Raw genomic sequence first — 56154 nt, forward strand, 5'->3', positions numbered from 1 at the left:
CAATCGTTGCCGAACACGTGCCGAATGCATCAGTCTTAATACTTAGCCTACGCCAGCTCCCACTGATCTCAAGGTGGGGGCTATTTGACGCTTACTTTTGCAGCATCGGGTTTCCTATTTTACTTCAAAATCGATTGGACCTACGCTTAAAGCGTAGCATTTGAGGGATCGAATTCAAATGACTTCCCCCCCTCCTGACACACCCTCTTATTGCGAACCCCTTCAGAAGACATAAAAAAACAAAGCCCGCGCCTTCTCCCCCAATCGGGAGCCGGCGCGGGCTTTTTCTATGCTCAGACTTGTTCCCTCAGCAAATGCTCTCCCGCGATTCCCGGAGTCGTCATCTGAATCGGGTCGAGAATCTCGTCCATTTCCTCCTGCGTCAGCAAGCCTTTTTCCAAAATCAGCTCTTTGATCGTCATTCCCGTCTTCATCGCTTCCTTCACGAGCTGCGCCGCCACGTCGTAGCCGAGATGCGGATTCAGCGCGGTCACGATGCCGAAGCTTCTGTCGACGTACGCCTGGCACCTCGCGCGGTTCGCTTCCATTCCCTCCAGCGCGAAGCGGTTGAAGACGTCCAGCGATCTCTGCAGCACCTGCAGCGACTGCAGCAGATTAAAGGCGATAACCGGCCCCATGACGTTCAGCTCGAACTGCCCCGCCTCGGAAGCCATGCAGATCGTATGATCGTTGCCCATCACCTGGAACGCGACCTGGTTGACGACCTCGGCCATAACCGGGTTCACCTTGCCCGGCATAATCGAAGATCCCGGCTGTCTCGGCGGAAGCAAAATTTCATTAAGCCCGACAAGCGGCCCGGAAGCCATCAGGCGAATGTCGTTGCAGATTTTGGACAGATTGACGGCGCATACTTTCAGCGCGGCGGACAGCTCCGTATAAGCGTCCGTATTCTGCGTCGCATCGACGAGATCCGGGGCGGATACGACCGGGATTCCCAGATCGCCGGCCAGATGCTCCACGACGAGCCGAATGTATTCGGGCGTTGCGTTCAGCCCCGTGCCAACCGCCGTCGCGCCCATGTTAACCGCGAGCAGCCCTTCGGAGGCCCGCCGAATGCGTCCCATATCCCGCGCCAGCACCTTCGAATACGCGCCGAACTCCTGGCCCATGCGAATCGGAACCGCGTCCTGCAGATGGGTCCTGCCCATTTTGATCACGTCGTCGAACTCCGCTTCCTTGCGGACGAACCCTTGGCGAACCTCCTCCATCGTGTCCAGCAGTTGCCCGGTCAGACGATGAGCCGCTATGCGCAGCGCGGTCGGAATCGCATCGTTCGTCGATTGCGACATGTTGACGTGGTTGTTCGGATTGCAGTGAAAATAGTCCCCTTTGGCATGCCCCATCAGCTCCAGCGCCCGGTTGGCCAGCACCTCGTTCATGTTCATGTTGATCGAAGTGCCCGCGCCTCCTTGGATCGAGTCGACGATGAACTGGTCCGACAAACGCCCTTGCGCGATCTCGTCCGCAGCCTGCACGATCGCTTGTCCGATTTGCGCGGGCAGCCTCTTGAGCTGCATGTTCGCCTGGGCGGCCGCCTTCTTCACGCCGGCGAGCGCGATGACCAGCTCGGGATGAACGGGCACTCCCGTAATCGGAAAATTTTCCACCGCACGCAAAGTCTGAATTCCGTAATACACATCTTCAGGCACTTCCTTGCTTCCGATCGAATCTTTCTCTGTCCGTCCCGGCATCTCTCTTCTCCTCCCTAATCTGGCTGTCCGCCTTACCCCTTTATTGTACACGGAAACGCAAACAAGCATAGCTGAAGCGCGTAAAAAAAGCCGGTCCTCGCGCGCGCTCCTTGCAGGGAGAACGTTCGAGTCCGGCTTGTTCGATTATTCTTCATCTTCCATCGCGCGCATCTGGGCTTCCCATTCGGCGCGACGCTTCTCTTCCAAATATTCCTGCGTCATCCGGTCGCGGGCCCGGCCCTTCTCCTTCAGCCGTTCGATGCCCGGCTGGATGAGCAGGTCCACTTCGGCCTGTACGATGGCGACGAGGTCGTAGCGCTTCTGCGTCTCCAGATAAGAGCCCACTTCCATCAGCGCGTTGTAACGGTCCAGTTCGTCTCGCGTCAACAGGCCCCGCACTTGCACGCTGCAGTGTCTCATTACAGGAATTTACCCTTGCGCAGCACGAGCGGAATACCGCCGATGATGAACAGATAACGAAGGTCGATCATCTTCTTCAGCCATGCAGCCGTACGGCCTTTGTACTTCTTGCCGAACGCCAGGCCGATCGCCTCGCCTTTGCCGAGCGAAGCCACGGCGCCTTTGTTGTGGAACACGAACGGCTTAAGCGGCTGGTTGCGGATCGAAGCGACCAGGTTGTGGGCGCAGTTGACGCCTTGCTGCATCGCGATCTGAGCCGTCGGCGGATAAGGACGTCCGCCGTCCGGGTTGAACACGAGCGAGTTGTCGCCCAGCACGTAGACGTTGTCGTGGCCCGGAGCGCGCAGGAACTCGTCGACTTTCACGCGGCCTCTCATCGTCTCGAAGCCGGCTTCCTCGATCAGACGGTTGCCGCGAACGCCGCCCGTCCAGATGACGGTCTGCGACTTGATTTCTTCGCCTTCGCCGACGATAACGCCGTCCGCCGTGCACTCCTTGACAGCCGTGCCTATGCGGAACGTAACGCCTTTCTTCTGAAGCACTTGCATCGCGTACTCGACCAGCTCCGGATCGAAGCCCGGAAGCGCGGTCGGAGCCGCTTCGATGTTGATGATCTTAACGAGCGATTGGTCGACGTCGAACTGCTTGCACAGCTCGGGAATGCGGTCGGCCAGCTCGCCGATGAATTCGATGCCCGTGAAGCCGGCTCCGCCAACGATAAACGTCAGGTAATCGGTACGGTGCGGCTCGCGCTTGAAGCGCGCGAATTGATATTCGATATGTTCGCGGATGAGGCGAACGGAGTTGATGCTGCGAATGTTGAACGCATGCTCGATCATTCCCGGAATGCCGAACGTTTCCGGCTCGCCGCCCAGACCGATGATCAGATAATCGTAAGAAAGCGTTCCGTCTTCCAGAATGACCTTGCGGTCTTGAGGACGGATTTGCACGACCGTCGACTTGACGAAGTCGATCTTGAATTCGTCGATCAGCTTGGAAATGTTGACGCGCGCGTTCTCCGGGTTGTCCGTTCCGGCCGCAGGCATGTGCAGATGAGTCGTGATGTAATGATAGTCATGCTTGTTGACCAGAGTGACGTCCGCTTCATTATAATTCAATTCCTTCTGCAGACGAAGCGAGGTCAATACACCGCCGTAGCCTGCGCCCAGAATGACGATCTTAGGTATACTGCTCATTGATGATCCCATCCAATCCCTTTGTGTGATTAGTTTGTGAAAAATTACACAATCCCCTTCGCTAAGCCACTTAGCGAAACTCTAGTGTTGATCATATCGGCTTTTCCAACAATTTTCAAGGTTCTTTTTCACGAATATATTTGGGCATCCGTACAAAAAGCTTTCTTCTCTTTGTCGACAAGTTTATAATGGAAACGTTTAGTAACGACTATCGGCATCATTACGCGGAGGTGTGGCATTTTGAATTCCAGCAATACGCCAGTCGTCGACGTCGCGATTATCGGAGGAGGACCGGCCGGGTTGTTCGCGGCTTTCTACGGCGGCATGAGGAAGATGTCCGTCAGCCTGATCGAAAGCATGCCTCAACTCGGAGGCCAGCTGGCCGCTTTGTATCCCGAGAAATATATATATGATGTAGCGGGATTTCCCAAAGTGACCGCCCAAGAGCTCGTCGACAACCTGAAAACCCAATTGGAGCTTTTTAAGCCCAACGTTTATTTGGAAGAAAAAGTAGCGAAGCTGACCAAGCTCGAGGAACGCCTCTTTGAAATTGTTACCGATAAAGGGGTTCACCATGCACGCGCCGTCATTATTGCGGCGGGCGTCGGAGCGTTCGAGCCCCGCAAGCTGGAGCTGCCCGAAGCGGCGGCGTACGAGAAGGCGAACCTGCACTACTTCGTCAGCGATCTGGAGAAGTTCCGCGGGCAGAAGGTGCTGCTCAGCGGCGGCGGCGACTCGGCGCTCGATTGGGCGCTCATGCTCGAGCCGATCGCGGAGCAAGTAACGCTCGTCCATCGTCGGGACAAATTCCGCGCCCACGAGCACAGCGTCGAACTTCTCAAGCAATCCAGAGTCAACGTCGTCACCCCTACGGAAATTACCGCTTTGCACGGAGAAGGCGCGATTTCCCGCGTCAGCCTGACCGACGTGAAATCCGGTGAAGTCACCGAGCATGAAGTGGATGCGGTCATCGTCAACTTCGGCTTCGTCAGCTCGCTCGGCCCGATCGCGGAATGGGGCTTCGAGATCGACGGCGGCTCCATCGTCGTCGACTCCCGTATGGAAACGAGCATCCCCGGCATTTTCGCCGCAGGCGACATCACCACCTATCCGGGCAAGCTGAAGCTGATCGCCGTCGGATTCGGAGAAGCGCCGACCGCCATCAACAACGCCAAAGTGTATATCGATCCGGACGCGAAGCTGTCTCCCGGACACAGCAGTAATATGAAATTTTAACCGAAACGCGATCATGCGAAACAATAAGGGCATCCTATCTTAGGACTACCGGTAACGCCGGCCTAAGGAGGATGCCCTGTTTGATATGTCCGGTCTGCAACGCTTTAAGCCCCCTAGAGATTTCTTGTCCGAATTGCGGTTCCGCAACCGAAGACGAAGGTCGTGCGAGCGATTGGAGCGGTCCCTATTCTCCCTACGAACCCGAGCTCGTCTCCTTCGGGGAACCTCCCGCCGAAAGGTCGACTTGCCAGCATGTCGTCCGCTGCGTCGGCTGCCAACACGAATTTCCGGTGGAAATTGTCGCCTGGCATGTCTAGACGACCCTTTCTTCGGGGACCGAAAGCTCTCTTCGCCGGATTTCCGTCCGCAGCAAACGTACGAACTCCCTGTCCAACCGCATGCGCAGCGCGCTCCGATAAGCGTCCAACAACAGTTCATCGGTTAACAACGGCAACATGACCCCACACCCTCTCCTTAGGTTTGTGAAGGCATCATAGCATGCCCGGAGCAGGGTGGACAAGCCGACAATTATCCACAAGGGGATGTGCGTAAGCTGTGTGTATTTTGTTGAAATCTGCCTTAAAACCTTAATTCTTCGGTGTGCATATTGTGGATGAAGTTATGCACAGGTTTTTCGGCGATTTGCCTATAAAGAACTTTCATGACCGCAAAATATTCTATTACTGCTTTCTATAGAAAATATTGTCGATTCCTCTCGTTTACTGCGGTCGAGTATTGACTTCCAGCATCCAAATATGTCCCTTCCGGTCGATGCCATAGTCGTACCCCAGCTGTCCGATCCCTGGATAACGGCTCTCGAGCAGCGCCGTTGACGTTTTCGTCAAATGTCGCATTTCGCTCTTCTTTTTTTTGACAAGTCTCGGCGACAGCGAACGGCGAATGCCTTGCGCGGCCGTCATTTGCGTGCCTCCCCGGCACAGATTGGTGACGAACAATCCTCGTCTTGCCAACCTCCCGACCATCGACCGGTACGTCCATGCTCCGTTTTCCTTCACATACTTCACCCGATAATCGATCGGTCTTCCTCCGATCGTCGCAAGGCGGATGCCTTTTTGAATCAAATAGGATCTCTTGAGACGGCTCGCGTTCAACGCTCTCATCAAGCTCTGGAACGACGAAAAGGTTCTTTTCCTGGATTTATACGTAAGTCTGTAGGACGAGCCCAGCTTCTCGATTTTCATGACGCCGATTCCCCCGCCGCCCCTTACCGGCTTGACGACGACCATTCCGTAACGGGCGGTCATCTTGCGCAGGTTGGCTGCATTCAGCAGCCTTGAAGGCGGAATATGCCTGGCGACATAGGGATTTGAGCGCAAGGCGTTCGTCTTCACCCATTTGTTGGCCAATTGACGGCTGATCGTTACCTCCATCTAACGGCTCCTTTCCTGAGGGTATGATTATACATACTCAACTCGGGGGACAGGTTCTTGGATGGATGACGCCGGAGATTCGCCCCAATTTGCGACGATGCTTGGAAAAATGACGAGCCTTGCGGTCGAAAAAGCCGGAAAATCAACATGAAGGCCGATATTCGGGCATACGGTATAAGGGAGTTAGATTCGCCAGGGGAGTGAATTCGTATGAGCGGTACGAAGAGGAAGGGGCCGCTCTCGCCTTTGACGTCCGCGCTGCAAGCTCTGATGGGCCGTCTGAGGTCTTTCGCGTTCGATCGGGGAGAACAACGCAGATTTATCGCGGAAGCCGCTGAAAGCCCGCGAGATCCGCCGTCGGATGCGCTGGAGGAGGAAGACGCGGCCGTACCGGAAACGGATCACGGGTTCGACGGATTCGATGGGCTGTCGGACATTCCGATCCCCGAGGAAGCCGAAGGGTTACACGCGCTTGGCACGAGCACGCCCGACCGCTTCGGTTATTTGTGCACGTTCGGTCTGCTGAGGAACGCCGAAGAAGCCGGCGACTATTATCGACGGGCGTTTCGGCAGCGAAGCATGGAGTTCGCCGAGTATACGGACGGATCAACCGTCAACCTGATGGGCGGCAATGACTTGTGCAGCTTGCTCGTCGGAATTTTCCCCCGCGACAACTTGGAAGACGGAGTCACGGTCACCCTGACCTACGGCGTTAAAAAAGCAAGCAGTCCGTTGTCCGGCCGATAGACCGTTATACGTGCACGGACAAATTCGTGGCGCGCCGCGGGCGATACACGAACGTATAGCCGTTGCTGGCCGTTCTCGTGCGTTTGCGGCATTTTTCATAGCGGTTTAATTGCTCGTCGAGCAGCTGGGAAATTTCCAGCACCCGCGAATTGCGCATATCCGCCCCGTTTTTGACGTAAGCCAAAATCATCTCGTTGCGCAGGTTTTCGATATTGCGCTTGATGACCTTCAACTTCATTTCGCGAAATTCCACTTTCAGCTCCCTCTCCCGAATGGCGTTGCCATTTTCCATATCATGTTACAACTTATCATAAAACGAAAGTTTTTGGAAAGTTCCACAAGAAATATTAAGCAAATGTTAGGGTGTTCGTCAATACTAAATAGTCGATTTAACAAAATTAAACGAAGAACGCAAAAGGCGGCTTTCCCCGCGGCCTGCGGGCGTTATTTTATCGTCCCTTCACGCGTCGGAGGGATTTGGACGAATGCCGTCGAATCGTTGATTTTATAGGCAGAAAATTGAGTCGGAGGCCTTATTGCGGAGGATCATTTTCGGGCCGTGGTGAAGCCGGGGCTGTCCGCTGGTGGAACTTTTCTTTTTTTGCTAGTTGTGACGTTTGTATTGGAGGTTTCCGTGTGAAGGGTTTCCAGATATTTGTATTTTGTTAGCTGAGGTGGACTGGATAAAATATCCAAATTATGAACTGCAACATTGGCAACACGACGTCGGGACAATTCCTTGGACTTGGGGGAGTTGATGGCGTTGCTTACTTTGACCAAGCAGAATCTTATGGTTCGTCTGCCCGGTAAACGCAAAAAAGCGGCTCACCCTCGGATTTTCAACCTAGTGGTTGTTGATCCTTGAGTGAGCCGCTTCAACTATATTGGATATAGGACGGTTTGGACGCCGCAGTATCGTTGAGCATTCCTGTTATGCTGTTCCTGCGTAGGACTCGGCCGTGATCGCCTCATACTGTTCCTCGTTGATCTTGCCCGCTGCAACAAACTTTCTAACGTCCGCTTCATCATACCTACCGGCGTCGTAGTGCCGTTTTAATATTGCGTACCAGTCCATCTATAGCACCTCCTTTTTTATCGACGAGTTCGAGCAGCAATGCGGCTTGCTCGGCTTCAGACTGCGCCAACCTCCGCTCCAAGCCGTCGAGTCGGATTTTTTCGTTGACGAGTTCGAGGGCTAGCATTGCGTTCTCGTTTTCGAGATCGGCAATCGATGCAGAGAACGCTCGTCTAGGTATCGGCGGCTCCTCCGCTGCTTCAGGATCAGGATACGAAAAAAGCAGCGACGGAGTCTCGCCGCTCACGTCTACTCGGTATCCGGTGCATGTTGCAAAATCTTCCGCACACTCGCCATAGCCTAGATGTAAGCAGCCGACTGTTGATGGAACACGTTCTGCCAAGGCGGCGTAGACGGTGAAATCCTGTTCTATCGTTGTTTCGGACACGTAACCACTGGTACTCCTCTTTTCTCCAGTATCGACAATGAGACATCCCGTCAAAAAGTCATAATAAATCTTTCTTCCAATAGTAACGTACAACAATCTCACCCCAATATCATATAATTATGAACAAAATTACTAACCGATACTGGCAAAACTACTGTTGAGGATGAGACGACCATATTACCACCTGCCCGGAAATGACGTGGTGCCGCAATTTGAGATACGACAGCTATCGCGACAATCAAGGCACTAGAGTTCAAATAACCGAATTCAGTCGTATCTTGCCAAACAGTCCATCCGTTCGTTGTGCCATTTCCAGGGGCACAGACAAAGATGAATTTAGGCATAAAGTTATGTCCTGTGATGGTTATACTTCGAGAATATTCTGTGCCGCCGGAGTAGCCTACATAAACATCTGGTGCGTTATTTGATGTCACACTTCCAGTCACAATAACTTTCGGATCCAAGGTTCCTAAAAGACCGAACATATTTACGCCTGATTTAATATTCTCAGTTGTAAAATTTGATTCTGCTCTATAAACCCAGTCTGAATTACCATCGTAATATCCAGTTGGAGGTTTAAGATATAACCTAATTCCCTCTACTGGTTCCATTCCTATCGCCAGATTGTCTCCTGCGCGGTGGTGCATTGTACCCAATGTTCCCGCAATCGTCGTTCCCGTAAGCACCTTATCCGGCGGAACAACAACAGCCGCAACTTGCCCACCTCCTCCGTGCTTACCTGCCGGAATCGTCTGTGCGGTTGGCCCTGGTGTAAACGACATATTCCCACGGTCGACCATCGTCCCCGTCAACTTAGTCCCGTCCGCACCGTAAGCCGTTTTAGACGCCACAATGTCGGCTGCGGACGCTGTCGCGTCACTCGTGTCTGGACCGACCGGAATCGCTTCGATATTTCCGGCCATTTCTGCAAAAGTATCTTCCGCGTCCGTAGGTACACCCTTGTCAGTGATCGCGGACGCGATTACAGCTTTGCCGTCACTGACATTTGTAAAAAGCTCCGCAATCGCACCCGCAGCATCCTTAGCCGTCGTTGGAACTCCCGCCAGATCACCCAATGCCGAATCAATCTTATCCATGTTTTCATTAATGACGGTTATGTCCGCATTTTCGCTCTCTTGCGGTTTCTTTAGGCCCGTATGCGGCGTCATTTCAGGCATCTGCTTCAACTCCTTATTACCGTCTGGATTGAGGTAAGACCTCTTACCCATTAGTGGCAATCGTACGACAAGCCATATACCCTGAGAAAACTAGAAGAGCGCAATCCACCTACATGAACATTTCACTCTCGCTCAACTCCCTTAAACAGAGAACGTTAGTCGAAAAAAACGGTTAATTCCTCTCGAAAATTCTCTTTCTGACTCGAGTTACTCGACAAAATCGATTAATTCCTCTCGAAAAGCCACTTTCTGACTCGAGTTACTCGACAAAATCGGTTAACTCCTCTCGAAAAGCCACTTTCTGACTCGAGATACTCGACAAAATCGGTTAACTCCTCTCGGAAAGCCACTTTCTGACTCGAGATACTCGAAAAAACCGGTTAACTCCTCTCGAAAAGCCACTTTCTGACTCAAGATACTCGACAAAATCGGTTAACTCCTCTCGAAAAGCCACTTTCTGACTCGAGATACTCGACAAAATCGATTAATTCCTCTCGAAAAGCCACTTTCTGACTCGAGTTACTCGACAAAACCGGTTAACTCCTCTCGGAACACCACTTTCTGACTCGAGATACTCGACAAAATCGATTAATTCCTCCCGAAAAATACGCTTCCTAGCCCGATCTCCTCTCAACCAACCTCAAGAGAACACAAAAAAGACCCCCATAACGATTAGTCGAGGACTAACATCGTCACAGAGGCCGTAATCTACAGCCCATTATTGGTGCAGCTTACACCAGATCGACTCGGCGGAACCGGTGAACAATCACCTAACTAAGCGCGTAAGCGAACTGCCGTCACCAATCCTGTCGCCCAATCAGCAAGGCTCCGCAGCAGGATTGCCCGCTTCCGTAGCCGTTCTAAAGCTCGAGCCGCAGCCGCAAGTGGCGGTGGCGTTCGGATTGTGGATGGTGAAGCCGCCGCCCATGGCGGATTCCTTCCAGTCGATCTCCAGGCCGCGCAGGTACTTCATGCTGTCGCTGTCGACGACAACCTTCACGCCGCGAACTTCCAATTCGCTGTCGCCTTCATGAACTTCGTCGTCGAAGCCCATGCCATATGAGAAGCCGCTGCATCCGCCTTCCTGTACTCCAATGCGCAGAAACAAATTCGGAATTTCTTCCGCGGCAAGCATTTCCTGTATTTTCTCCGTAGCCGATTCGCTGATGTTCACCATTGTCGGTTCCCCTCCTTAAGTGCTACCGTTCTCCTCTACAGTATACTCCAGAGAACTCTAAGCCTCAAGAGAGGTATCGCCCGCCGTCTGCTGAGCGATCGCCTTCAGCTCGATGCGGCAGCGGAATTGCCCTTTCTCGTTCAGCAGAAAGTCGGCCAATCGGCGAAAGACGAGCGCAAGCTCCTGACCGCCGGATTCCGTGTCCAGCGTATAGCGGAACTGGTCGGCGGACAAGCCGCGAGCTCCGCCCTTCTCGGCCGAGAGCGCTCCCGTCGCCTGCATCCTCTTCCATTCCTTCGAAGGCTCGAACTTATCCGATTTGCGCACGATCTGCTCGTAAATGCGCTGTTTCTTGAGCCACATATAGTATTGAATCGGATTGTTCAAATTCCAGGCCTGGCTTAAATCCTTGATCGTGTAAGCCGCCCGGTACTGTTGCAGCGTTTGAATCTTCTCGGCTTCGTCCATCTTCTCCAGTTCGCTGAGTGGCAAAATGTCCGGTTTCAGTCTAATACACCGCCTCGTTCGATATTTTCATTTCTACATTAACCATAATTTTCTTATTATTCAAGTTGATTCCCTCTTTTGCCAGGGTTTATACGTTTTCTATTTCCAGTTGCCGTAAGGGGGGTTCAGGTTTATAATGTTTACAGGTTGTTCACATTTGGCTTTATTTGATTTTTTGGAAAGTTCTTTTTTTCACAAATAGTCGATTTTTCTGTCGCGCTATTTGGTATACCATTACGGCTGGAGGCGTATGCCATGACTCTCGTTACGACGCACCCTGACCGCCAAATGGCGGAAATCGCCGACAAAGTCCGGAACGGCGAACGCCTGTCTCTCGAAGACGGGGTTTTCCTCTATCGTTCCGACGATTTGCTGACGATCGGGCAATTGGCCAACGAGGTAAACTTAAGGAAAAACGGCAAAAAGGTTTATTTCATCGAGAACATGAGCCTTTATTTTACGAACGTATGCGAAGAGCGCTGCGCGTTCTGCAACTTCCGCAAAGACGAGGGACAGGAAGGCGCCTATACGCTTTCTCCTCAGGAAATGATCGATTACGTCGAGCAGCACATCCATCCCGGCGTTCGCGAGTTCCATATCGTCGGAGGCCACAATCGCAACGTTCCGTTCGAATATTATGTCGAATCCCTGCGGGCGCTCAAAGCGAAGTACCCTGACGTCACGCTTAAAGCCTACACCGCCGCGGAGATCGACTTCTTCTCCCGCCATTCCGGCCTTACTTACCGGGAAGTGCTCGAACGTTTGATAGAAGCCGGCCTGGAGACGCTGACCGGCGGCGGCGCGGAGATTTTATCGGACCACTACCGTAAAAAAATGCGCGTGCACAAAGCGAACATCGAGCAGTATTTGGAGGTTCACCGGACGGCTCACAACCTCGGTCTCCGCACGCATACGACGATGCTGTACGGCTCCGTGGAGACGCTGGAAGAACGCGTGCAGCACATGATTCATATTCGCGATCTGCAAGACGAGACGAACGGCTTCCAGGTGTTCATCCCCCTCTCCCTGCAGCCGATCAGCCCGAAAGCGAGCATTCGCCGCAGAAACTCGGCTTACGACGATCTCAAAGCGATCGCGATCAGCCGGCTGATGCTTGACAATATTCAACATATTAAAGCCTATTTCATCAATATCGGCACGCAGCTCACGCAGATCGCCCTCACGATGGGGGCATCCGACGCGCACGGCACGATCGTGAAAGAGAAGATCAGCCACGCGGCGGGCGCGCTGACTCCGGCCGGCATTACCCGGGAAGACCTGGTGTGGCTCATCAAGGGCGCCGGACGAATTCCGGTGGAACGCGATACGTTCTACAACGAAATGAAAATATACGAGTAATTCGGAGTTCCCCGTCGGGTAGACGGGGACTCTTCTGTGTCATACTAAGGCTAACCGACATCAAAGGAGATCAAGTATGAGCAAGGTCGTTATTTTAGGCGGCGGGTACGGAGGAATGACGGTCGTCCAGGAGCTTCTGGAGCATATTCCCGACGACAAGCAGCTCGTTCTCGTCGAACGCATGCCCTATCAAGGCTTGAAAACGGAGTATTACGCGCTCGCGGCAGGCACGGTGTCCGATCTGGAAATCCGCGTCAATTATCCCGTTCATCCGCAACTGCAAATGGTTTACGGCAATATTACCGATATCGATCTCGAAAATAAAATCGTGCGCGTCGCCAACCAGGAGCCGATCCCCTACGATTCGCTCGTCATCGCGCTCGGCTGCACGGACAATTACCACGGCATTCCGGGCGCGTCTGATTACACGTGCAGCATCCAGTCCTTGTCGGCGACCCGCCGCACGTTCCAGCAGATCAATGACATTCGGCCTTACGGCCAACTGACGATCGTGGGAGGCGGCCTCAGCGGCGTCGAAGTGGCAGCAGAATTGCGCGAGAGCCGTTCGGACATCAACATCCGCATTCTCGATCGCGGCAACAGCGTCATGTCCGCTTTCCCAGGCAAGCTGCAGGAATACGTAGCCTCCTGGTTCCGCCAGCACGACGTGGAGATGCGTTCACACATCAGCATCACGTCGCTTGAGCCAGGCATTATCCATAACGGCTCAGAATCGATTCTAACCGACGTTACCGTCTGGACCGCGGGCATTCAGCCGGTTCCGCTCGTCCAGCGCATGGAGCTGCCCAAAGATCCTCAAGGCCGTCTCGTCGTGAACGAGTACCATGAGCTGCCCGACTACACTCACGTCTACGTCATCGGCGACTGCTCCAGCCAGCCGTTCTCCCCAAGCGCGCAGCTTGCCGGAGCGCAAGGCAAACAAGTGGCCGAGGTGATCCGTACCCGCTGGCAGGGCAAAGACCCGAGACTGGGCCGCATCAAGCTGAAAGGCGTACTCGGCTCGCTCGGCAAGAAGGCCGGCTTCGGTCTGATGGGAGCGACGCCTCTGCTCGGCCGCATCCCGCGGATGCTGAAGAGCGGAGTGCTGTGGAAGAGCAAGCGCCACTTTGGCTGATCGCCCGCTCCGTCACAGATCGTCCAGCAGCTTGTCTAAGGCGTTCCGTTCTTCCTCTTGCTGACGGATCGCCTCCAGTACGAGCTCATACAGCTGCTCGGGCGTCTCGGCGACGACGCTCTCGCCGTTCACCAGCGCGTAAGGCGACAGGAAGCATTCTCCGCAATTGCCGAGGCAGCCGTATTCGATCACTTCGACCTCGACGTCCGGCAGCTGTTCGAGCTTTCTAAGCGCCTCATCCGTTCCGTGGTGAGCGTTGCTCACGCAAAACTCCACGACGTTCATAAACGTTTCATTTCCTTTCTTTATGGCAAAAATGCTAAACATGGTCTGTTTGAAAATGATTCTTTTTGTACTATAATAGGACTATGAAAGGAGTGGATGATCATGAGTACAAATGCTCCAAGCATGTACGACGAAGTAAGCGACGTTCTTGACAAGCTGCGTCCGTTCTTGCAACGCGACGGAGGAGACGTCGAACTCGTCGACATCGAAGACGGCATCGTCAAGCTGCGTCTGATGGGCGCTTGCGGCAGCTGCCCAAGCTCCACGATCACGCTCAAAGCGGGGATCGAGCGCGCGTTGCTGGAAGAAGTAGAAGGCATTCAGGAAGTCGTTCAAGTGTTCTGATTTTCCTTCATTGGAAGCGTAGAAGGTCCTGCCGATCCGGCAGGACCTTTTGTCATCGCTTCAGCATCGTGCGGATCGGGTCCAGCCCGCCCGACACGTCGATCGTGTTGCCCGTGATGAAGTCCGATTCCGGCATGCACAGGAAAGCGATCATGCGCGCGACGTCCTCTCCGCTTCCCGGCCTTCCGCGGGGCGACTCCTCGTCCATCAGTCCGACGACGTCCGCGATGCTCTTCTCCTTGTTCTCGCCCCGGATATCCCCCGGGCAGATCATGTTCACCGTAATTCCGCTGGCCGCTTCTTCCACCGCAAGCGTTTTCGTGAACGACACGAGACCGACTTTGGCCGCCGCGTAGACGGCCCTGTGAGGCCAGGATCTCGCTTCCGAAGCGTGGCCGAAGCCGAAATGAATGATTCTCCCCCATTGCCGCGCCCGCATGCCCGGAAGAACGCGGTGATCCATCAGCATCGTGCCGACGAGATTGCCGTTCATCAAGTAATGGATGTCGTCCGTCGAATAGTCCGCGAACAAGCGGCGCTCCCGGATGAAAGGGCCGGCGTTGTTGACGAGAATGTCGATTCCTCCGAACATCTTCTCCACTTCGGATACCAGCCGCTCCGAATCGCCCTCGACCGCGATATTCGCTTGAATCGCGTACGCTTTGCGGCCCAGAGCCCCGATCTCTTCGACGAGCCGCTCGGCCTCGTCACGGCTGTTCACGTAATTGATCGCCACATCGCATCCATGCGCGGCCAGCTCCAGGGCGGTGCGTCGTCCCAGTCCTTTGGCGCTGCCCGTGATCAGCGCGGTTTTGCCCAACAGCTTCAAGCGGTTCCCCTCCGTCTCGTCGTAGGCTTACTCGATGCGGCGCAGATAGGCGCACCCGTAACGAAAAGCGATATGCAGCGAGCCTTGAACCATGGCCCATCCTTGATCCAGATCCTCCATGTTGGAGCCGAGATTTTCGAGCGTTCTGCGCGCTCCGTTGTTCGCCAGGCTCTGGGACAGATCGTCCTTCAGCTCCGCGTTCATCTGGTGAATCTCGATGTTCCTTCGGCTGCGCAGGCGGCTCATCGCGCCCTGATGCCGCTCCTTGATCTCGTTCAGCGGCTTCGCCAGCTCCGAATGAAGTCCATTCTGTCTCATATTCCGCAGCATCGTAAAATAGGAATAGTGGGCCTTGATCCGCTCCGTCCGCAGACCGAGCAGTTGATTCAGCAGCGTTCCCAGCTTGTCCAGCAGGGCAAAAAAGCGGATATAGGCGTTTTTATCGAAATACACATGGCGCTCGTAGCTTGTTCTTTCTTCGGCCGTTAAGTCGTCGATCCGGAAGTGGCCGATCTGCTGCGCGTATTTCTTGGCTGCGTAACAGCTTTGTTCGAGCTCGTCCATCGAGCGCAGCAGCCCTTCCGCCCAGATCGCGAAAGTGCGGTATTTCTTCGCCTGTTCCGGTTGACGGTCCGCAAGCGCGGCGCAGCGCCGGGCAAACGCTTCGATGGATCGGACCGTCTCGAGCGATCTCCCCGTCCATTCGCGCGGCCATTCTCCGAACAGAACCCTAAGCAATGGCTCTCCCCCCAGCATCGGATAACACGTCTTGTCCCATTGTAACGCAAAAGAGACGGCGCGCTCAACCGGACTCCGGTTCCGCGCCGTCTCTCGAACGATTTCGGCTATTGTCTCATCGTTTGCTTCATTCGGATCGCCAGCAGCACCAGCATGCTGAACAGAGCCGATATGATCACCGTATGCAGCAGACCGGTAAATACGTAGGCGTCTTCGTTCGTAAACGTAAAGGACAGCAATCCCCCGCTCAAAATTTGCAGGATGACGAGGATCAGCGCCTTGTTGCCGATTGAAGCCAGCTCCGACGATGCGCCCGCGGTTTTGCGGACGTAGAACGCGACGATCGCGATCAGCACGAACAGCAGCAGCGCGGCCAGACGGTGCGCAAACGCGACTGCGGTCGATCCGGACAGCTCGGGTACGATCTCGCCGTTGCACAGCGGCCATCCTTCGCATGCCCCTCCGGAGCTCGTGTGGCGGATGAACGCGCCGAGGTAGACGACGCCGTAACAATAAACGATAACCGCGACAAGGCCTTTGTAGAGCCTCACAGGAACCGATACGGCGGAGGCTTGCTTGCCGCTCTGCGCCGCTGCCGGCGCTTGACCGCTCTGTTCCTCGGTTTGGCGTTTCACAAGCTTATAGAGCAGCCACGTACAGGTAAAGGCAAACAGCGAGATGCCGAAGTGAAGCGCCATGACGATCGAAGATTGCTCCCATTTGACCGCCATTGCGCCAAGAATGGCTTGCATGACGGTGAACAGCAGCGCTCCTCCGGCGTAGAGCAGATTTTCGCGACGGCGCGCCGGTTTCCAGAAGCGGGTAATCAGATAAGTCGCTCCGACGAGCAGGCCGACGATTCCGCTGATCATGCGGTGACTGTATTCCACCATCGATTCTACCGTATAAGCGGGAACGAATTTACCGTTGCACAGCGGCCAATCCGTGCCGCAGCCGCGGCCGGAGTCGGTATTCGTTACGAGAACGCCCGCGATCAGAACAAGAAACATGCCGATGCAGGTCAATAAGGCGAACAGGCGATATCTTTGGAAAGTCATGCGTATCCCCAATTTCATGTGAAAGTTGGCTCAAGGTGCCCGTACCCATTATACCGAACCTCCCACGCTAAAACCATGTTCATAATGTGAACATTGGCAACGCTCGGTGAGACGCTCCTCTTCCGAAGCAATGGGAAAGGCCGCCCGTGGGGCGGCCTCCGTTCAACCCGCGATCGCGCCGGATACTTCGACGGCCCGGTCGAGGAACTGTTCGATTTCTTCGCGCGTCTTGCGCAGCTTGCTGACGAATCTGACCAATTCGCGGCCTTGGCGGAAAGCGATAAAGCTCGGAATACCCAAGATGTTCAACTCTCCGCACAGATCCGGCATATCGTCCCGGTCGATCTCGACCATCGTCAGCCGATCCGCGTACGCCGCTTCCACCTCTCCGATGAACGGGTCGATGAAATGGCAATCCTTGCACCAAGTCGTCTTGAACACCGCTATCGTCAGCCGATCGCCCGCAATCCGTTCGCGGAACTCTTGCTCGTTCGTTATTTTCTGCATGGGGTCCACTCCTTCTGTCTGTCCTGATGCTATTATAACGCCTTACAGATCGCGCGCAACCTGCAGAACAAGCTCGCCGTATTCCAGCTCGACGACGTCGTATTCGGCGCCGAGCAGGCCGAACAGATCCTTCGCCGATACATAGGTGATATTCGCTTCGTTCACGAGCGGATGAGCCAGCTTGACGGTCTCTCCGTTAACCGTCGCTTGGTCGGAATCTTTGCGCAGAACGATCGATTTGTCCGTCGGCCGATCGTAGAACCGAATCTCAAGCGGTCCGTTCGAGGACGTTTCGAGCTTCGGACGAATGTCGAGCTTCCGAAGCGTCTCGCGCAGCGGCACGAAAGCTTCGCCGTTCTCGTCCACGTAGAACGGAATGCCCCACTCGCTGCTCAGCTCGAAGCTCTGATCGTCGATTTTGAACTCGTTTTTCAGCAGATCGTACAGCACCGAATCGGTCTCGAACAGCCCGACGACCCGGTAAGCGTCGTAATCGTCCAGCTCTTCTACGGAAAGGGCGGTCAACGGCGCCTCCACCGCAGGCACCTCGACGTTCCCGTTTACGTTCCAGTTCTCCCCGGACGCGCGCACTTTAATGCTGCGAACAGGGCTATCCTCTTCCGCGAACGCCGCCGGAGCGATAATCGCCTCGAAGAACGACTTGCGAATATGGAGCGAATCGTCCACGTACAGATCGGTTTTCAGCGTAATGCCTTTATCGAATATTTGCTTCCACTCGTCCTCTTCCCGGAACTCCTTGAGACTGGCCACCGCGTCTTCCAGCCCCGAGAACAGGCCTTCGGATGCACCTTCCGCAATCGCATCGATGTCGACGCCTTCCGCGTCCAATGGAGGCACTCCGAACGCCGACTTCAACTCGGGAGGCAAGTCTCTCAGCCATTCGAAGAGGCCGACGATGACGGCCTTGAAGCCTTCCTTGTCCCCGATCAAATTTTCCAAATAAACCGGGATCAATTCCCCCAACTGCTCGCCGTTCAGCTCCGCATGCACCTTCGTCAGGCCTGTCTGCACGCCGCGGATCGGCTCGTTCACCCGGTCTACGGTAATGACCGGAGGATTAGGCAACCCTTTTACGAAATAAGGAGCGACGGTTTTGACCAGCCCCCGCACCGATTCCGTAAGCGCCTGCTGAATGTCTCCGCTCGCCCCGGCTCCCCCGCCAAGCGCGCCAAGCGCTTCTCCCAGATAATCGGGAAGCTCCAGGACAAGCGGTCTCTTCGCTCCGTCCACGTCGATTCTGATCGCCTTGTTGTCCGAATGGAGCGTAAACGGGATGCTGCCCTTGCTCGTGTCGAGCACGCCCGTCACCCACTGATTGCCCCGGTCGTCCACTTTGGCGTGAGTAATGTCCAGTTTCATTTTCCTGAACAACTCGACAGCCTTACGCGCCTCTTCGTCCTCAAGAGCAAGCAGCTCTTCGTTGACCTCGATCTCCAGTTCAAGGGACAGCGATTGCTCCTGCTGCGCTACGTCCAGTTGCTTAAGCAGCATGTCGTTCAGATTAAGACCGCCCACCGATTGGCAGCCGACGATAATGGCTAACAATAATGCGCATACTACCCATCCAAGCCTTTTTGACGTTCTAATGTTCACGAATGATTTTCCCTCCCGTAAAATAGCTGGCCGGCGACGCTCAGAACAAGCTAACCAGCCTCATCTTACTTCGACGAACAGACTTGGGAATCCTGCCCATTTCATCGTCGTCGCCGAAAGGAGTGTGCTTTCTATCACCATCGGCACGATCCGACAACTTCTCGCCGCAATGGCGGGCAAAGCAAGCGGCCTCTGGCATTCCCGCCGCCTCGTTCGCGAGCGGCAGCCGCTCGTCTGCGAGCCCCGCCCGCAGCCTTCCCCGAACCTCCCCGCAGCGTCTTCTTACGCGATGGAGGATAAACAATTGGTCGAGCTCATCCGCCGCGAGACGGCCGCGCTCAATCGCAACAACGTGACCCGTACGGCGGCCTACTTGGAGATGTACCGCACGTTCCCCGAGCTGCACTGGGCGTTCCTCGCCCATATGGTGTCGCGCAACGGGGGCTGGAACATGACCGATTTGAAGGGCGAATGGCTTCCCCGCTTGCTGGACTCCCGGCTGGCCGAAGCGATTTTCCGAATGCTGGAGACTTGCAACGGCCTGATCTTCAAGGACGCCTATCCGCAATTGCGGCTGTACGCCGAGAGCAGACGCAGCGGACGCAATCTGTTCGGTCTGCTGTCCGAGTTCGGGGTGTCCGAATTTATGCCGCCGTTCTGGGACCGGTTTCTGACAGACGGCAATTCGGTTCCGCTTACCGAAGCGCTTATCGTCAACGAACAGAACAACATCCAGCTCCGCGTCCTGGACGAGCCTTACTACAAACGTACGGTTCTGGATTCCGCGGTGTTCCGAAGCCTGCCTCTGCTTCAGACGAATCAGACCGTCTTTCCTCTGTGGCGCGGCGAAGCTTCGAGAGAAGCCCGACCGCTGCGGCTGGCAGGCAGAGTGCTGGAGAGCTTCGCCGATCTACGCGAACGAATCGAATTCGGCATCGACTTGTACGGCGTGTTGTTCGGCTACCCGCGCGTGCTGAGGGCGGCCGTCTCCTTCGCCCGGCATGTTCCGCATACCGGTTCGAGGGCCGATTATTGGCCTCACCGCTTCGCGACGCGCGCGAACGGCAAAAACGGCGAATTCGCCGAGGCGGAGCAAGCCGCCGGGAATTCGCCGTGGTTAAGCCCGAGCCTTGCGGAAGCGTGGCCCGACAGGCCGCTGTCCGAGACGCGGGAGCAAGACTGGTATCGCGACCGCGAAGCGCTGGACTACATCCAGACGGTCCGCCCGCCTCGCATCGTCGATCTGACGCACGAGCATCTGCTCGGACAATACAAGCTTCAGACGGCCGTTCTTCTCGCCCGCAGCTTCATGAACGGGGCCAGAAGCCGCCGCACCGGCTTGGGGTAGGTGGAGATCTCCTCTGCCGTCACGACGCCCAGGTAGACGAGCAGAGCCGGATACAGCACGGCAAGCAAGCCGCCCATGACCACGCATGCCAAGAAGAATGCCACTTTCTCCGGCAGCCCGCCGCAGATTGCCAGAACGGCCCATTCCGCGAAGCCGATCGCGGCCCCCGCGATCAGAACCGCCAGCAGGAACGGAAGCCAGCGTTTGCCCAGGAACTTGAAGCGCGAACGCTTCCTCAGGCTGAGCACGTTAAAGGCGAGCGCCCAAACAAAGCACACCGTCGTTGCCGCGATAATGCCGTACACCCCCCAGATCGGTGCGAGCGCGAAGCTGAGCACGACTTTGAGCACAACGCCGGTGAGCGCGTGCATCGTCGCCTTCTTCGGCTCCGAGATGCCAAGCAGAATCGAGTTCGTGACCATCATGCCGATCTGGAAAATGGTGCCGAGCGTCAGCATCGCGACGACCTGGCTGCCGATCGGCTTCTCGAACAGCAAGCCGTTCACGCTGTACGCGCCGACGCCGAGCATAAGCACGACGGGCATTCCGCTGAACAGCGCGATGCGCACCGCCAACGACGCCTGCTGGCCGACCTTGTCGGCGTCCCGCAAAGCATGGGCGGACGAAATATGCGGAATGATCGACTGGCTGAGCGCCACCGCCAGAATGATCGGAATGCCTGCGATCGATTGCGCGTTCATCCCGTACACGGCCGCCCAGTGATTGATCGTCTCCTGCTCGAAATGGCCGACCGTCAGCGACTTGATCATGAAGTTGTCCAGCGTGTACAGAAGCTGCACCGTAATGCCGGTCATCACGACCGGAATGGATAGGTTGAACAGCTCCTTGTAGATGGAGCGCAGACGCAGCGGGCGTGACGAATCGGGCTGCAGCCGGGGCTCCAAGCGGTCGCTCTTCTTCAGCTTGCGGGAGTAATACAGCATCACGGCGAAAGCGCCAATGCTGCCGAATACGCTGCCGAAAGCGCCTCCAGCCGCGATGCCCTCCTCGTTGGCCGGGTTGATCGAATAGAATGCGTAAGCGATCACGACGGCGGCCACGACGCGCAAAATCTGCTCGACGATCTGCGAGATGCCACCCGCGGTCACGAATTGCCGGCCCTGGAAATACCCCCGCATCATCGCGATCATCGGGAACAAGAGCAGCGACGGCGCTATGGCGCGAATGGCGGTCGCAGCCTCCGGCTCCTTCAGAATCGATGACGCGATCAACGGAGCGATCAGCCACAGACCGATCGTGATGACGACGCCGGCGATCGCCCCGAACAGCATGGCGGCTCGGTACACTTGCTGCGCTTCCTGAACTCGTCCGACGGCGTAGCGTCCGGATACCATTTTGCTGACGGCGCTCGGAATGCCCGCGGTCGCCACGATCAACAGCAGCAAATAGATGGAGTTCGCGTTGTTGTAATAGATGTTGCCGAGATCATCCATCAGATAATCGAGCGGCACCCGTTGGAAAATGCCGAGCGCGCGCGCGACGAGAGCGGCTGCGGCCAGAATGAGCGTGCTTTTGAGTAAGGTGTCTTTTTTCAAGGGAACGGGAACCTCTTCGCTATAAATTAATTAAAAACGAGCCAAACGATGAACAGAACGATCATCGAGGCTTGCAGCAGCACCTTCACGACCGTGCTAGTGAACAGCCCGACGAGCGAGCCCCAGCCGACCTTCAGCGCGCGGTTGAACTCGGAGCCGTGGATGAGCTCGCCTAGAATGGCTCCCGCGAACGGGCCGATAACCAGCCCGAAGGCCGGAATGATGAAAGGTCCGATCAGAATGCCGATCGTGCTGCCGATGACCGACGCTCTGGAGCCTCCGAACTTCTTGACCCCCCACGCGTTCACCATGTAATCCGCCACGAACAGGACGACCACGATCAGCGTCTGGATGATCCAGAACCACCAGCCGAACGGCTCGAACGAGAAAAACCAGCCATAGACGAAAAACGCCGCATAGATCGCCAGGGCGCCCGGAAGAATCGGATAGATCGCCCCGGCCATGCCGACCGCGAACAAAGCTACGATAAGTATCCAGCCTAGAATGTCCACTGGTTCACGTCCTCAGAACGTATTGTCGAATCACTTGGGCGACGCCGTCTTCCTGGTTCGTCCCCGTCACGGCGTTGGCTGCCAGCTTCACCTCGTCCTGCGCGTTGCCCATCGCCACTCCGAGCCCCGAAGCGCGAATCGCGGCGATGTCGTTCAAGCTGTCGCCCACCGATACGACTTCGGACATTTCGAAGCCTTTGAGACGGCACAGCTCCATCAGCCCCGTCGCTTTAGACACGCCCTGCGGGTTGACCTCGATGTTGAACGGCGAAGAATTGGTGATCTCCAGTCCGTCCCAAGCGCTGATTTCCGTCAAAATGTCCTTAAGCTGCGCAACGTCTTCCGTATAGTAGCCGAACTTCAGCCATTCCTTGGCGGCAGGCTCGTCGGTCCACATTTCTTTGTTGAATAGACCCTCGGTCGAGTACGCCCAAAACCAGACGTCCGGATGGTTCGCGGCCACCTCGTGCAGGCGAATCACCTTGCCCGCATCGAGCGTCGTTCTTCTGTGCAGCTCGTGGGGTTTGTTCCAAATCTCGCCCCCGTTGACCGTAATCATCGGCGAATCCAGCCCCAGCTTCTCGACGATCGGGAGCGCGCCCTGGAAGCCTCTGCCCGTGGAAGCGCAGACCAGCACGCCGGCTTCGACCGCATGCCGAATCCATTCCGCGTTCGTCTCGCTCACTTCGCTGCGATCGTTCAGCAGCGTGCCGTCCAAATCCAAAGCCAACAAACGATACTGTTTCATTTCGTATGCCAATTTTTCAACCCGCTTCCTGATGCGTTCTGTCTGCCATATAACGTCCATTTTATCATAGTTCGCCCGCTGAATCGAAAAAAAAGAAGAGCTGAGGCTGTTCTATAAGAAGCAGAGTCGTACAGAACGATTATCGATGGATGATGTTCATGGGCATCTATCTCCTTCCATGTGTCCAGGAGATAGATACCACTCTTTTTTTCCATCGATAATCTCGTACGCCCTTACTTATAGTACAGTTCCAGCTCTTGATCGCGACACGTTGGTAACGGCTGTCAGCCGCAGGCTTCAGTAGGCTTCGCGGGCCGCGGAGACGCGCTGTCTCAGCTTGCGCACGACGAAGCCGTGCGACGGGGAGAACAGGAAGGCGAGCACGAACATCACGCCCGCGACGCAGACCATACAGCCCGCGATCGACGCGTCAAGCGCGGCTGCGGCGTAATAGCCGCCGACCGAGCTGATGACGCCGATGACGAGGCTCAGTCCGATCATCGCGCCCAGCCGGTCCGTCAGCAAATAAGCGGTAGCCGGCGGCACGATCAGCAGGCCGACGACGAGAATCGCGCCGACGCTCTCGAACGAGCTGACCGTCGCCATGGACACCAGCCCCATCAGCACGTAGTGGAACAGCGCGACCGGAATGCCGATGGCGGCCGCCAGCGCCGGATCGAACGCGCACAGCTTGAATTGCTTGTAGAACAACGTAATGAGGACCACGATAATAAACAAAGTAATTCCGAGCAGCCATACCGCCTTCGGTCCCAGATCGACCCCGCCCAATACGAGGGTGTTCCACTGCACGTAGGCGATCTCCCCGTACAGCACGCAGTCCAGATCCAGATCGACATGCTGCGCGTTGAGGCTGACCAGCAGCACGCCCGCCGCGAACAGCGAAGTGAAGACGACTCCGATCGAAGCGTCGTTCTGCACGCCGCTCTGCTGGAACAGTTGGATGAGAAAGACGGTCAGGAAGCCGAGAATCGCCGCACCGAACAGCATGAAGAAGGAATCCCTCGAACCGCTGACCAGAAACGCGATCACGATGCCCGGAAGCACGGAGTGGCTGATCGCATCGCCCACGAGCGCCATCCGGCGCAAAATGAGAAAGCAGCCCAGAATGCCGCAGCAGGATGCGACCAAAGCGCCCGTCAGCATAATCCAAAATCCGCTCATGCCGACACCCCCCGTTCCTTCGCAGATGCGCCGACTCCGGCTCCCGATTGCTTGGCGTTCTCCGCCGCCCAATCCCGCTTGGCGGTGCGCCGGCGGACGAGCTTGGCGATTACGCCGCGCTGAGGTCCGAACAGCACCGAAGCGACGAATACGGCCGTCGCCGTCAGCACGCTGAGCGGCCCGGTCGGAAGCTGCGCCGTGCCCGCGCTGACCCAGGTGCCGATCGCGCCGCTCAGCGCGCCGAACAAGCCGGACAGCACCGTCATGACGCCAAGCCGGTCCGTCCAGTATCTGGCCGATACCGCCGGCGTGATCAGCAGCGCCGCGACAAGCACGACGCCCACCGCTTGAATGCCCACGACGACGGCGATTGTGACGAGCCAGAGCAGCAGCTGCTCCAGCGTCGCGACCGAGAAGCCCAGTCCGCGGGCATACCCCGGATCGAAGCTGATCAGCTTGAATTCCTTGAACAGCAATGCGCAGACGACGATCAGCACGACCGCGACGCTCGTCATCGTGTATACGTCCTTGGCCGTCATCGAAGCCGCCTGCCCGAACAGAAACTTGTCAAGCCCGCTCTGGTTGCCGTAGGAGCTGTGCTGGATTTGCGTCAGCAGCACGATGCCAAGACCGAAAAACACGGACAGCACGATGCCCATCGCCGCATCCTGCTTGATTCGGGAATATCTCGTAATCCAGCTGATGCCCACTGTGGCGATCATGCCGGCGACGATCGCGCCGATCATGAACAGTCCGACGGACTTGACCTCCGTCAGCATGAAGGCGATGCAGATGCCGGGAAGAGCGGCGTGCGCCAGCGTATCCCCGATCAGGCTCTGCTTGCGCAAGTAGGCGAACGTGCCGACGACGCCGGTGCTGATGCCGAGCAGCATGCTGCCGAGCAAGATCCATTGCAAGTTCGGATCGGTAATCAGGTTAAGCATGGCCCCTCATCCCCTTCCCGCGATCAGGACGGGCTCGTCTTCGGCGTTGGCATGGCTTTTGAGAAATGTCAATCTTCCTCCGTACGCCTTCTGGAGCATCTCCTCCGTGAAGGTCGAAGACGTCGGCCCGTATGCGACCAGTTCGCCGTTCAGCAGCATGACCGAGTCGAAATATTGCTCTACCGTCGCCAGGTCATGATGCACGACCAACACCGTCTTGCCCTGCCGCTTCAGCTCGTTCAGCAGCTGGATGATCGCTTTCTCCGTGGCGGCATCCACCCCCGCGAACGGCTCATCCATGAAATACAGCGTAGCGTCCTGGGCCAGCGCCCGGGCGAGAAATACCCGCTGCTGCTGACCGCCGGACAACTGGCTGATCTGCCTTCCCGCGAAATCGGCCATGCCGACCTTGGCCAGACACTCCATGCCGATCGCCTTTTCCTTCGCGCCGGGTCTTCTGAACAAGCCCAGCTGTCCGTACCGGCCCATCATGACAACATCCAGCGCGTTCGTCGGGAAGTCCCAATCGACCGACTCCCTCTGCGGGACGTAGCCGACGAGTTTGCGCTGCGTTTTATAGGGCTTGCCGTACACGAGCGTCTCTCCGCTCAGCGACGGCTGCAAGCCGAGAATCGCTTTGATCAGCGTCGATTTGCCCGCACCGTTCGGTCCGATGATTCCGATCAATTCGCCCTCCGTCACTTCGAACGAGACGTTCCGCACGACGGGCTTCTTCTGATACGCCACCGTCATATTCGTTACGGTCAGCGGCGCGATGCCTGATTTGTTCGCTGCCATCGTCTGTTCTCCCCTCTCTATTTCAAAGCTCCGACAATCGTATCCACGTTATGCCGGACCATTCCAATGTATGTTCCTTCTTCCGTTCCGCTCTCGCCCATCGCGTCGGAGAACAGCTCTCCGCCGATTTTGACCTCGTGGCCCAGCTTCTTGGCGCCTTCGATGACCGCTTCGATCGACTTCTTCGGCACGCTGGATTCCACGAACACCGCTTTGATGCCCCGCTCCACCAGCATATCCCGCAGCGCGGTCACGTCCTTGGAGCCGTATTCGGCCGCCGTGCTGATGCCCTGCAAGCCGACGACTTCGATCGCATACGCATTGCCGAAATAGCCGAAGGCGTCGTGCGCCGTCACCATTACCCGTCCCTGCTCGGGAATCGTCGCGATCTGCTCCCTCGCGTATTGATCCAACTCTTCGAGCTTCGCGAGATAGGCGTCCGTGCGCTGGCGATATTCGGCTTCGTGCGCGGGATCGTTCTCGATCAGCGTGTCGCGGATCGTCTCCGTCGCGCTCATCCACAGCTTCACGTCAAACCAGACGTGCGGATCGAACGTGCCGTCTCCCGTCGTCAGCAGCGACGACTCCGGAATGTTTTTCGTGACGGGTACGACCGACTTTTTCTTGCTCATCTTCTCGAAAATTTCCGTCATTTTGCCTTCCAGATGCAATCCGCCGTACAGAATGACCTTCGCGTCCTCCAGCTTGGCAATATCTCCTTGAGATGCCTTATATAAGTGCGGATCGACTCCCGGGCCCATCAGCCCGATCACCTCGACGCGATCGCCCCCGATTTCCTTGGCGACATCGCTGATCATGCCGATCGTGGCCGTCACATGCAGCTTGCCGTCGTCCTTGAACGCCCCCGAGCCTTGCCCGCAGCCCGTAACGACAAGGGCGGCCGGTACGACCAGAAACAACAAAGTCATAATAAATCGTTTAATCGATGATGGCATTCGTCTCTTCATCGTGCAGCTCTCCTCCCGGTGTATCTATCTCTTTGCCTCAAACAACTGTTTTGCTAGTACGACGAATACTTTCCTGTAGGACTCTTTGTTTATATTATACAACTAAGTTTACCGAGTGCAACATTTAAAATAAAAAAAGCAGCAGTAGGAGCGACTGGGGGCAAGTTGGCGAGCGATTAGCGGTCCGGCAGGCCGCTAAAAAGGGCTGTCCCAAAAGCAAAGAGAGACGTACCGAGCAATTATCGATAGGTGAATGGGAATGGGCATCTATCTCCTTCCGCTTCTATACGATCCTGAAATGGGAACGGTAAACCCGTCAAAAGGTAATTTCAGGACCGTATGAGGCAGTCTCCAGGAGATAGATGCCCTTCTTTTTTCATCGATAATCTGGTACGCCCCTGCTTATGGGACAGCCCCTTTTTAACAACTGCATATTTTTTACTGGCCGGCGTTCGCCGCAGCATCGTCTCCAACGTCGGCTTGATCGCCGACTTCTCCGTCGATCGACCCCGAAGCCGATTGAACGCCGCCGTACAGCTGCGGACGCGGCGTGCCGTACAGGCCGATCTCCGCATCGTACGCATCGAAAATCTGGCGTGCGATCGGAGCCGCGCCCCAGCCGCCGTAGCCGCCGTCCGGAACGACGACCGCGACCGCCAGCTTCGGCTTGTCGGCCGGAGCGTAGGCGATGAACACCGCGTTCTCCACTCTGCGGCGGTTGCCGACGTCCTGCTGCGACGTTCCCGTTTTCCGCAGAAACGTGTACGGAACGCCATCGAAGCCTTGAACGCTAACCCCGGCCATTCCCTTTTCGATCGTCTTCCAATACTCCTCCGGAATGTCGATCGAATTGAGCATTTCCGGCTGGTAGCCTACGGTGACGTTGCCGTCGACGTCGCGGATTTCCTGCACGAATTGCGGCTTCATCCGCTTGCCGTGACTCGCCAGCGTCGCCGCATACTGCGCCAGCTGCAGCGCCGTATACTTCGCCTGCTGCCCCCAAGAGGACCGGATTAACGCGGACTGAAGGCCTTCGGTCTTCGTGCTCTTGAAATAGTCGACGACGCCTGCGGATTCGCCCTGAAGCCCGCTGCCGGTTGTGACGCCCAATCCGAACTGCTTCAAGTATTCATCCCACAAGATCAAGCCCGAATCGCCATCATATTGGAAAAGCCTATTGCCGATCATCGCCGACATGAAGGCGTTGGACGACTTCGCGATAGCTTCCCACGCCGTAATCTTTCCGTTGGCCTTATTGCTGGCGTTCCAGATGCGCACCTCGTGGCCTTTGCGCCCGAATTCGAAATAGCCTTGGTCGGTATACGTCGTGCTCGTCGTGAACAGCTTCTCGTTCAAGCCGATCAGCACGGACAGAGGCTTCTGCGTGGAGCCGAGGTACACCAGGGAGGACGGGTGATTTTTGCGCTGCTCGTATTCCTCGTACGGAGGCTGCACCTCGCGGATCGTGCCGTTGTATTGGAAAAACGTGATCGCGTCCAGATCCTTCTGGCTGATCCCGCCCTGCCATACGCTCGGATCGTAGTCCGGCATGCTCGCCATCGAGATCACTTTGCCCGTGTCCACTTCCATCGCGACGGCGTAGCCGGTCGTCGGATGCGCGCTCTCGTACTGCTTGCCTTTGGCGTTATACACGAATTTGATATGGTCCATAATCGCCTGCTGCGTCGTCAACTGTACTTTGCGGTTGATCGTCAAATACAGATTTTCGCCCTTGACCGGCTTCGTCAGCTTCATCGGACCGATAATTTCGCCCTGGTTGTTCACCGGATACTCCTTGATGCCGTTGCTGCCCCGAAGCTCGTCCTGGTACATCAGCTCCAGACCGTCGAACCCCACTTCTTCCTCATTGATGTAACCTAGCGCCTTATTCGTCTGTTCCTTGTCGATCTCCTTGTATTTGTCGAGGGCTTTCGCTCCGCTCAGCTTCTTCATATAGCCGACGAGCTGTACGGCGATGCGGTCTTCGCTGTACTGGCGAATGCTCTCCTCGACGATGTCGATGCCGCTGAACTCCTGGCGGTGCTCGGAGAAGTAGGCGATCTCCTCCTTCGTCAACCCCGTCTTGATCCTTCTGGGCTGATGCGCATAATGTACACGGCCCTTGAGGTCCATATCCTCATAGACGTCCTGCGCTGTCAGCGGCTTGGCGCTCTTGTCGCCCAGCCGGTCGAACACCTCGACAAGCCGCGCGGCAAGCGCCATCGCTTCGTCGTCCTTCATTTTCATATCCAGTGTATAGTACAAAGATTGCGTCGATACCGAGTACGCGATCTCCTTGCCGGTCGAATCGTAAATATTGCCCCGGATCGGAGGAACCGGAACGGTCTTCGAGCCGTTCTTGTACTCCAATTCCTTCAAGTTGTCGCCTTCTACGAACTGCAAGTAAGCCAATCTGACGATCAATACGGAAAACACGAAAAACGTAGCGAAGAAAAACACGTTAAGACGGAAGCTGAAATGCCTCCTGTTGCGGATCTCCCGCTTCTGGGCTTCTTCCGTCATGTTGCTGCTCACCCGGTCACTCCTCCTTGCCGTATATGCGTATCGGCAAATCCGGGAGGATCGAACCAATTGCCCGTCTTTGCCCAAGTGGAATCCAGCGGAATCCATCTCTTTTCTTCAGTCGAATAAACTTCGTTCCAGGCATGCGCCCCGTATCCGCCGCGTCCGTCGTAACCGAGCCCGGTCACGACGCGGACGTCCAGGCCGACCGCGCGCGCCATGGAAGCGTACAGCCGCGAGTAGTCGATGCACACGCCCTTGCGCGTGACGAACGTCGTCTCCGGGTTTTGCTCCCGCCATTCCCCTAAATCCTCGTAAGCCCGAACCTTATCGTCGTCGTACGAAATGCGCGTTCCGACCCAGTCGTACAGCGCCCGCGCCTTGGCTCTGTCGCCTTCCCGATCCTTCGTGACGGTCAGAGCCGCCTGCACGATGTCCTCGGGAAGCTCGGCGTCGATGACGTCGTACCGCTTCTGCCACAGCTGGTCCAGCTCTCCCGACATCGCCTTCGCGAACACCGGCAGCCGCTCTTCCAGCACGTCTCCCGCGGCCGGGCGGATAATCTGCGCCGCAACCTCCCGGTAAAGTCCGGACTGCTGAATGTAATCCGTCAACGGCCCTTGGGGCAGCAGCGCGCAGTAAGCGAACAGAGCCGCCGTAATCAGCAGCGCCCTTCCTGCGCCCAGCGCGGCTCCGAGCGCTCCTCCGGCCGCGCGGCTAACTGCCCCGCCCGATGATGACGGGAAGGCCGAAGAAGACGCCGGTCCCGGCAGAAGCGCCCTTGCCGCCAATCCGGCCACTAGACGAACGAGCGTGTGCACGATCAGAAACAGCGCGGCGAACCGCAGCAGGGGCAGATCCCGCAGCCCGGTTACCGCCGTGTAGAAAAACTGCGACAAAGCCGAAGAGTCCGGGCTCGGACGCGCAATGCTCCGTTCGGCCAGCCACTCCTGCAGCCGCGGCGACAGCTCCGAAGCGGCGATCGCCGCGAGCACGACCGCCAGCACCGTCAGCAGAGTTTCTCCCAGAAAGGAGGCGAGCCGCCTGACGGAGCCCGAAGCGCCCCGGCGAATGCCCTGGTACAAGGAAAGAGCGATGATCGAGAGCAGCGCCCAGGTGACGAAATTGGCGTCGACGACCGTCCCCCAGCCCTTCATCCCGCTTACTTCGCCGAAGCCCGCGCCTTCGTGACAAAGTCGCGTACCTCGCCTTCCATTTTCCACGTGCCCAACGAAATGCCGCGAAGCTTAACGGAGACCTCCCCCGAGTTCGGCACCCCGGTCAGCTCGAGATTGTCCGTCGTAATCGTGTAGGAGCCGTCCGCGTTCGCCGTGTAGGTCGCCGCGCTCGCTTCGCCCGCCATCAGCTTGATCGCTTGATCCTTGGCTTCCTCCGACACCTTGGTGCCCACTTCCTTGATGTCGGCGATCGAGTAACCGCCGTAAGTCACGATGCCGATAACGATTGCCGCGACGAGCACCCACTTGAGCACCGTTTTGACCACCTTGATCACGATCAGAATCGCCACGATCGCCACCACGATCACGATCCAATTGTCCTGCAGGAACGTCAGCCAAGCGTCCGTATCCAGATTCATCCGATCTCCCCTCCATGAAAAAAAGTCGTCTCTCGAATTTCGCATAGTTCCTATTATACCGTAACCGTTCGGCCGCAGTAAACGACGGGCATATCCGCCGGAGGTCTAACGTAAAAGTAGGATAAGCCGCGGTTGCGGACAAGGGGAGCCTCGTCCCCATATTGACTAGGAGGTTCAGGAAACATGAAAACCGCCGTATGGCTTTATTTATTTTTGTTCGTGGCGTTTTTCGATCTGCACGCTCAATATCCGATGCTTACTCCGTTCGCCGTCTCGCTCGGAGCGGCTCCGTCGTTCATCGGGCTCGTGATGGGCATGTATTCGTTGACGCATCTGCCCGGCAACCTGATCGCCGGAATCGCCGTCGATCGCAAAGGAAGCCGGCTGTTCATCGCCTTAAGCCTGATCGGCGCGGGCATTCTGCTGCTCTTCCAAGCCCGCGTGACGGACCCTTGGCAGCTTCTCTATATCCGCTCGCTCAGCGGTTTCGTGCTTGCCTTCCTGTCCCCGGCCTGTATGTCCCTGCTCGCCAGATTGGCGAAAAACCATATCCAGCAAGGCAAGCTGATGGCCGGCAACGGCCTCGTGCACACGGTCGCCTCCGTCGTCTCCCCCGCGGCGGGAGCGATCCTCGCCGCCAAGCTCGGCTTCAGCCAATCTTTCGCCCTGCTCGGGTGGGTGCTGCTCGTTACCGGCATTCTGTCGCTGTGGTTCGTCAAGGAGCCCGCCAGCGTGCCGCAGCCGGCCGCCGGAGGTTCCTCGCAAGCGCCCGGCGCGTCCGATTCCCCGGCAGGCCAGCCTTCCCCTGAGGAGAAGACGCCAGCGCCAGCGGTCGGAGGATTCCCCTGGGCCGTATTCATGCTTCCGATCGGCATGGCGTGCGCGCAAGGCATACTCGCCTTCGAGCTGCCTCTGCGCGGCACGGACGCCGCGACGATCATGAGCACCGGCATCTTGTTTTCGATCATCAGCCTCGGCTCCCTCGTAACGCTCGGATTGCTGTTCCTGAACCGGTACTTGCCGTATTTCCGGACCGTCATCGGCGTCATGCTGCTGGCGATCTGCTATTACGGACTGGCCTCCGACTGGCCGGTTCCCCTGCTCGGGCTGCTGTTCGTAATCGGCATGGCCAAGGGCGTCATCTTCCCGGCGATGACCTCGTTCCTGCTGCAGCTGAGCGGTCCGTCCCGGTACGGGCGGACGTTCTCGATTTTGTCCATTTCGCTGTCGATCGGCGCCTTCCTCGGCCCGGTGGCGGCCGGGGCGGTCAGAGAGCATTTCTCGCCCTATTTTTTATCCTTCATCGCGCTGATGATCGCTCTGACCTTCCTGTTCCCGCGGGCCGCCTTCAAGTCGAACTGGAATCCGGGGGCGGCGCTCCCGCCACACGCCCATTGACCCGAATCCGCATACGCCCGTTCCCTCCCCCGATTCCGGCAAAGAGATTGCCCGGATCTGGGTATCCGCACACTTCGCGCCCGGGGCATTCGCATATGGTGTATGACAGCCCATGCCCGCCCGGCCCTCCCAGAGCCGAAGTCGGGCCGAATCGGAAGCTGAAGGAACGGGGTGACCCCTATGTCCCAATTCACAGCGGGAAGCGGCGCGACAACGACAATCGTGCTCGTGCTGTTCATCCTTCTCGTTCTCGTGCTTCGCGCCCACTAGGACGCGAGCCGATCGCCGCCGCCTCGGCCGACGCCTGCCGCGGCGGCCGACCGCGGTCGGGAACGGGACAAGCAGCCGGGCCGACGCAACAATTCCCGAAAAAATGGTACAATAAAGAGCATATCCCTTAACGTCCGGAGGAACCGCCTTGGATATCGCCATCATCGTCGAAGGAAAAAATGACAAAAGCCGCCTCTCCCGCGTTCTCGCCCCGGAAGTGCCGATTCACTGCACGTTCGGCACCTTGAATACGGATCGCATCGAGACGCTGCGCCGGGCGGTCGGAGACCGGCACGTATATTTGTTCACCGACCACGACGCTTCCGGACGGCGCATTCGGGGCATTCTGCGCGACGTGTTCCCGGACGCCGATCATATTTACACGCGACGAGGATACATGGGCGTCGAAGGAACTCCGGAGGAATACTTGATCCAACAGCTGGAGAAGGCCGGACTCGAGGAGTACATCGTTTACCCCGAACCGGACGGGCATTTTCGGCTGACCTGAACTGCAGGCGCACACAGACAAGGGCCGTTCCGCAGTCCACACGACTACGGAACGGCCCTTAGGCGTTTTCTCGATTACAGAACGCTTTTGATTTTCTTCACCATATCGCTCGGGCTCAGCTTCTCTTCCCCCGTAGCTTCCAAATCGATATAATCGTTGGCCGATATCCAGTCGCGGATCTGCCCTTTCTTGTCGAGCAGCACGATCAGGTTCATATGGCCGAAATTGCCTTCGTTGTCTTTCTGAACGAGAATCTGGTACTTACGAGCCAGGTCCGCCGTCTCCTGCTCGTCGCCCCGCAGGAACTTCCAGCCTTCCGGATCGGCTTCGAACCGCTTCGCGTAGTCCTGGAGCAGCTCCGGCGTATCGCGCTCCGGATCGATCGTTACGGATAGGAACTGCACGTCTTTGCCGAACAGCCCTTGTTCTTTAAGCTCGTCCTGCACTTGGGACATGACGAACGTCGTCGGCGGGCAGACGTCCGGACAATTCGCGAAGAAGAAATAGAGCAGTCTTGCTTTGCCGTTCGTACCGCTCAGCGACACGGTCTCGCCGTTCATATCGGTGTAGGAAAACTCGGTTCCCTGCCCCTGTACGGGAAGCTCGTCCTTCTTGTTCTGCTGCTGCAAAATAAAGTACCCCATCACGAGGCACAAGAGAAGCACGACCAGCGAGAAGCCGTAACGCCCCAGCCACGATCTCTGCGGCCCGTCCTGCTTGACCGGCTCCACGACAACGTCCGCTCCGGCGCCTGCCGGCTGCTCGGCCTGAGCCTTCTCTTCCTTCGATAAATCCATTTCCTTACACCCCCGTCGTATTCAACACCATCGTCAAAAACATGATCATCAAATAATTGATCGAAATCATAAAATCGGTTTTCGCCCATTTCTCGTCGTCCTTGGCGCGAAGTCCCCCAACCGCGTGCACGAACCAGACCGCGGCGATTCCGACGGATAAAACAAGGAAATAAATGCCTACGTAATCGTAGTAGTACATCAATATCGATGCGGGAATGAGCAGCAAAATGTAGGGCAGCATTTGCCATTTCGTTCTCGTCACGCCTTTGACGACCGGCAGCAGCGGAAATCCGGCGGCTTTGTACTCTTCCTTGCGGCGGATCGCCAGCGACCAGAAGTGGGCGGGCTGCCACAGGAACAGCAGCGCGAACAAAATCCAGGCTCCGGCATCGACTTCGTTCGTCACCGCACAGTAGCCGATAACCGGCGGCATCGCTCCGGAAACTCCCCCCACCGACGTGCTCCAGGTCGAGCTGCGCTTCAGCCACATCGTATAGACGACGATGTAGACGAACATGCCGAGCAGTCCCAGCCAGCCGGTAAGCGGATTGACGAGCAGAAACAGAACGGCGAGGCCCGCGATTCCAAGCGCGATGCCGTAGCCGAGCACGAACCCGGGAGACAGTCTCTTCTGCGGAAGCGCCCGGTCGCGCGTTCGTTCCATCTTAAGGTCGAGATCCCGGTCCCAGTAATTGTTGACGACGCAGGACGAAGCCATCGTCAAGGTCGACCCGATCAGCATCCAGACCAGAATCCATATATCCGGGTCCCACTTGGAAGCGACCCAATAACCGCCGAAGGCGGCAATCAAGTTCAAGCGGATAATTCGCGGCTTGGTTAGAGCCACTAGATCTTTAAGCACGGAGCTCCTCCTCATACCTGATGTCTGTTCAATGATACCGCAAATCTTCAAGCATTGACAATGTTCGCCTATCCGAGTTCATCAAATCGCCACTACATGGAAACGGGCGGAGGAACCCTGCGGGAAAAATCGATTCGCCCAGTCACACAATCCGGGCCGCCTCAATACACTGTATTGCGACAATCGCCCAGCACCTTCGCGACTGAAGCGGGCGACTTGACTAAGGGAGGGTGCGTGGACGCGCACAGAGTCCGGGGCGATTGCATGGCGCGGATTGTCCGAACATGTATTAACATCTCAAGGAGGACGTAAACAGATGTTGAATAACAAAATGCCCTGGGGCGGTTATGCCCAGCCCCAAACAAACCTGATGCCCATGAATGCCCAGGCGGCAGGCATGCCGAGCATGATGCCGGCGAACACGATGGTGCAAGGAGCGATGACGCCTCAGTCCGTGCCGTCCGGCGTGCCGGTAACCCCGGTCGGAGTCGGGATGCCCGGATTGCCGGGTCAGCCGGAAGAATCCTATGTCGAGAACATTCTTCGCATGAACCTGGGCAAGGTCGCCACGCTGTACATGACCTACGAGAACAACTCGGAATGGAACGCGAAAATTTTCAAAGGCATCCTGGAAGCCGCGGGACGCGACCACATCATCATCAGCGACCCGGTGACGGGCAAGCGCTACTTGCTGCTCATGCTGAACCTGGACTACATCACGTTCGACGAGCCGCTGAATTACACATTGCCTTTCGGCACCGCCCGCTGACGGAAAGTCCATATTCTCAGCCCGTCGCGGCCGCCCTTTACCCATTGCGCCATCTCTTGCCAGGAACGCCCTTCGCGGCGTTCCTTTTCGATTTCCGCCGCTTCGGCTTCCGTCGCCGTTCTGCGGATTTCGACGAAGACGCCCGGCTGCGCCGTATTCTCGGCGAACTCGACGTTCCTCCATAATTCCGGACGGGCTTCGGCCCATTGGAGGAAACGTTCGCGATGCTCCTCCGGAACGACATACTCGCAAAACAAGATCATGACCTTCGTCTCCCTTCATATTTTATAGCCGTTACGTCCATACTTAACCTCATAAAGTGCGTGTTATGGAACAACCTTAAGGGGGGCTTACGTTATGGATACCGGTACGCATTTCGTGTTTGGTCTGGGCCTGGGCGGGCTGGCCATGACCGATCCCGTCATCGCTTCGCACGCCTACGGCCCGATCGCCATTCTGATCGGCACCGTCGCGGGCTCGAACGCGCCCGACCTGGACGGGCTGCTGAGATTCAAAAGCAATGCCGATTATATCAAAAACCACCGCGGCCTGTCCCATTCTTTTCCGGCGATCGCCGGCTGGACCGCGCTGATCACCGCCGCGGTCTCGCTTGCGTTCCGCAGCATCCCCTGGTGGCATATCGCCTTCTGGGTGCTGGTGGCCGTCGTCGTCCATGTGCTGACCGATCTGTTCAACTCCTACGGCACGCAAGCTTACCGGCCCGTGAGCAAACAATGGGTGGCCTGGAACATCATCCACATTTTCGATCCGTTTATTTTCTCCGCCCATCTGTTTGCGATCCTGCTCTGGATATCCGGCATCGCCGTTCCGCAAGTCATTTTTCCCGTTCTGTACGCGCTGCTCGGCATTTACTACGGCTGGCGAACGCTCGTGCACCGAAGCCTGTCCAAGAAGATCGCCCGGCAAGACCCCGAGGGCCAGCCCGGCGACCGCTATACGCTGCTGCCGACCGTCTCGCTGTACCGCTGGAATCTCGTCCGCATCTCCACGGATTGCACGTACGGCATCGGGGAATGGAATCATGGGAAAATCAAGTGGCACGACGTGCTGAAATGCGACGAGCATCCGGCGATCGACGCCTCCAAGCAGCATGTGGACGTCCAAGCCTTCCTCAGCGTCACGCCCTTCCCTTGCGGGCATGTAAAGCCGCGCACGTGGGGATACGAAGTCCGCTGGGTCGACGTGCGCTACCGCTACCGGAAGCAGTATCCGTTCGTGGCCGTCGTTCTGATGGATTTGAACCTCCATCCGCTGCAATCGTACGTCGGCTGGCTGAGCGACGAGAGGCTGGAGAAGCGGCTGCGCATGAACACTTATTAAAGCTGGATCTTATCGGCATAAGGAGGAGCTGTCTCATCGGACAGCTCCTCTTGACGTTTGCTTGCTCAAGGCGCACAATATGAAAAGCCCGAGGGGTTTCCTCGGGCTTTCGGTCCGAACCGATAGTTCTTAGCGACCGGAAAGTTGTTGCTCGGCAATTTGGACAAGCTTCTTGGTGATATAGCCGCCAAGGGAACCTGCATCGCGGGACGTTACGTTGCCGTAGTATCCGTCAGCCGGAATTTGGACGCCCAGGGATTGGGCTGCTTCCACTTTCATGCTTTGCAGTGCCGCTTTTGCTTGCGGTACAACGAGTTGGTTGCTTGATGCCATGATTGAAATCTCCCTTCGCCTTAATGATTGGTTTGCAAGCTTGCCAACTTAGTATGCTAGATACGAAGAAAAATATGCGAGGTGAAATCGTGAGTAAAACTTTGTCACTTCTGTTCGCCGTTTTGTCCGTGATCGGCATGCTCGCAACGGGTTTCTCGATCGGCTACAACGTATGGCTGGCGCTGCTTTTCGGCGTCGTCACCCTGGCCGTTACGGGGTTCGGGTTCGTCCTTAAGGCGAAGCTGAGAAAAAAATCCGCTTAGCGAACGAGCGGCAGGAAGCCCATCGCTTCCTTCGCCTTGGTCAGCGTCTGCTCGGCCAACGCGTTGGCGCGCTCGGCGCCGTCCCGCAAAATGCGGTGAATTTCCCCGGAGGAACGCACGTCCGCGTAAATGCGCTGCATCGGCTCGAGCGCCGCGACGACGACTTCGGCCAAATCTTTTTTGAATGCGCCGTAGCCCTGACCGTCGTACGCAGCCTGAACTTCCTCGACCGTTTTGCCCGAGCATTGCGCGTAGATCGTCATCAGATTGCTGACCTCAGGCTTGTTCTGCACGTCGTACACCACTTCCCGGCCCATGTCCGTCTTGGCTCGGGATATTTTTTTGCGGATATCTTCCGGCGTGTCGAGCATGGAGATGTAGCTTCCCGCGCTCGGGCTGCTCTTGCTCATTTTCTTCGTGCCTTCCTCCAGCGACATGATGCGCGCTCCCTGCTTCGGAATGAACGGCTCCGGGATGACGAACGTGTCGCCGTAACGGTGATTAAACCTTCCTGCCAAGTCGCGCGTCAGCTCCAAATGCTGCTTCTGATCGTCGCCTACGGGAACAAGCGTCGGATTGTAGAGCAGAATATCGGCCGCCATCAGAGCCGGATAGACGAACAGCCCCGCTCCCACTGCCTCTTTACCCTCGGATTTGTCCTTGAATTGCGTCATCCGCTCCAGCTCGCCCATGTAGGACATCGTCGTTAACAACCAGCCGAGCTCGGCGTGCGCCGGTACGTGCGATTGGATGAAAATCGCCGCCTGCGACGGGTCGAGCCCCGCCGCCACGTACAGCGCCGCCACGGACTCGGTCTGCTCCCGCAGCGCCGCCGGCTCCTGCGGAACCGTAATGGCATGGAGATCCGCGATCATAAAGTAACAGTCGTGCTCATGCTGCAGGGCGACGAAATTTTTCATCGCGCCGATGTAGTTGCCGATCGTCAGCTTGCCGCTGGATTGAATGCCGGATAATACGCGTTGCTGCTTGGACATCGTCAAATCGCTCCTTTTTCTCATCTCGGGAAAAACAAAAAAAGCCTTCCTCCGTTAGGGACGAGGAAAGCCGTGGTACCACCCTAATTCGTATCGCGACGCCAAAGCTTTGACGCGATACCTTATCGTTCCTGTAACGGGGAACAGTCGGGAAAGCATGGGACGGAAAGCTGCCGCCGCGTCGCATGAGCGTTCGCGCGGTCGTCTTCCATCGTTTCGCTTCCGGCTCCAAGATCCATTCCGCAAGGCGTGCGTGCCGGCTTTCAGCCAATCGCCGGCTCTCTGTGAGCGCTCCATCCAGGCGTACTTGTTCTCTTCATCGCCGAATATACTTTAGTTGTTACCCATTATACCCCGCCAAGCCGCTTTGTCAACCGTCATCGGGCGGTTCGGGCGATTGCAAGTCATGAATGACGGATGTACAAGCATAAGGTATAATAATCGTAATGCTTACTATTAGGGATAGGGTGTGAAGTCGTGCCTAACGGTTGGATGAGATGGACTACCGCAGCGGCTTCGGTCGTATGCGCCGCGCTGCTGGCGTTGATTTTTTTCGGCCGGGATTTGTCCGAGTGGACCTGGACCTTGGACAATACGAAGCTGCAAAATTTCAAAATCATTTTCATCAGCATCATTCTCGAAGCGCTGCCGTTTCTGCTGATCGGCGTCATCGTATCGGCGCTTCTGCAGGCGTTCGTGTCGGACGAGCTCGTGCGCAAGCTCACTCCCCGCAATCCGGTGGCGGGCGTGCTGTTCGGCGCCTTGCTCGGCATTATTCTGCCGCTCTGCGAGTGCGGGATGATCCCGATTGTGCGCAGGCTCATGCGCAAAGGGCTGCCCGCATACATAGGCCTTATCTATATCGTCGCCGGCCCGATCATCAACCCGGTCGTGTTCGGCGCCACGTTCCAGGCGTTCCGCGCGAACGAAAGTCTGGCATACTCGCGCTTCTATCTGGCGTTCTTCGTCTCCGTCGCGCTTGGGTTCATTTTGTACGACCGTCTGAAGCAAAGCCCTTTGAAGCCCGATCGCCCCGCCGCGATCTCCGCCTCCGCGCAATCGGGGACCGCTTCCGGACACAGTCACGGACATGGACAAGACCATCGTCATGACGACCATGGACACAATCACCATCATGGTCATCAGCACGAGCATCAGCACAGTCACCATCACGAGCACCACCACGTCGACAGCAATGCGCCGTTTCTCAAGAAACTGTCCGCGACTCCGTCCCACATCGCCGACGAATTTTTCGAGATGGGCAAATATCTGATTCTCGGCTCGCTGATTACCGGGTTGATGCAGACGTTCATCACGCGCTCGTCGTTCGCGGCCGTCGCCGACCACGAGCTGCTGTCTCATCTGTTCATGATGGCATTCGCCTACGTGCTGTCGCTCTGCTCGACTTCGGACGCGTTCGTGGCGGCTTCGTTCGGCAATCTGTTTCCTCCCGCGGCGCTTCTGTCCTTCCTCGTGCTCGGGCCGATGCTCGACTTGAAAAACACGCTGATGATGCTGGCCGTATTCCGCAAAAAATTCGTTCTGAAATTCAGCCTGCTGATCGCCGTACTCGTCCTGATCGGTTCGATTGCGTTCGATCGGCTGGGAATCGTCTAAGGAGGTTTTCCCTTTGCCTAAATCATCCGCCGCTCTGGCTTTCCACTATTTGGCGAGAGCGATCTTGCTCTCCGGCTTCGCGCTGCTGATCGTCCATCTTGTCCGTTCCGGCAACCTGAACCTGTACATCGCCCCCCGGATGCAGCTGATCGTCAAGCTGTCGGCGCTGGGGCTTTACGCGGTCGCGGCTCATCAGCTCTATTCGGCCATTCGCGCCTTCTTCGACAAAGACAAGCACGGCGGTCCGGATTGCGACTGCATGCATGAAATGCCCGTGACGTGGGGCAAGAGCCTGCTCTTCTACGGCTGGTTCGCGCTGCCGCTGATCATCGGCTACGTCGTGCCCGACGGGCTGCTCGGCAGCAGCATGGCTTCGGCCAAAGGCGTGCAGTTCGCTCCTCAAACTACGGTCGTGAGCGAACCTCGGACCGCACGGTCCGAGACCGTTCCGACGCCGCCGTCGGTCGAGCTGCCCTCTCCAAGCGCGAGCGCGCCGGCGGCTGAGCCGGACCCTGCAGAACAGGGAAGCGCCGGAACGGATGCCACAGAGCAGGAAGCGACCGAGCAGGAAAACAGAAAGCCCGATGCGCCCGTCGCACTGGATCGCGAGCTGTCTCCGGAGGAGCTCGACCTGCTGTTCCCTTCCGACAATTTTACCGAAGCCTACGCCGCTTACGGCAAAAAGCTTTTCCTAAGGGATGTCGTGCAGGTCACGCCGAAAAGGTTCATCGAAACGCTGACGACGGTCGATCTGTACCGCGACGCGTTTCTCGGCAAAACGATCGAAATCAGCGGCTTTGTCTACCGCGAATCCGGCATGGGCCCGCAACAGTTCGGAATCAGCCGCTTCGCCGTCGCCTGCTGCTCGGCGGACGCTTCGCCCTACGGCGTCATGGCGACGTTCGCGGGTGCGGACGAGCTTGAGACGGACGAATGGGTATCCGTGACCGGGACGCTCGGAACGACGATGTACAACGACATTGAGATCATCCAGATCGACATCGCCGACTTCGTCCGAATTCCCGCTCCCGGAGATCCGTACGTCTCCCCGGATTTCGACTTCGGACTGGAACAGTTGGAGTGAACGAATGGGAAATCTGTCGAAAAATGAATAGCCCTCCCAATAACGTCCATACTACGTTCAAAGGAGGTGAGCGACCATGGCACGCAGCAATTCCCTCGTCGTTCCTCAATGCGCGCACGCGTTGGAAAGAATGAAATTCGAAATCGCGCAGGAGCTCGGAATTCAGCTTCCGCAGGACGGCTATTACGGCAACTTGTTGACCCGCGAAGCCGGCTCCATCGGAGGTCAAATTACCCGCCGCCTTGTTCAAATGGCCGAGCAGCAGCTCGCCGGACGCGCCGGACGTTAAAAACACAGCGAAGGGGCTATCCCGTCAAGTCGAACATTCAACTCGCGGTAGGATAGCCCCTCGATTTTTACGTATGTAATGCCCCCGTTACCCGTTGGAAGCTTCCCTGCGGTCCCGGTTTTTCGGAGAATAACGGAACATCAGGTTCGCCATATTGTAATTGGATTCGAACTGCACGCTGACGAATACCCGCCCCTGCTTCAACACGAAATCGTACGAAATTTCTCCGTGCGTCCAGCCGCTCTTGTGCCTTAGCGCTTCGAGCGCCAGCTGCCGCAATTCGACTACCTGCTCCGCTGTCATTCCCGCGGCGATGGGGGCGCGATCGCTGCAGTCGACGGGAAGATGGCGGATGCCGAACCGGCCGACCGAATCCTCCCGAATCTGCAGCACGATCGTTCCGGCGACCATTCCCTTAAGCTCTCCCCCCAGTTTCTCCAAAGCCATGTCGATCTGACGGGCTAAAGAAATTTGATTAAACGTCATTATTCTCCTCCTTTGGACTCAGTTTCTCTAATACTTCCCACAAACCCAAAGTATTCCATTTGCGACTTCGGACTCAGTATAATTGAATTTTTTGAATATTTCAATGATTTTGTCAAAATATAGGGGAATTTGTACAAGAAAAAGCATGAACTCCCGGGAACGCGGGATTTCATGCTTTTTCTTCGATTAGCTACGCCTTGCACAGAGCGGCGAAAGCGTCGACGTCGGACACCGCCCTGGCGACCGCGTCGTTCCAGAAGCCCGGTTCGTCCAGGCGGACGCCAAGATGGCGGGAGGCCAGCTCCTCGACGGTCATGACGGCGGTGTCCCGCAGCAAGGCGTCGTAACGGCCGGCGAACGAGGCGCCTTCCCTCTCCGCCACGGCCGCGAGTCCCGTGCTGAACAAATACCCGAACGTGTAAGGGAAGTTGTAGAACGGCACGTCGGTCAAGTAGAAGTGCAGCTTGGACGCCCAGAAATGAGGATGCCAGCTTCCGAGCGCATCGCCGAACGCTTCCTTCTGGGCTTCCGTCATCAGCTCGCTCAGCTCCGCCGCCTCGAGCATGCCCGAAGCGCGCCTTGCATAGAAGCTGGTCTCGAACAGGAAGCGCGCCCGGATGTTCATGCAGAAGGCGACCGCCCGCGTCAGCCGTTCGTCCAGCAAAGCCAGCTTCTCCTCGTCGCTCCCGGCTCTGCGCAGCAGCGCGTCGCTGACAATCGCCTCCGCGAACGTGGAGGCCGTCTCGGCCACGTTCATCGCGTATTCCTGCGCCAGCGGCGGCAGCTCCTGAACGAGCCGCGCGTGGTAGGCGTGACCGAGCTCGTGCGCCAACGTCGATACGTTGCCCGGAGTTCCGGAATACGTCATGAAGATCCGGCTCTGGCGGCCGATCGGGAAGCTTGTGCAGAACCCTCCCGGTCTCTTGCCCGGCCTGTCTTCCGCTTCGATCCAGCGGTCGGCGAACGCGGTCTTGGCCAGTTCCGTCAGCTGCGGCGAGAACTGCGAGAAAGCGTCCGTGATGAGCGAAGCCGCTTCTTCGTACGGGATCTTGGATTGGGTGGAAGCGACCGGCGCGTCGACATCGTGCCAGCTCGGCTTCTCCTTGCCCAGCAGTTGGGCCTTCAGCGCCAAATACCGCTTAAGCGGCTCTACGCTCGTCTCGACCGCGGCCCACATCGCCTCCAGCGTCTGCCGGCTCATCCGGTTGATCGCCAGCGGCTCCTTAAGCGGGTCGCTCCAGCCGCGAAGCCCGTACAGCTTCAGCCGGAAACCGGCGATCCGGTTCAGCGCGTCCGCGCCCAAGTCCGCCTGCTCGCCCCAAGCCTTCTCCCATTTGGCCGCCATCTCGTCGCGCACCGCTTGCGACGAATCGTCCAGCTTGTTGGCCGCTTGACCCGCGGAGAGGTGAACGGTCTTGCCGTCCTCCTCCCAAGGAATCGCGATTCTTCCGACGACCGTATTGTAATGCTCTCCCCAGCCGTGATAGCCGTCCACGGCCAGCTCGCTGGCGACTGCCTCCAACGCCGGCGGAAGCTTCTCCTTCGCGAAGCCGCGCTTCTCGTTAAGCGGGAACAGCACCGCGGCGAGCTCGGGCCGCGCCGTCCACGCCTGCCAGTCGGCGTCGGGCACACGCGCCAGCTTCGCGTCGAACAAATCGGAAGCTTGCTTGTAACGCGCGCTCAGCGTCTGAATCCGCTCCGTCCAGCCGACGGCGCGCCTGTCGTTCATGTTCTGCGCCGTCAAGCAACCGACGAAGGAGTCGGCTTCCCGCAGACGGGCGAGCGTCTCCTGCAGCTTGCCCGTCCATTGCGCAAGCCGCTCCGCATCCGGCGCCGCGTCTCCGCCGTCCTGAAGCTCCTTGAGCAAGGCGGCGCAGCCGGCTTCGGCTTCCTCCACGAAAGCCGCGAAATCAAGCGAAGAGGAGCCGCCCGCGAAGAGCGACTCCAGGTTCCATATCGGTTTTGTCATACTGATCACTTCTCCAATCTTATTGCGTTCGGACACTGTCGTGCGTTATCTTTAAGTCAATCTACGTGCAAGGAGAGGAATGCCTCTTGATCCCACTCAGCAACAGTCTGCCCTACGACGTGCAGATGAGCGACGTCGTCGCCCAGGAATGCCCGTTCTGCCGAAGCTCCAACGTTCGTCTGCCGCTTACGCCCGAAGAAGTGCTGGATATGTACGGCGGCTCCCGCAAAAGAACGATCGTGTTCCCTTGCTGCCGAAGCACTCTGCGCATCATCGACGCGGACCGGGATTACCTGCTGGCCAACCGGGCGATTCGTTAGGACAAGCTTTACGCCCCGCTCTCGATCATTTCCTCCGGAAGCTCCAGCCCTTGTCCGGTCATCTCTTCGCGTATGCCCTGCCACTGCTCGCGGGATGCGCGGATCATCGCGGCATCGACGATCTTCTTGTCGTGAATGACCCTTCCGAACCATCGGACGGCTTCGTGATAGTTGCCGAGCCGCTTGTTCAGCTCCCCGATCAGGAACATCAACCGGGCGCTGCTGATCGAACCGCTCTCCGTTTCGTATACCCGGACGTAAGCGTCCAGCGCGAATTGAAGGAACCGGTTCTCCTGCTCCTTCTTCCCTTCGTAGCGATACAGCCAAGCGATATGGTGCAGCAGAGCGGCGACTACGCGGTCTTTCTCCCCGATCGCCTGTGCTGTCAGCAGGCTGAGCTTATAGCACTCCATCGCGTCCTGCGCGTCGCGCTCCCCGCCGTAGTCCCGGTTCTTCCAATGGCTGCCCATTTTATCGTAATAAATCGCCTTCTGCTTCTCGTTGATCCTCTCCGAGAAATTTTCCGTCGACGCGAAGCCGCAATAAGGACAGACCCTCACGACGTAGAAATCCGGGTTCACCGTTTTGAAATAGGAGCAGAAATCGGTATCCGTCTTCACCGCCTTCTTCAAGCTGGGCCGGACTCTCGATGTCTGAAAGCTTTGTTCGCAACAGATGCATGTCACTTTAATCTGGAAGAGCGGTTCCATAATGGGCCCCCTTATTGATGTGGTGAATCGGAATCCGTGTTGATAAAATGGTGCGCGGGACCGGACAATCGCTCGATTGTCAGCTTCTGCAGCGGTTCGGTAATCGAAGTTTCGGACAACGCCTCGGCCATGCACGCCAGCCAAGCTTCGGCGCGCTCGGGCGTGATCGGGAACGGCAAATGGCGCGCCCTCATCATCGGATGCCCGTATTCGTCGGAATAGAGCGGCGGACCGCCCAAAAATTGCGTCAGGAACAGGTACTGCTTCTCCATGACGGGATGAATGTCTTCGGGAAACAAAGGAGCGAGCAGCGGGTGCGCCTGAACCTTCGGATAAAACCGGGTCACGATTTCGCGGATCGTATCGGCTCCCCCTATCGCTTCGTAAATCGTCGCGTAGTTGGACAAGTTGCGCCTCCTGGATGGCATCGCGGCGCCGGGCGCCGGCGATGAAATGGAATGGGTTGAAAGTCCTTCATTCCCAACCATTATACCATAACGCTCCGTTACTCCTCGCGGCAAAAATAAAATCGCCCGCAAGGGCGATTAAAACCGGCTGTTCGCCGATCGGTCCATGAAATTTTATAATTCCTCTTCCGCCGGGGCCAGCGATTCCCGAATGACATAGACGAAAGCGCATACAATCAAACCTGCAACGATTGCCGCCATACTCATCACTCCAGCTCGATGAATTTGTGGTGCGCGGGTTAGATCCGAATGATCTAGTTCTATTGTAGCATATCTGCGTCAATTTTTGCACCGTTTTTTGCAAACGGTTACAGCAAAAATGGCGGGCTTGTTCGGCGATCGGCAAGATTGTCCGGAATCGAACATATATTGGGACAAGGCACGTCAACGAATGGAGGAATGACTGTGGTTCCATCGGGCGCGAATCCGGAAAATACGAGCCGCCGCTTCGCGCTGGCGAGCGCGCTGGCCATCGGCGGAGCGGCCCTGCTCATCGGCTGTCTCGCTCTCGGAGACGGCTCCGGAGCGCTGAACGCATCGCTTAGGGGAGTGGCCGTATGGTGGGAAGTGCTGTTTCCCGCCCTGTTTCCTTTTTTCGTTCTGTCCGAGCTGCTGCTCGGCTTCGGAATCGTTCATTTTATGGGTACGCTGCTGGACCCGTTCATGCGCCCGCTGTTCCGTCTTCCCGGCGTCGGCGGCTTTATCGTCTCGATGGGCTTCGTGTCCGGCTATCCGGTAGGCGCGCGGCTGACTTCGCGCTTGATGGATCAGAAGCTGGTAACGAGAGACGAAGGGGAACGGCTCGTCGCGATGACGACGACGTCCGATCCCATCTTCCTGATCGGCGCCGTATGCATCGGCTTCTTCGGCAATCCGCTTGCCGCTCCCGTGCTTGCGGCCGCCCACTACAGCGGCGCCCTGCTGATCGGCATCGCTTCGCGCTTCGGGAGACGGGGCGGCGAAACGGCGGAGATCGCGGCGGCGGACAAGGGCGGACCGAAGCGAAGCCGCTGGCGCGCCGCGCTTGCGGCCATGCACCGCGCGAGGTTGGAGGACGGAAGGCCTTTCGGCATTCTGCTTCAACAATCGCTGCAGTCGTCCCTGGCCCTCATGATGATCGTCGGGGGATTGGTCGTCTTCTTCTCCGCGGCTCTCGACTTGCTCGTGAACGGAGGCTTGCTGACGCCTCTTCGGCAGTTGACGGCGCAGCTGCTGCCATGGTTCGGACTGTCTCCGCAGCTGTCGGAGGCGTATATGCACGGGGCTTTCGAGGTGACGCTGGGAGCCAAGGCTTCCGCGGCGGATGCGGCGATCCCTCTGGTCGACCGGGTCGCCGTCGCCGCTTTCGTACTCTCATGGGCCGGCTTGTCCGTTCACGCGCAGGTGGCCGGTTTGATGAGCAACTCCGGATGGAGATATTTACCGTTCGCTCGGACACGGTTCATTCACGGCCTGCTCGCGATGCTTCTCGTCTATGCGTTCTGGCCCTTGCTGTACCGGGACGAAACCGCGGGGGCCGCGGGCTGGCCATCGATCGTCTCCGCTTGGACGAATGCCGCGCCGGACACCGTCGGTCTTCGCTTCGGATGGGAAGCCGCGTTCGTCTGGCTCCCTCTGCTTTTTGCCTGCGCCATCGGCTTGATCGTCGTCTCGGGAACGATAGCGATCGGCGTTCGCCGCCTCCGGGCACGACTCGCTTCTCCGCGCGCCAGAGATTGAATTCGGCCGGCTTATTGGGTATGATCAAGACAACGATCCCTTTCGAGCATCGAATCGGCATCGAGTAACAGGGTTCCATTCGGAAGGAGCGGCCGACGTTTTGAAATACGCATTGCTGGACCGGGGAGATCGGTTATCCCGGGAATTATCGGAACAATTTCAGACCCAAGCGAAGGCAAGAGGATTGATCTACGACGAAGAAGCGCCGGACACCGTCGTCTCGATCGGCGGCGACGGCACGATGCTGCAGGCGTTCCATCGTTACAAGGAGCTGTTGGATCGCGTCGCCTTCATCGGGATTCATACCGGTCATTTGGGCTTTTACGCCGATTGGCAGAAGAACGAGCTTGTCGAGCTGCTCGACCTGATGGCGTCCTCCGAGCCGCGCAACATCCACTACCCTCTGCTGCACGTGGAAATCGATACGACCGAAGGCAAGGAAACGCACCTCGTGCTGAACGAGTTCACGCTGAAGAGCGGCGACGGTACGCTCGTGTCGGCGATTCATATCAACGACGAGCCGTTCGAGATGTTCCGCGGCGACGGCATCGTCATCTCGACTCCGACGGGCAGCACCGGCTATAACAAAAGTCTTGGCGGAGCCGTCATCCACCCGTCGCTGGAGGCGCTGCAGATTGCGGAGATCGCTTCGATCAACAACCGCGTGTACAGGACGCTCGGCTCGTCCGTCATCCTGCCGAAGCATCACCACTGCGACATCGTGCCTCCGGATCTGGGGGAAGAGCTGATCATCGGCGTCGACCATATGCTTATGGCGCTGACCGGGGTCCGTTCGATCACGTGCAGAGTCGCGGAAAAGAAAGTCACGTTCGCCCGGTACCGCCCGTTCACGTTCTGGAATCGCGTTCGCGAGGCGTTCATCGGTTCGGTATAATGTTGTAAATAAAAGGTGCATGCCTCTTCCCTGGCGTCAGGGAGAGACATGCACCTTTTCTGTATAACATGCTTATGTTGGCTATTCGCTGGACTTGGAAGCGCCCGATTCCGGGCGGGGACTGCCTTCGGGCCGATTGCCCGGCTTGCCTCCGAAGCTTTTGCGGCGGCGATTCCGGCTCTGCCAACGGCCGTCGCGTCCGCCTTCGTTGCGAGCTCCCTCGCTGCGGGAACCGTCGCTGCGTCCGGCGTCGTTGCGCGCGCCCTCGCCGCGGGAATTCTCATTGCGGGAGCCTTCATTGCGGCCTCCCTCATGTCGAAAGCCTTCGTTCCGTTGGCCTTCCTTGCGTGGGCCGTCCCCACGAGGACCGTCACCGCGGGAGCCGTCATGACGCTGACCGTCCTTACGCGGCGCCCCATCGTTGCGAGAACCTTCCCGCGGAGCTTGCGCATCCTGGTGGTTCTTATGGCCGCCTCGATAATGAGGCTTGTTCGGCGCTTGTCCGCCGCCTTGCCCCTGCCCTCTGCGCTCGCTTCCGGAAGATCCGTGGGAGCGTCCTTGCCGCTGGCCGCCGGATTCCTGGCCGTTCCTCGCATGACTTCCCCGACCGGAGAAGGACGAGCCGCCGAATCTCTGGTCCCTATCCTGCCCGGCGTTGCGCCGCTCCGCTTCGCGGCGTTCCGCATCGGCCGCGGCGCGAGCCACCGCGGATACGGTTACATTCGGAACGCGTACGGGACCGCCCGCGCGCTCCTTGAGCGGCCATCGCATAATCGGTCCGCCGGCGCTGCTCAAGGCCGCAGCCGTCTCCGCCGCCTGGCCGCCCGTCTCGTTGAGCGCGACGGCGGCTTCCGGCGCTTCCTCCTTGACGATGACCGCGTCCGGCGGAAGAGCGTTGACATCCAGCTTGGCCAGCACGAAATGGGCGCAGCCGAAATTGCAATATTCGTTGATGTAATCAATGAAGTTGGAGATCGCGAACTCCTTGCCCGCCCGCGGATGCCCGTCCCTGTAGAAACCCCGGAGACGGAGCTGATTATAGCCCCAATCTCCGACGACGTAATCGAAGCGTTCGAGCACTTCGCTGTATCTCTCGCGAAATGCTTCGGGATTCCACCCGTTCTTGTATTCATGGACCAGCGAGTAAGCGTTGCCTCCCGCCATGAAAATCATGTTACGCTCTCCTTCCGGAGACCGCTCGTTCTCGCCTCCGCAGATTTGACCTGCTCATGCGCATGGTAGGAGCTGCGGACGAACGGAGCGGACTCCACGTGGGAGAATCCCCGCTTCAATCCTTCCTCCTTCAGCGCCGCGAATTCGTCCGGATGAACGTATCTGACGACGTCCAGATGGGACGAGGACGGCTGCAAATACTGTCCGAGCGTCAAAATGTTGCAGTCCACCGCGCGCAAGTCGTCCATTGCCTGCAGCACTTCCTCGAAGGTCTCCCCCAAGCCGAGCATAATGCTCGATTTCGTCGGGATGTTCGGCTGCATTTCCTTCGCTCTCTGAATGAGCTCCAAGGAACGCGGATATTTCGCCTTCGCCCGCACGCGGTTCGAAAGCCGAGCGACGGTCTCGATGTTGTGATTCAGAATGTCCGGCTTCGCGTCCATTACGATCTGAAGCGAATCGCGGTTGCCCAGAAAATCCGGAATGAGCACTTCGACGCTGCAGAACGGCATTCTCTTGCGGATCGCTTTGATCGTCGCCGCGAAGATGGAAGCTCCGCCGTCCTTCAGATCGTCCCGCGCCACCGAAGTGACGACGCAGTGTTTAAGGCCCATCTGCTCGGCGGCTTCCGCCACGCGCTCCGGCTCCTGCAAGTCGAGCTCGGTCGGCAGTCCGGTTTTCACCGCGCAGAAACGGCACGCCCTCGTGCAAATATCCCCGAGAATCATAAAAGTCGCCGTGCGGTTCGCCCAGCATTCATATATATTCGGACAACGCGCCTCTTCGCAAACCGTATGCAGCGTCTTGCTCCTCATTACTTGCTTCAGTTCCTGGTATGGCTCCCCGGTCGTCAGCTTGATTTTCAGCCATTCGGGTTTGCGCGGTTTTGCGCCTGTCGTCATAGGAATTCCCCTCTTTCTGTCCTCCTTATTATAACACGATTCGGATAAAAACCAATGATCTGTAAAACCCTACTTCGTAGAAGTCGAGCTTGAGGAGGAGTCACGTTGCTACACGATTGGCGGAGATTGGGCCGCAGCTTCCGATTCGCGGTTATTGCGGCTCTCGTTGGTCTCATGTCGCTGGGGGCGGGCGAATGCGCGCCAGCCGCTCACGGCGCGGGCAAGGATAAGCCGTCGATGGCCGACGAATACGCGAAGCGGCGGAAGCTGTACGAGGCGATCAGCTTGCGCACCGGCTTGGAATGGCCCTTCATCGCGGCGATCGATCAGTACGAAAGGACGATGTCCCGGGCCCACCCGAAGACGAGACCGATTCGCGAGAACGCGGTTACCGGCGTATACGTTCCCGAAGAGCGCTGGAGCGGCGATCTGAATCCGACGGAGGAAGACACGAACCCGGTGTCCATCCGTTTTTTTCGCGGAATCGGCCGGGATGGCTCGGGAGACAAAATCGCGGACCGCGGCAAGGACGAAGACCTGCTCTATTCCGTAACGGTTCAAGCGCTGCAGTACGGCAGCGCCGAGGACGACTTCAGCATCGGCCTGTGGGAATATTACCATAACACGCGCGCCGTCCAGCGCATTATGCAGTTTGCCAAGCTGTATAGGCGGTTCGACCGCCTGGACTTGTCCGGCCACGCCTTCCCTCTTCCTCTGAAAAGCACCTACTCGTACCGCAGCACTTGGGGCAACAAACGCGGGTGGGGCGGCAGGCGGATTCACGAAGGCACCGACATTTTCGCCGGATATGGCGTTCCGGTCAGAAGCACCTGCTACGGGGTCATCGAGATCAAGGGCTGGAACGCTTACGGAGGATGGAGAATCGGCATTCGCGACCTGAACAATCTGTACCATTATTACGCGCACTTGTCCGGCTTCGACAAAAATATAAAGACCGGAGACATCGTCAGTCCCGGTCAGGTCATCGGTTGGGTGGGCAGCTCCGGCTACGGACGCCCCGGCACGCAAGGAAAGTTTCCTCCGCACCTGCACTACGGCATCTACAGGGACAGAGGGCTCGTGGAATGGGCGTTCGACCCTTATCCGCTGCTTCGCCGCTGGGAGAGCGAGGAGTACAAAGCATTGAAGAGGAAACGGTAGACCGAGCTTCCGCTGCGGCTCAACCATCTCCCCTTCGCTTCTCTCGTCATATGGGCATTTGCCGGTATCCCGTTGGGTCAGGAGCGTTACGGGACCGGCTGCATTTGCCGGTATCCCGCTGGATCAGGAACAATACGCCGCCGACTGCATTTGCCGGTATCCCGAGCGCTCAGGCACAATACGGCTCGGCGAACATTTGTCGGTATCCCGTTCGCTCAGGCGCCGCTTTTATCGGTTCATCCAGCCGCCGTCGACGCAAAGCACGTGTCCGTTCATGTAATCGGAAGCCGACGAAGCGAGGAAAATCGCCGGACCGACGAGGTCCTCGTCCCCGCCCCAGCGTCCCGCCGGGATGCGTTCGAGAATTTGGCGGCTGCGGACCGGATCGTTGCGGAGCGCCTCCGTATTGTCCGTCGCCATATAGCCCGGAGCAATCGCGTTCACCTGCACGCCCTTGGACGCCCATTCGTTGGCGAGCGCCTTGGTCAGCCCGGCAACCGCGTGTTTGCTGGCCGTGTAGCCCGGAACGTTGATGCCGCCTTGGAAGCTGAGCATCGACGCGATGTTGATGATTTTGCCGTATCCCTGTTCGATCATCAGCTCTCCGGCGAGCTGGCACAGGACGAACACGGAGTTCAGGTTGACGTCGAGCACTTCTTGCCAGTCGGAATAAGCGTGCTCGACCGCCGGCGCACGGCGGATGATGCCCGCGTTGTTCACGAGAATGTCGACTCCGCCGAACGTCTCCACCGCGGCGTCAAGAATGCTCGGGAGCTTGCTGCGGTCGGCCACGTCCGCCTGCACGATGATCGCTTTGCGGCCGTACGCCTCCGCCTTCGCTTTCGTCTCTTCTGCAGGCGTGCGGTTCGTGACAAGTACGAGGTTGGCGCCGGCTTCAGCCAGACCGACGGCGATCGCTTGTCCCAATCCTCTGCCTGCTCCGGTGACGATGGCCGTCTTGCCGGCCAGATCAAATCGGTTTCGTAGTTGCGAGTTCAATGTTCACTCTGCCTCCTTCTTCGTAACGGCGGCGGACCTCTTCGGGAAGTCCGTCGTCCGTAATGAGCAGGTCCAAATCTTCCAGCGCGGCGAACGTCTGCAGCGCGGCCCGGTCGAACTTGCTGTGATCGGCCACGCCGTAAACTTCCTTCGCTCCGGACAAATACGCCCGCTTCAGATCCAGCAGCTCTCCTGTAAACACCGACAGACCGAACTTGTCGTGTACGCCCGTCGCGGACAGGAACAGCTTCTGCACGTTCAGGCGCGCGAGCCATTCCAGCGCGTCGTTGCCGACGAGCACGTTGCGGTGGCGGTAGCCTCCGGGGACGACCAGCCGGATTTGCTCTTTCCCCATCAGCTCGCGCATGATCAGCAAATCGTTGGTTAGCACGGTGAGCGGCATATCCGGCAGCTTCCTCGCGATCTCCAGCGTCGTGCTGCCCGCATCCAATGCGATCACGTCGTCCTGGCGAATGTAGCGCAGCGCGTGCGCGGCGATCGCTTCCTTTTCACCGGAGTGCTTCGTATTCGGAATTTGCAGCGGCAGCATCGGTTCGGACGCGTCCGAGCGGCTGACCGCTCCGCCGTGAATGCGTGTGAGCAGCCCTTTCTCCTCCAGCTTCTCCAGATCCTCGCGAATCGTCTTCGGAGTCACCTCGAACCTGTCGCTCAGCTCGGACACCTGCACGGCTCCGTTCTCCTGCAGCAATTCCAAAATCAGTTGATGGCGCGTTATCGCAAGCATGTAGCGGTCGTTCCTCCCGACTTGGCAGTTGCTGCTATTTTAACGCATCCATAGGGACGACATCCATATCCTTGAACGTATAATTTTCCCCGGCCATCGCCCATACGAACGCATAGCTGCTCGTGCCGGCTCCGGAGTGAATGGACCAGCTCGGAGAAATGACCGCCTGCTCGTTGGCGATAACGATGTGACGGGTTTCATTCGGCTCGCCCATAAAGTGGAACACTCTCGCGTCGGCGTTCATGTCGAAGTAGAGGTACGCTTCCATGCGGCGATCGTGAAGATGCGCAGGCATCGTATTCCAGACGCTGCCCGGCTTGAACAGCGTGACGCCCAGCATGAGCTGGCAGCTTTGCACGCCGTTCTCGTGAATGATCTGATGGATCGTCCGTTCGTTGGACGATTCGAGCGCGCCGAGGTTCAGCGTGTTCGCTTCCTGCACCGATACTTTGCGCGTCGGGTACGTCGCGTGAGCGAGCGCCGAAGTGAAGTAAATTTTCGCAGGATCGGACGGGTTCGCGCTGGACAGGGTCAGATTACGAGTGCCTTTGCCGACATACAGCGTATCCAGCTTGCCGAGCGTGTAGCGCTCGCCGTCCGCCTCGATGACCGCTTCCCCTCCGCCGATATGGATAAAGCCAACTTCCCTGCGCTCCAGAAAATAGTCCGTCTTCAGCACATCGGCCGCTTCGACCGTCAATGCGGCGTTAACCGGATGCGCTCCGCCGATAATCAAGCGGTCGTCGTGCGCGTACACCATTTTGATTTCATCCGCCTGAAACAGGCTCTCGATCAAGTATTGCTGGCGCAGCCTCGCCGTGTCGTAATGCTTGGCGTCGGCCGGATTCGTCGAATGTCTGATTTCCATGAGGGTCCCCTCCGAATAGGTTCGTTTTCGTTCGAAATCAGTATAACACACATTTTCGAACTTTTGTGAACTGTTTTGAACCCTTTGGATTGGGCCACTCCGACCTCCGCAACTCCGAGGCACTTTCTTGGCCTTCAGCCTCTCCCGCCGCTCCCACCTCCGCAACTCCGAGGCACTTTCTTGGCCTTCAGCTTCTCCCGCCACTCCGACCTCCGCCACTCCGAGGCACTTTCTTGGCCTTCAGCTTCTCCCGCCGCTCCCACCTTCGAACCGCCGAGGCACTTTCTTGGCCTTCAGCCGCTCCCGCCACTCCGGTCCCCGAACCACCGAGGCACTTTCTTGGCCTTCAACTTCTCCCGCCGCTCCGACCCCCGCAACTCCGAGGCACTTTCTTGGCCTTCAGCTTCTCCCGCCGCTCCCGTCCCCCCAGTACATTACAGAACCTGGGTCCCGTTCCTGTTCCATTTTTCTCTCGTCCAAAAAAAACTGTTGCACACCGAGCAAATAAATGTTACTTTACAGATATATCCATAACATTCGGTCGTGAAGCACACGCCGCTCTTACCGGTCAATCGCCGGTTTGGGCGGCTTTTTATTTTCATTTAGAAAGGATGTTGGTTCAGATGGAGAAAAAAGAAAATGTTGTAGTTGATGAGAAGTTTGAGGCGGCTTATGAAAAGTGGATGGTCGATCAACAAACAAGCGGCACACACGAGCGAAAGAAAAGACTTGCCAATATTGATCATCACGCGGAGAAAATGTTTCTCGAAAAAGTATGGTGGCCCTCGTTCAGGAACTTTGCCGGTTTGAGCGCGGAGTACGAGGTGAAGGATTTCAAAGACGGTCGACGTTATCTGGATTTTGCTTTCCATACGGCAGGCTACAAAATTTGCATAGAGATCGACGGCTATGGACCGCATTGGAAAGACATCGACCAACAGAAATTTGCCGATCATCTGATTCGCCAGAACCATTTGGTGGTGGACGGTTGGATCGTGTTACGGTTTTCCTATGACGACGTTAAGGAGAAACCTAGACGTTGCCAACAAATCATTCAGCAACTGCTCGGCAAACTAAGCGGTCTTAATTCGGTTCAGCTCGCACCTATTGAAAAAGCTCTTTACGATTTGGCCTGCGCCGGCAACGACCCGATTGCTCCTTTGCAGGCAGCAGCGCGTCTAGGCATCCACCGCAAAACGGCCGCCAAGCATTTACGCAAGCTCAAAGACAAAGGAATGCTGATCCCGCTCATCGCCAAGCCCAAAGACAAGGTCGTCCGAACCGTCCGCTATCAAGTCGTCTTCACGGATTTTCACGGGTTCCGGGTTCAGTAATTTACACTAAGTTGCAGTCGAATCCGGTTCATACGGCTTGCAGTCAGGGCTGCCGTACAGGTTCGAGTTGCCGCTGAGGCCGAAGGAGCGCCCGTACAAAACAAAGGGACAAGCCATATGGCCCATCCCTCTGCCCTCTTGTCTTAAGCTGCGCTCGCTCTGAGAAGAAACGCGAAGTCGCCATTTGATCGCTTGCCCTTTCGCGTTACCGCGAAGCCGCAAGCCGATCGTTTTGCCCTTCCGCCTTACTCCTTACTCCTTACTCCTTACTCCGGAGTCCCCTGGGTCACTCCGTGAACGTACGTTTGCCAAGGAGTATCCAGAGCACCCTGCCCCGGGTTGTAGGTAAAGAAGTATTCGACGGTGTCCCCGTATTGCAGGTTATTGACCGGGTACGTATAGTTGCCGTTCCCCGTATGGGTCATCGCAACGTTAAGCTGCACGCCGTTGTTTACTTTGTAGTGCAGATCGGCGAAGGTGGCGCCGTTGACGTAGAATAACAGGTTGTCGCCCGTCTTCTTGAGGCCGCGCACCTCGTCGCCGATGACGATGACAGTCGGAGCGGCCGGGACGACGGTGACGGTGCAGACGGCCGTTTGGTTGCCGTCGGTCGTCGTCACGGTAATCGTGGCCGTACCCGGGGCATGCCCGGTCACGACGCCGCTGGCGTTCACGGAAGCGACCGCGGCGTTGGACGATGTCCAAGAGACTTGCTTGTTCGTCGCGTTGGACGGCGCTACGACAGCGTTCAGCTGGACGTTCTGGCCGACTTCAAGCTGGGCGGCCGTCTGATCCAATGAGACTCCG

The 56154-nt window shown here is 57.5% G+C and carries 61 protein-coding genes, 1 pseudogene and 1 other annotated feature (1 of these 63 only partly in view); of the genes and pseudogenes, 20 read left to right on the top strand and 42 right to left on the bottom strand.

Translation table 11 applies throughout. The features are described 5' to 3' along the window. Positions 1-293 precede the first annotated feature (293 nt). The 3 genes from aspA to B0G52_RS30000 form a co-directional block, all read right to left on the bottom strand. Complete coding sequence (gene aspA / locus B0G52_RS29990) at positions 294-1712, bottom strand: aspartate ammonia-lyase (RefSeq protein WP_094050112.1); 1419 nt, start codon at positions 1710-1712, stop codon at positions 294-296. 144 nt (positions 1713-1856) lie between these two features. Next, positions 1857-2132, bottom strand: coding sequence for a hypothetical protein (locus B0G52_RS29995; protein ID WP_094050113.1), 276 nt, complete (start codon positions 2130-2132; stop codon positions 1857-1859). Beyond that, the gene (locus tag B0G52_RS30000; protein ID WP_094050114.1) at positions 2132-3328 is read right to left on the bottom strand and encodes an NAD(P)/FAD-dependent oxidoreductase; all 1197 of its coding nucleotides are present in this window, start codon (positions 3326-3328) and stop codon (positions 2132-2134) included. The genes B0G52_RS29995 and B0G52_RS30000 overlap by 1 nt, the downstream gene beginning before the upstream one ends. A gap of 240 nt (positions 3329-3568) precedes the next feature. Here B0G52_RS30000 and B0G52_RS30005 point away from each other — a divergent pair, with 240 nt between their 5' ends. After that, positions 3569-4564: an NAD(P)/FAD-dependent oxidoreductase gene (locus B0G52_RS30005; RefSeq protein WP_094050115.1), complete on the top strand. Its 996-nt coding sequence runs from the start codon at positions 3569-3571 to the stop codon at positions 4562-4564. Between the two features lie 313 nt (positions 4565-4877). On the opposite strand, the gene sda is transcribed toward B0G52_RS30005, so the two are convergent. Together sda and B0G52_RS30020 are read right to left on the bottom strand one after the other, a co-directional pair. Continuing rightward, positions 4878-5021: a sporulation histidine kinase inhibitor Sda gene (gene sda, locus B0G52_RS30015; protein ID WP_094050117.1), complete on the bottom strand. Its 144-nt coding sequence runs from the start codon at positions 5019-5021 to the stop codon at positions 4878-4880. Between the two features lie 262 nt (positions 5022-5283). After that, positions 5284-5955 (bottom strand): YheC/YheD family protein, encoded by a 672-nt coding sequence (locus B0G52_RS30020; RefSeq protein WP_094050118.1) that lies wholly within the window; start codon positions 5953-5955, stop codon positions 5284-5286. Between the two features lie 210 nt (positions 5956-6165). Here B0G52_RS30020 and B0G52_RS30025 point away from each other — a divergent pair, with 210 nt between their 5' ends. Then, positions 6166-6702 carry a hypothetical protein gene (locus tag B0G52_RS30025; protein WP_094050119.1) on the top strand — a complete coding sequence of 179 codons (537 nt, stop codon included), beginning with the start codon at positions 6166-6168 and terminating at the stop codon, positions 6700-6702. A gap of 4 nt (positions 6703-6706) precedes the next feature. Here the strand turns inward: B0G52_RS30025 and B0G52_RS30030 are convergent, their stop codons facing one another. From B0G52_RS30030 to B0G52_RS30055, 6 genes are all read right to left on the bottom strand, one after another. Then, positions 6707-6994, bottom strand: a complete 288-nt coding sequence (locus tag B0G52_RS30030; protein WP_094050120.1) for an aspartyl-phosphate phosphatase Spo0E family protein — start codon at positions 6992-6994, stop codon at positions 6707-6709. Between the two features lie 639 nt (positions 6995-7633). After that, positions 7634-7777, bottom strand: coding sequence for an XkdX family protein (locus tag B0G52_RS30035; RefSeq protein WP_094050121.1), 144 nt, complete (start codon positions 7775-7777; stop codon positions 7634-7636). Continuing rightward, the gene (locus tag B0G52_RS30040; protein ID WP_198960758.1) at positions 7734-8165 is read right to left on the bottom strand and encodes a hypothetical protein; all 432 of its coding nucleotides are present in this window, start codon (positions 8163-8165) and stop codon (positions 7734-7736) included. The genes B0G52_RS30035 and B0G52_RS30040 overlap by 44 nt, the downstream gene beginning before the upstream one ends. Before the next feature lie 98 nt (positions 8166-8263). Next, on the bottom strand, positions 8264-9343 hold the full coding sequence (locus tag B0G52_RS30045; protein ID WP_094050122.1) for a hypothetical protein: 1080 nt from the start codon (positions 9341-9343) through the stop codon (positions 8264-8266). 817 nt (positions 9344-10160) lie between these two features. Continuing rightward, positions 10161-10520 carry an iron-sulfur cluster insertion protein ErpA gene (gene erpA / locus B0G52_RS30050; RefSeq protein WP_094050123.1) on the bottom strand — a complete coding sequence of 120 codons (360 nt, stop codon included), beginning with the start codon at positions 10518-10520 and terminating at the stop codon, positions 10161-10163. 57 nt (positions 10521-10577) lie between these two features. Next, positions 10578-11012: a hypothetical protein gene (locus tag B0G52_RS30055; protein ID WP_143762673.1), complete on the bottom strand. Its 435-nt coding sequence runs from the start codon at positions 11010-11012 to the stop codon at positions 10578-10580. 270 nt (positions 11013-11282) lie between these two features. Here B0G52_RS30055 and mqnE point away from each other — a divergent pair, with 270 nt between their 5' ends. Continuing rightward, a complete protein-coding gene (gene mqnE, locus B0G52_RS30060; protein WP_094050125.1) occupies positions 11283-12386 on the top strand; it encodes an aminofutalosine synthase MqnE in 1104 nt (367 codons plus the stop codon). Positions 12387-12462: 76 nt separating this feature from the next. Continuing rightward, complete coding sequence (locus B0G52_RS30065) at positions 12463-13521, top strand: NAD(P)/FAD-dependent oxidoreductase (RefSeq protein WP_094050126.1); 1059 nt, start codon at positions 12463-12465, stop codon at positions 13519-13521. A 12-nt stretch (positions 13522-13533) separates the two neighbouring features. Here B0G52_RS30065 and B0G52_RS30070 read toward each other — a convergent pair whose 3' ends face one another. After that, the gene (locus tag B0G52_RS30070; protein WP_094050127.1) at positions 13534-13806 is read right to left on the bottom strand and encodes a YuzB family protein; all 273 of its coding nucleotides are present in this window, start codon (positions 13804-13806) and stop codon (positions 13534-13536) included. A gap of 102 nt (positions 13807-13908) precedes the next feature. Between B0G52_RS30070 and B0G52_RS30075 the strand changes: the two genes are divergently transcribed. Next, the gene (locus B0G52_RS30075; RefSeq protein WP_094050128.1) at positions 13909-14151 is read left to right on the top strand and encodes a NifU family protein; all 243 of its coding nucleotides are present in this window, start codon (positions 13909-13911) and stop codon (positions 14149-14151) included. A gap of 52 nt (positions 14152-14203) precedes the next feature. On the opposite strand, the gene B0G52_RS30080 is transcribed toward B0G52_RS30075, so the two are convergent. From B0G52_RS30080 to B0G52_RS30100, 5 genes are all read right to left on the bottom strand, one after another. Next, positions 14204-14974, bottom strand: coding sequence for an SDR family oxidoreductase (locus tag B0G52_RS30080; protein ID WP_094050214.1), 771 nt, complete (start codon positions 14972-14974; stop codon positions 14204-14206). Between the two features lie 33 nt (positions 14975-15007). Then, the gene (locus tag B0G52_RS30085) at positions 15008-15718 is read right to left on the bottom strand and encodes a Cthe_2314 family HEPN domain-containing protein (protein ID WP_094050129.1); all 711 of its coding nucleotides are present in this window, start codon (positions 15716-15718) and stop codon (positions 15008-15010) included. Positions 15719-15825: 107 nt separating this feature from the next. Then, a complete protein-coding gene (locus B0G52_RS30090) occupies positions 15826-16776 on the bottom strand; it encodes a COX15/CtaA family protein (RefSeq protein ID WP_094050130.1) in 951 nt (316 codons plus the stop codon). 162 nt (positions 16777-16938) lie between these two features. Further along, positions 16939-17283 (bottom strand): thioredoxin family protein, encoded by a 345-nt coding sequence (locus B0G52_RS30095; protein WP_094050131.1) that lies wholly within the window; start codon positions 17281-17283, stop codon positions 16939-16941. A gap of 42 nt (positions 17284-17325) precedes the next feature. Continuing rightward, entirely contained in the window at positions 17326-18897 is a 1572-nt protein-coding gene (locus tag B0G52_RS30100; RefSeq protein WP_158223948.1) for a stalk domain-containing protein, read from the bottom strand. Positions 18898-19021: 124 nt separating this feature from the next. On the opposite strand from B0G52_RS30100, the gene B0G52_RS30105 reads away from it, so the two are divergent. Beyond that, positions 19022-20245 (top strand): DUF2515 family protein, encoded by a 1224-nt coding sequence (locus B0G52_RS30105; protein ID WP_158223949.1) that lies wholly within the window; start codon positions 19022-19024, stop codon positions 20243-20245. Here B0G52_RS30105 and B0G52_RS30110 read toward each other — a convergent pair. From B0G52_RS30110 to B0G52_RS30155, 10 genes are all read right to left on the bottom strand, one after another. Further along, on the bottom strand, positions 20176-21801 hold the full coding sequence (locus B0G52_RS30110; RefSeq protein WP_233163204.1) for a putative polysaccharide biosynthesis protein: 1626 nt from the start codon (positions 21799-21801) through the stop codon (positions 20176-20178). The genes B0G52_RS30105 and B0G52_RS30110 overlap by 70 nt on opposite strands. 26 nt (positions 21802-21827) lie before the next feature. Then, a complete protein-coding gene (locus B0G52_RS30115; RefSeq protein ID WP_094050135.1) occupies positions 21828-22313 on the bottom strand; it encodes a DUF456 domain-containing protein in 486 nt (161 codons plus the stop codon). A gap of 4 nt (positions 22314-22317) precedes the next feature. Next, complete coding sequence (locus B0G52_RS30120; protein ID WP_094050215.1) at positions 22318-23061, bottom strand: Cof-type HAD-IIB family hydrolase; 744 nt, start codon at positions 23059-23061, stop codon at positions 22318-22320. A 297-nt stretch (positions 23062-23358) separates the two neighbouring features. Further along, positions 23359-24243: a metal ABC transporter permease gene (locus B0G52_RS30125; protein ID WP_094050136.1), complete on the bottom strand. Its 885-nt coding sequence runs from the start codon at positions 24241-24243 to the stop codon at positions 23359-23361. After that, the gene (locus B0G52_RS30130; RefSeq protein WP_094050137.1) at positions 24240-25187 is read right to left on the bottom strand and encodes a metal ABC transporter permease; all 948 of its coding nucleotides are present in this window, start codon (positions 25185-25187) and stop codon (positions 24240-24242) included. Before B0G52_RS30130 ends, B0G52_RS30125 begins: the two co-directional genes overlap by 4 nt. Positions 25188-25193: 6 nt before the next feature. Then, positions 25194-25985: a metal ABC transporter ATP-binding protein gene (locus B0G52_RS30135; RefSeq protein WP_094050138.1), complete on the bottom strand. Its 792-nt coding sequence runs from the start codon at positions 25983-25985 to the stop codon at positions 25194-25196. Positions 25986-26002: 17 nt separating this feature from the next. Next, complete coding sequence (locus B0G52_RS30140; RefSeq protein WP_094050139.1) at positions 26003-26953, bottom strand: metal ABC transporter solute-binding protein, Zn/Mn family; 951 nt, start codon at positions 26951-26953, stop codon at positions 26003-26005. A 438-nt stretch (positions 26954-27391) separates the two neighbouring features. After that, on the bottom strand, positions 27392-29488 hold the full coding sequence (locus B0G52_RS30145) for a peptidoglycan D,D-transpeptidase FtsI family protein (RefSeq protein ID WP_369827165.1): 2097 nt from the start codon (positions 29486-29488) through the stop codon (positions 27392-27394). Next, complete coding sequence (locus B0G52_RS30150) at positions 29485-30633, bottom strand: transglutaminase domain-containing protein (protein ID WP_094050140.1); 1149 nt, start codon at positions 30631-30633, stop codon at positions 29485-29487. The genes B0G52_RS30145 and B0G52_RS30150 overlap by 4 nt, the downstream gene beginning before the upstream one ends. Before the next feature lie 5 nt (positions 30634-30638). After that, a complete protein-coding gene (locus tag B0G52_RS30155; RefSeq protein ID WP_094050141.1) occupies positions 30639-31073 on the bottom strand; it encodes a hypothetical protein in 435 nt (144 codons plus the stop codon). A gap of 183 nt (positions 31074-31256) precedes the next feature. Between B0G52_RS30155 and B0G52_RS30160 the strand changes: the two genes are divergently transcribed. From B0G52_RS30160 to B0G52_RS30165, 3 genes are all read left to right on the top strand, one after another. Continuing rightward, positions 31257-32471, top strand: a complete 1215-nt coding sequence (locus tag B0G52_RS30160) for an MFS transporter (protein WP_094050142.1) — start codon at positions 31257-31259, stop codon at positions 32469-32471. 180 nt (positions 32472-32651) lie between these two features. Beyond that, the gene (locus tag B0G52_RS36785; protein WP_369827166.1) at positions 32652-32741 is read left to right on the top strand and encodes a sporulation protein YjcZ; all 90 of its coding nucleotides are present in this window, start codon (positions 32652-32654) and stop codon (positions 32739-32741) included. Positions 32742-32889: 148 nt separating this feature from the next. Further along, positions 32890-33249, top strand: coding sequence for a DNA primase (locus B0G52_RS30165; RefSeq protein ID WP_094050143.1), 360 nt, complete (start codon positions 32890-32892; stop codon positions 33247-33249). 74 nt (positions 33250-33323) lie between these two features. Here B0G52_RS30165 and B0G52_RS30170 read toward each other — a convergent pair whose 3' ends face one another. After that, the gene (locus B0G52_RS30170; protein ID WP_094050144.1) at positions 33324-34046 is read right to left on the bottom strand and encodes an SCO family protein; all 723 of its coding nucleotides are present in this window, start codon (positions 34044-34046) and stop codon (positions 33324-33326) included. 4 nt (positions 34047-34050) lie between these two features. After that, a complete protein-coding gene (gene cyoE, locus B0G52_RS30175) occupies positions 34051-34908 on the bottom strand; it encodes a heme o synthase (RefSeq protein WP_233163206.1) in 858 nt (285 codons plus the stop codon). A 319-nt stretch (positions 34909-35227) separates the two neighbouring features. Here cyoE and gerQ point away from each other — a divergent pair, with 319 nt between their 5' ends. Further along, a complete protein-coding gene (gene gerQ, locus B0G52_RS30180; RefSeq protein ID WP_233163215.1) occupies positions 35228-35677 on the top strand; it encodes a spore coat protein GerQ in 450 nt (149 codons plus the stop codon). Here the strand turns inward: gerQ and B0G52_RS30185 are convergent. Next, positions 35647-35940 (bottom strand): hypothetical protein, encoded by a 294-nt coding sequence (locus tag B0G52_RS30185; protein ID WP_094050146.1) that lies wholly within the window; start codon positions 35938-35940, stop codon positions 35647-35649. The genes gerQ and B0G52_RS30185 overlap by 31 nt on opposite strands. 94 nt (positions 35941-36034) lie before the next feature. Between B0G52_RS30185 and B0G52_RS30190 the strand changes: the two genes are divergently transcribed. Then, positions 36035-37018 carry a metal-dependent hydrolase gene (locus B0G52_RS30190; RefSeq protein WP_094050147.1) on the top strand — a complete coding sequence of 328 codons (984 nt, stop codon included), beginning with the start codon at positions 36035-36037 and terminating at the stop codon, positions 37016-37018. A gap of 129 nt (positions 37019-37147) precedes the next feature. Here the strand turns inward: B0G52_RS30190 and B0G52_RS30195 are convergent, their stop codons facing one another. Continuing rightward, on the bottom strand, positions 37148-37351 hold the full coding sequence (locus B0G52_RS30195; RefSeq protein WP_094050148.1) for an alpha/beta-type small acid-soluble spore protein: 204 nt from the start codon (positions 37349-37351) through the stop codon (positions 37148-37150). An 89-nt stretch (positions 37352-37440) separates the two neighbouring features. Here B0G52_RS30195 and B0G52_RS35765 point away from each other — a divergent pair, with 89 nt between their 5' ends. Continuing rightward, the gene (locus B0G52_RS35765; RefSeq protein ID WP_158223950.1) at positions 37441-37614 is read left to right on the top strand and encodes a DUF5325 family protein; all 174 of its coding nucleotides are present in this window, start codon (positions 37441-37443) and stop codon (positions 37612-37614) included. Here the strand turns inward: B0G52_RS35765 and trpS are convergent. Beyond that, entirely contained in the window at positions 37611-38609 is a 999-nt protein-coding gene (trpS, locus tag B0G52_RS30200) for a tryptophan--tRNA ligase (RefSeq protein ID WP_094050149.1), read from the bottom strand. The two genes, B0G52_RS35765 and trpS, sit on opposite strands and share 4 nt — an antisense overlap. Positions 38610-38662: 53 nt before the next feature. Further along, positions 38663-38938 (bottom strand) — a binding site (T-box leader). A 148-nt stretch (positions 38939-39086) separates the two neighbouring features. On the opposite strand from trpS, the gene B0G52_RS30205 reads away from it, so the two are divergent. The 3 genes from B0G52_RS30205 (at position 39087) to B0G52_RS30215 (ending at position 41599) form a co-directional block, all read left to right on the top strand. Beyond that, a complete protein-coding gene (locus B0G52_RS30205; RefSeq protein WP_233163208.1) occupies positions 39087-40226 on the top strand; it encodes a permease in 1140 nt (379 codons plus the stop codon). Between the two features lie 13 nt (positions 40227-40239). Continuing rightward, positions 40240-41310, top strand: a complete 1071-nt coding sequence (locus B0G52_RS30210) for a TIGR03943 family putative permease subunit (protein ID WP_158223951.1) — start codon at positions 40240-40242, stop codon at positions 41308-41310. A 76-nt stretch (positions 41311-41386) separates the two neighbouring features. Beyond that, positions 41387-41599: an alpha/beta-type small acid-soluble spore protein gene (locus tag B0G52_RS30215; RefSeq protein WP_094050152.1), complete on the top strand. Its 213-nt coding sequence runs from the start codon at positions 41387-41389 to the stop codon at positions 41597-41599. Positions 41600-41686: 87 nt separating this feature from the next. Here B0G52_RS30215 and B0G52_RS30220 read toward each other — a convergent pair whose 3' ends face one another. Both B0G52_RS30220 and B0G52_RS30225 read right to left on the bottom strand, forming a co-directional pair. Next, the gene (locus B0G52_RS30220) at positions 41687-42085 is read right to left on the bottom strand and encodes an O-methyltransferase (RefSeq protein ID WP_198960760.1); all 399 of its coding nucleotides are present in this window, start codon (positions 42083-42085) and stop codon (positions 41687-41689) included. Positions 42086-42275: 190 nt separating this feature from the next. After that, positions 42276-44054, bottom strand: a complete 1779-nt coding sequence (locus B0G52_RS30225) for a M3 family oligoendopeptidase (RefSeq protein ID WP_094050154.1) — start codon at positions 44052-44054, stop codon at positions 42276-42278. Positions 44055-44140: 86 nt separating this feature from the next. Between B0G52_RS30225 and B0G52_RS30230 the strand changes: the two genes are divergently transcribed. Further along, positions 44141-44374, top strand: coding sequence for a hypothetical protein (locus tag B0G52_RS30230; RefSeq protein WP_094050155.1), 234 nt, complete (start codon positions 44141-44143; stop codon positions 44372-44374). Between the two features lie 8 nt (positions 44375-44382). Here the strand turns inward: B0G52_RS30230 and B0G52_RS30235 are convergent, their stop codons facing one another. Further along, complete coding sequence (locus tag B0G52_RS30235) at positions 44383-45084, bottom strand: DUF2225 domain-containing protein (RefSeq protein WP_094050156.1); 702 nt, start codon at positions 45082-45084, stop codon at positions 44383-44385. An 11-nt stretch (positions 45085-45095) separates the two neighbouring features. After that, positions 45096-45491 (bottom strand): globin domain-containing protein, encoded by a 396-nt coding sequence (locus B0G52_RS30240; protein WP_233163209.1) that lies wholly within the window; start codon positions 45489-45491, stop codon positions 45096-45098. 465 nt (positions 45492-45956) lie between these two features. Between B0G52_RS30240 and B0G52_RS30245 the strand changes: the two genes are divergently transcribed. After that, positions 45957-47270 (top strand): nucleoside recognition domain-containing protein, encoded by a 1314-nt coding sequence (locus B0G52_RS30245; protein WP_198960761.1) that lies wholly within the window; start codon positions 45957-45959, stop codon positions 47268-47270. Positions 47271-47370: 100 nt separating this feature from the next. After that, on the top strand, positions 47371-48165 hold the full coding sequence (locus B0G52_RS30250; RefSeq protein ID WP_094050157.1) for an NAD kinase: 795 nt from the start codon (positions 47371-47373) through the stop codon (positions 48163-48165). Positions 48166-48246: 81 nt separating this feature from the next. Here B0G52_RS30250 and B0G52_RS30255 read toward each other — a convergent pair whose 3' ends face one another. Next, positions 48247-49338, bottom strand: a complete 1092-nt coding sequence (locus tag B0G52_RS30255) for a YutD-like domain-containing protein (protein ID WP_094050158.1) — start codon at positions 49336-49338, stop codon at positions 48247-48249. Continuing rightward, positions 49335-50255 (bottom strand): annotated as a pseudogene (lipA, locus tag B0G52_RS30260) (lipoyl synthase); the annotation flags it as partial. The gene B0G52_RS30255 and the pseudogene lipA, both read right to left, overlap by 4 nt. A gap of 159 nt (positions 50256-50414) precedes the next feature. Here lipA and B0G52_RS30265 point away from each other — a divergent pair. Next, positions 50415-51401 (top strand): M23 family metallopeptidase, encoded by a 987-nt coding sequence (locus B0G52_RS30265; RefSeq protein ID WP_094050219.1) that lies wholly within the window; start codon positions 50415-50417, stop codon positions 51399-51401. 228 nt (positions 51402-51629) lie between these two features. On the opposite strand, the gene kduD is transcribed toward B0G52_RS30265, so the two are convergent. The 3 genes from kduD to kduI are packed head-to-tail and all read right to left on the bottom strand — an operon-like array spanning position 51630 to position 54013. Continuing rightward, a complete protein-coding gene (gene kduD / locus B0G52_RS30270; protein WP_094050160.1) occupies positions 51630-52400 on the bottom strand; it encodes a 2-dehydro-3-deoxy-D-gluconate 5-dehydrogenase KduD in 771 nt (256 codons plus the stop codon). Then, positions 52372-53145: a DeoR/GlpR family DNA-binding transcription regulator gene (locus tag B0G52_RS30275; RefSeq protein ID WP_094050161.1), complete on the bottom strand. Its 774-nt coding sequence runs from the start codon at positions 53143-53145 to the stop codon at positions 52372-52374. Before B0G52_RS30275 ends, kduD begins: the two co-directional genes overlap by 29 nt. A 34-nt stretch (positions 53146-53179) precedes the next feature. Further along, a complete protein-coding gene (gene kduI, locus B0G52_RS30280) occupies positions 53180-54013 on the bottom strand; it encodes a 5-dehydro-4-deoxy-D-glucuronate isomerase (protein WP_094050162.1) in 834 nt (277 codons plus the stop codon). Between the two features lie 623 nt (positions 54014-54636). Between kduI and B0G52_RS30285 the strand changes: the two genes are divergently transcribed. Further along, positions 54637-55347 (top strand): DUF559 domain-containing protein, encoded by a 711-nt coding sequence (locus tag B0G52_RS30285; protein ID WP_094050163.1) that lies wholly within the window; start codon positions 54637-54639, stop codon positions 55345-55347. A 266-nt stretch (positions 55348-55613) separates the two neighbouring features. Here the strand turns inward: B0G52_RS30285 and B0G52_RS30290 are convergent, their stop codons facing one another. Further along, positions 55614-56154, bottom strand: partial view of a family 16 glycosylhydrolase gene (locus B0G52_RS30290; RefSeq protein ID WP_094050164.1) — the 3' portion only. The gene runs 2078 nt beyond the window's last position; only the last 541 of its 2619 coding nucleotides appear in the window; its start codon lies beyond the right edge, outside the window — the gene reads right to left on this strand; it ends in the stop codon at positions 55614-55616.

It is taken from the genome of Cohnella sp. SGD-V74, from assembly GCF_003001675.1.
Lineage (GTDB): Bacteria > Bacillota > Bacilli > Paenibacillales > Paenibacillaceae > Cohnella.

Bases quoted from the DNA above. Each gene is read 5' to 3' on its own strand.
- B0G52_RS30285 (WP_094050163.1), top strand. From the start codon at position 54,637: ATGGAGAAAAAAGAAAATGTTGTAGTTGATGAGAAGTTTGAGGCGGCT.
- B0G52_RS30150 (WP_094050140.1), bottom strand. From the start codon at position 30,633: ATGAAGGGCTGGGGGACGGTCGTCGACGCCAATTTCGTCACCTGGGCG.
- B0G52_RS30190 (WP_094050147.1), top strand. From the start codon at position 36,035: ATGGATACCGGTACGCATTTCGTGTTTGGTCTGGGCCTGGGCGGGCTG.
- B0G52_RS30170 (WP_094050144.1), bottom strand. From the start codon at position 34,046: ATGGATTTATCGAAGGAAGAGAAGGCTCAGGCCGAGCAGCCGGCAGGC.
- B0G52_RS30000 (WP_094050114.1), bottom strand. From the start codon at position 3,328: ATGAGCAGTATACCTAAGATCGTCATTCTGGGCGCAGGCTACGGCGGT.
- erpA (WP_094050123.1), bottom strand. From the start codon at position 10,520: ATGGTGAACATCAGCGAATCGGCTACGGAGAAAATACAGGAAATGCTT.
- B0G52_RS30185 (WP_094050146.1), bottom strand. From the start codon at position 35,940: ATGATCTTGTTTTGCGAGTATGTCGTTCCGGAGGAGCATCGCGAACGT.
- B0G52_RS30095 (WP_094050131.1), bottom strand. From the start codon at position 17,283: ATGCAGAAAATAACGAACGAGCAAGAGTTCCGCGAACGGATTGCGGGC.
- B0G52_RS30125 (WP_094050136.1), bottom strand. From the start codon at position 24,243: ATGAGCGGATTTTGGATTATGCTGACGGGCGCTTTGGTCGCATCCTGC.
- B0G52_RS30065 (WP_094050126.1), top strand. From the start codon at position 12,463: ATGAGCAAGGTCGTTATTTTAGGCGGCGGGTACGGAGGAATGACGGTC.
- B0G52_RS30155 (WP_094050141.1), bottom strand. From the start codon at position 31,073: ATGAATCTGGATACGGACGCTTGGCTGACGTTCCTGCAGGACAATTGG.
- B0G52_RS30265 (WP_094050219.1), top strand. From the start codon at position 50,415: ATGTCGCTGGGGGCGGGCGAATGCGCGCCAGCCGCTCACGGCGCGGGC.
- B0G52_RS30045 (WP_094050122.1), bottom strand. From the start codon at position 9,343: ATGCCTGAAATGACGCCGCATACGGGCCTAAAGAAACCGCAAGAGAGC.
- trpS (WP_094050149.1), bottom strand. From the start codon at position 38,609: ATGTCCAAGCAGCAACGCGTATTATCCGGCATTCAATCCAGCGGCAAG.
- B0G52_RS29995 (WP_094050113.1), bottom strand. From the start codon at position 2,132: ATGAGACACTGCAGCGTGCAAGTGCGGGGCCTGTTGACGCGAGACGAA.
- B0G52_RS30220 (WP_198960760.1), bottom strand. From the start codon at position 42,085: ATGACGTTTAATCAAATTTCTTTAGCCCGTCAGATCGACATGGCTTTG.
- B0G52_RS30020 (WP_094050118.1), bottom strand. From the start codon at position 5,955: ATGGAGGTAACGATCAGCCGTCAATTGGCCAACAAATGGGTGAAGACG.
- kduI (WP_094050162.1), bottom strand. From the start codon at position 54,013: ATGGAAATCAGACATTCGACGAATCCGGCCGACGCCAAGCATTACGAC.
- B0G52_RS30215 (WP_094050152.1), top strand. From the start codon at position 41,387: ATGGCACGCAGCAATTCCCTCGTCGTTCCTCAATGCGCGCACGCGTTG.
- B0G52_RS30075 (WP_094050128.1), top strand. From the start codon at position 13,909: ATGAGTACAAATGCTCCAAGCATGTACGACGAAGTAAGCGACGTTCTT.
- B0G52_RS30225 (WP_094050154.1), bottom strand. From the start codon at position 44,054: ATGACAAAACCGATATGGAACCTGGAGTCGCTCTTCGCGGGCGGCTCC.
- mqnE (WP_094050125.1), top strand. From the start codon at position 11,283: ATGACTCTCGTTACGACGCACCCTGACCGCCAAATGGCGGAAATCGCC.
- B0G52_RS30275 (WP_094050161.1), bottom strand. From the start codon at position 53,145: ATGCTTGCGATAACGCGCCATCAACTGATTTTGGAATTGCTGCAGGAG.
- B0G52_RS30035 (WP_094050121.1), bottom strand. From the start codon at position 7,777: ATGGACTGGTACGCAATATTAAAACGGCACTACGACGCCGGTAGGTAT.
- B0G52_RS30120 (WP_094050215.1), bottom strand. From the start codon at position 23,061: ATGAAACAGTATCGTTTGTTGGCTTTGGATTTGGACGGCACGCTGCTG.
- B0G52_RS30255 (WP_094050158.1), bottom strand. From the start codon at position 49,338: ATGATTTTCATGGCGGGAGGCAACGCTTACTCGCTGGTCCATGAATAC.
- B0G52_RS30025 (WP_094050119.1), top strand. From the start codon at position 6,166: ATGAGCGGTACGAAGAGGAAGGGGCCGCTCTCGCCTTTGACGTCCGCG.
- B0G52_RS30140 (WP_094050139.1), bottom strand. From the start codon at position 26,953: ATGAAGAGACGAATGCCATCATCGATTAAACGATTTATTATGACTTTG.
- B0G52_RS30070 (WP_094050127.1), bottom strand. From the start codon at position 13,806: ATGAACGTCGTGGAGTTTTGCGTGAGCAACGCTCACCACGGAACGGAT.
- B0G52_RS30160 (WP_094050142.1), top strand. From the start codon at position 31,257: ATGAAAACCGCCGTATGGCTTTATTTATTTTTGTTCGTGGCGTTTTTC.
- B0G52_RS30195 (WP_094050148.1), bottom strand. From the start codon at position 37,351: ATGGCATCAAGCAACCAACTCGTTGTACCGCAAGCAAAAGCGGCACTG.
- B0G52_RS30030 (WP_094050120.1), bottom strand. From the start codon at position 6,994: ATGGAAAATGGCAACGCCATTCGGGAGAGGGAGCTGAAAGTGGAATTT.
- B0G52_RS30090 (WP_094050130.1), bottom strand. From the start codon at position 16,776: ATGACTTTCCAAAGATATCGCCTGTTCGCCTTATTGACCTGCATCGGC.
- B0G52_RS30235 (WP_094050156.1), bottom strand. From the start codon at position 45,084: ATGGAACCGCTCTTCCAGATTAAAGTGACATGCATCTGTTGCGAACAA.
- aspA (WP_094050112.1), bottom strand. From the start codon at position 1,712: ATGCCGGGACGGACAGAGAAAGATTCGATCGGAAGCAAGGAAGTGCCT.
- B0G52_RS30130 (WP_094050137.1), bottom strand. From the start codon at position 25,187: ATGCTTAACCTGATTACCGATCCGAACTTGCAATGGATCTTGCTCGGC.
- sda (WP_094050117.1), bottom strand. From the start codon at position 5,021: ATGTTGCCGTTGTTAACCGATGAACTGTTGTTGGACGCTTATCGGAGC.
- B0G52_RS30135 (WP_094050138.1), bottom strand. From the start codon at position 25,985: ATGGCAGCGAACAAATCAGGCATCGCGCCGCTGACCGTAACGAATATG.
- B0G52_RS36785 (WP_369827166.1), top strand. From the start codon at position 32,652: ATGTCCCAATTCACAGCGGGAAGCGGCGCGACAACGACAATCGTGCTC.